The 56,971-nt window shown below is 68.6% G+C and carries 49 protein-coding genes and 2 tRNA genes (1 of these 51 only partly in view); 20 read left to right on the top strand and 31 right to left on the bottom strand.

Annotated elements, in window-relative coordinates:
- Window positions 1–556: the end of a 5-methyltetrahydropteroyltriglutamate--homocysteine S-methyltransferase gene (metE, locus tag ACGF7Y_RS02075; RefSeq protein ID WP_393228358.1), read on the top strand. The gene continues 1,712 nt to the left of window position 1, outside the view; only the last 556 of its 2,268 coding nucleotides appear in the window; its start codon lies off the left edge, out of view; the stop codon is at window positions 554–556.
- Window positions 557–953: 397 nt separating this feature from the next.
- On the opposite strand, the gene ACGF7Y_RS02070 is transcribed toward metE, so the two are convergent.
- Window positions 954–1,325 (bottom strand): nuclear transport factor 2 family protein, encoded by a 372-nt coding sequence (locus ACGF7Y_RS02070; protein ID WP_393228356.1) that lies wholly within the window; start codon window positions 1,323–1,325, stop codon window positions 954–956.
- A gap of 245 nt (window positions 1,326–1,570) precedes the next feature.
- On the opposite strand from ACGF7Y_RS02070, the gene ACGF7Y_RS02065 reads away from it, so the two are divergent.
- Window positions 1,571–2,992 (top strand): short-chain fatty acyl-CoA regulator family protein, encoded by a 1,422-nt coding sequence (locus ACGF7Y_RS02065; RefSeq protein WP_393228354.1) that lies wholly within the window; start codon window positions 1,571–1,573, stop codon window positions 2,990–2,992.
- A 19-nt stretch (window positions 2,993–3,011) separates the two neighbouring features.
- Here the strand turns inward: ACGF7Y_RS02065 and recG are convergent, their stop codons facing one another.
- Complete coding sequence (gene recG / locus ACGF7Y_RS02060; RefSeq protein WP_393228352.1) at window positions 3,012–5,294, bottom strand: ATP-dependent DNA helicase RecG; 2,283 nt, start codon at window positions 5,292–5,294, stop codon at window positions 3,012–3,014.
- Between the two features lie 3 nt (window positions 5,295–5,297).
- Window positions 5,298–7,085, bottom strand: a complete 1,788-nt coding sequence (locus ACGF7Y_RS02055) for a DAK2 domain-containing protein (RefSeq protein WP_393228350.1) — start codon at window positions 7,083–7,085, stop codon at window positions 5,298–5,300.
- Window positions 7,086–7,372: 287 nt separating this feature from the next.
- Between ACGF7Y_RS02055 and rpmB the strand changes: the two genes are divergently transcribed.
- From rpmB to ACGF7Y_RS02040, 3 genes are all read left to right on the top strand, one after another.
- Window positions 7,373–7,564 (top strand): 50S ribosomal protein L28, encoded by a 192-nt coding sequence (rpmB, locus tag ACGF7Y_RS02050; protein ID WP_011210730.1) that lies wholly within the window; start codon window positions 7,373–7,375, stop codon window positions 7,562–7,564.
- Between the two features lie 117 nt (window positions 7,565–7,681).
- Entirely contained in the window at window positions 7,682–8,212 is a 531-nt protein-coding gene (locus ACGF7Y_RS02045) for a GNAT family N-acetyltransferase (protein ID WP_393228348.1), read from the top strand.
- A gap of 153 nt (window positions 8,213–8,365) precedes the next feature.
- Entirely contained in the window at window positions 8,366–9,154 is a 789-nt protein-coding gene (locus ACGF7Y_RS02040) for an enoyl-CoA hydratase-related protein (RefSeq protein WP_393228347.1), read from the top strand.
- Window positions 9,155–9,161: 7 nt separating this feature from the next.
- Here ACGF7Y_RS02040 and ACGF7Y_RS02035 read toward each other — a convergent pair whose 3' ends face one another.
- The 4 genes from ACGF7Y_RS02035 to thiL are packed head-to-tail and all read right to left on the bottom strand — an operon-like array spanning window position 9,162 to window position 12,237.
- Entirely contained in the window at window positions 9,162–10,025 is an 864-nt protein-coding gene (locus ACGF7Y_RS02035; RefSeq protein ID WP_393228345.1) for an alpha/beta fold hydrolase, read from the bottom strand.
- 58 nt (window positions 10,026–10,083) lie between these two features.
- Entirely contained in the window at window positions 10,084–10,323 is a 240-nt protein-coding gene (locus tag ACGF7Y_RS02030; protein WP_062969872.1) for a hypothetical protein, read from the bottom strand.
- Between the two features lie 52 nt (window positions 10,324–10,375).
- Entirely contained in the window at window positions 10,376–11,059 is a 684-nt protein-coding gene (locus tag ACGF7Y_RS02025; RefSeq protein WP_393228343.1) for a uracil-DNA glycosylase, read from the bottom strand.
- Between the two features lie 11 nt (window positions 11,060–11,070).
- Window positions 11,071–12,237, bottom strand: a complete 1,167-nt coding sequence (gene thiL, locus ACGF7Y_RS02020; RefSeq protein ID WP_393228341.1) for a thiamine-phosphate kinase — start codon at window positions 12,235–12,237, stop codon at window positions 11,071–11,073.
- 362 nt (window positions 12,238–12,599) lie between these two features.
- On the opposite strand from thiL, the gene ACGF7Y_RS02015 reads away from it, so the two are divergent.
- Window positions 12,600–13,223: a DUF3515 domain-containing protein gene (locus tag ACGF7Y_RS02015; protein WP_393230859.1), complete on the top strand. Its 624-nt coding sequence runs from the start codon at window positions 12,600–12,602 to the stop codon at window positions 13,221–13,223.
- Between the two features lie 139 nt (window positions 13,224–13,362).
- Here ACGF7Y_RS02015 and ACGF7Y_RS02010 read toward each other — a convergent pair whose 3' ends face one another.
- A complete protein-coding gene (locus ACGF7Y_RS02010; RefSeq protein ID WP_393228339.1) occupies window positions 13,363–14,466 on the bottom strand; it encodes a D-alanine--D-alanine ligase family protein in 1,104 nt (367 codons plus the stop codon).
- 87 nt (window positions 14,467–14,553) lie between these two features.
- Window positions 14,554–15,549 carry an NAD(P)H-dependent glycerol-3-phosphate dehydrogenase gene (locus tag ACGF7Y_RS02005; protein ID WP_393228337.1) on the bottom strand — a complete coding sequence of 332 codons (996 nt, stop codon included), beginning with the start codon at window positions 15,547–15,549 and terminating at the stop codon, window positions 14,554–14,556.
- Between the two features lie 31 nt (window positions 15,550–15,580).
- Here ACGF7Y_RS02005 and cofC point away from each other — a divergent pair, with 31 nt between their 5' ends.
- The 3 genes from cofC (at window position 15,581) to ACGF7Y_RS01990 (ending at window position 19,466) form a co-directional block, all read left to right on the top strand.
- Complete coding sequence (gene cofC, locus ACGF7Y_RS02000; protein ID WP_393228335.1) at window positions 15,581–16,264, top strand: 2-phospho-L-lactate guanylyltransferase; 684 nt, start codon at window positions 15,581–15,583, stop codon at window positions 16,262–16,264.
- Window positions 16,265–16,335: 71 nt separating this feature from the next.
- Window positions 16,336–18,507: an RNA degradosome polyphosphate kinase gene (locus tag ACGF7Y_RS01995; RefSeq protein WP_393228333.1), complete on the top strand. Its 2,172-nt coding sequence runs from the start codon at window positions 16,336–16,338 to the stop codon at window positions 18,505–18,507.
- A complete protein-coding gene (locus tag ACGF7Y_RS01990) occupies window positions 18,504–19,466 on the top strand; it encodes an NUDIX domain-containing protein (protein ID WP_393228331.1) in 963 nt (320 codons plus the stop codon). Before ACGF7Y_RS01995 ends, ACGF7Y_RS01990 begins: the two co-directional genes overlap by 4 nt.
- A gap of 193 nt (window positions 19,467–19,659) precedes the next feature.
- Here ACGF7Y_RS01990 and ACGF7Y_RS01985 read toward each other — a convergent pair whose 3' ends face one another.
- The 3 genes from ACGF7Y_RS01985 to leuC all read right to left on the bottom strand — a co-directional run bounded on the left by ACGF7Y_RS01985 (window position 19,660) and on the right by leuC (window position 22,536).
- Window positions 19,660–20,310 (bottom strand): HU family DNA-binding protein, encoded by a 651-nt coding sequence (locus ACGF7Y_RS01985; RefSeq protein ID WP_062969880.1) that lies wholly within the window; start codon window positions 20,308–20,310, stop codon window positions 19,660–19,662.
- 156 nt (window positions 20,311–20,466) lie between these two features.
- Window positions 20,467–21,075 (bottom strand): 3-isopropylmalate dehydratase small subunit, encoded by a 609-nt coding sequence (gene leuD, locus ACGF7Y_RS01980; RefSeq protein WP_040868414.1) that lies wholly within the window; start codon window positions 21,073–21,075, stop codon window positions 20,467–20,469.
- A gap of 39 nt (window positions 21,076–21,114) precedes the next feature.
- Window positions 21,115–22,536 (bottom strand): 3-isopropylmalate dehydratase large subunit, encoded by a 1,422-nt coding sequence (gene leuC, locus ACGF7Y_RS01975; protein WP_393228329.1) that lies wholly within the window; start codon window positions 22,534–22,536, stop codon window positions 21,115–21,117.
- A 155-nt stretch (window positions 22,537–22,691) separates the two neighbouring features.
- Between leuC and ACGF7Y_RS01970 the strand changes: the two genes are divergently transcribed.
- The 3 genes from ACGF7Y_RS01970 to ACGF7Y_RS01960 all read left to right on the top strand — a co-directional run bounded on the left by ACGF7Y_RS01970 (window position 22,692) and on the right by ACGF7Y_RS01960 (window position 24,255).
- Window positions 22,692–23,393, top strand: coding sequence for an IclR family transcriptional regulator (locus ACGF7Y_RS01970; RefSeq protein ID WP_040868418.1), 702 nt, complete (start codon window positions 22,692–22,694; stop codon window positions 23,391–23,393).
- Between the two features lie 33 nt (window positions 23,394–23,426).
- Window positions 23,427–23,927 (top strand): PPOX class F420-dependent oxidoreductase, encoded by a 501-nt coding sequence (locus tag ACGF7Y_RS01965; protein ID WP_393228327.1) that lies wholly within the window; start codon window positions 23,427–23,429, stop codon window positions 23,925–23,927.
- A gap of 148 nt (window positions 23,928–24,075) precedes the next feature.
- Complete coding sequence (locus ACGF7Y_RS01960) at window positions 24,076–24,255, top strand: DUF5302 domain-containing protein (protein WP_062969883.1); 180 nt, start codon at window positions 24,076–24,078, stop codon at window positions 24,253–24,255.
- 870 nt (window positions 24,256–25,125) lie between these two features.
- Here the strand turns inward: ACGF7Y_RS01960 and ACGF7Y_RS01955 are convergent.
- The 4 genes from ACGF7Y_RS01955 to ACGF7Y_RS01940 form a co-directional block, all read right to left on the bottom strand.
- Window positions 25,126–25,198: transfer RNA gene (locus tag ACGF7Y_RS01955), tRNA-Glu, on the bottom strand.
- 145 nt (window positions 25,199–25,343) lie between these two features.
- Window positions 25,344–25,415: transfer RNA gene (locus tag ACGF7Y_RS01950), tRNA-Gln, on the bottom strand.
- A 114-nt stretch (window positions 25,416–25,529) separates the two neighbouring features.
- Complete coding sequence (gltX, locus tag ACGF7Y_RS01945) at window positions 25,530–27,020, bottom strand: glutamate--tRNA ligase (RefSeq protein WP_393228325.1); 1,491 nt, start codon at window positions 27,018–27,020, stop codon at window positions 25,530–25,532.
- Window positions 27,021–27,033: 13 nt separating this feature from the next.
- Complete coding sequence (locus ACGF7Y_RS01940; RefSeq protein WP_062969885.1) at window positions 27,034–27,807, bottom strand: fumarylacetoacetate hydrolase family protein; 774 nt, start codon at window positions 27,805–27,807, stop codon at window positions 27,034–27,036.
- 201 nt (window positions 27,808–28,008) lie between these two features.
- On the opposite strand from ACGF7Y_RS01940, the gene ACGF7Y_RS01935 reads away from it, so the two are divergent.
- Window positions 28,009–29,190: an MFS transporter gene (locus ACGF7Y_RS01935; protein WP_393228322.1), complete on the top strand. Its 1,182-nt coding sequence runs from the start codon at window positions 28,009–28,011 to the stop codon at window positions 29,188–29,190.
- Between the two features lie 533 nt (window positions 29,191–29,723).
- Here ACGF7Y_RS01935 and ACGF7Y_RS01930 read toward each other — a convergent pair.
- Both ACGF7Y_RS01930 and serA read right to left on the bottom strand, forming a co-directional pair.
- A complete protein-coding gene (locus ACGF7Y_RS01930) occupies window positions 29,724–30,731 on the bottom strand; it encodes a 3-isopropylmalate dehydrogenase (protein WP_195149349.1) in 1,008 nt (335 codons plus the stop codon).
- 279 nt (window positions 30,732–31,010) lie between these two features.
- The gene (serA, locus tag ACGF7Y_RS01925; RefSeq protein ID WP_393228321.1) at window positions 31,011–32,609 is read right to left on the bottom strand and encodes a phosphoglycerate dehydrogenase; all 1,599 of its coding nucleotides are present in this window, start codon (window positions 32,607–32,609) and stop codon (window positions 31,011–31,013) included.
- Between the two features lie 143 nt (window positions 32,610–32,752).
- Here serA and ACGF7Y_RS01920 point away from each other — a divergent pair, with 143 nt between their 5' ends.
- Together ACGF7Y_RS01920 and ACGF7Y_RS01915 are read left to right on the top strand one after the other, a co-directional pair.
- Complete coding sequence (locus tag ACGF7Y_RS01920) at window positions 32,753–33,307, top strand: TetR/AcrR family transcriptional regulator (protein WP_393228319.1); 555 nt, start codon at window positions 32,753–32,755, stop codon at window positions 33,305–33,307.
- A 69-nt stretch (window positions 33,308–33,376) separates the two neighbouring features.
- On the top strand, window positions 33,377–35,086 hold the full coding sequence (locus tag ACGF7Y_RS01915; RefSeq protein ID WP_393228317.1) for an alpha/beta fold hydrolase: 1,710 nt from the start codon (window positions 33,377–33,379) through the stop codon (window positions 35,084–35,086).
- 785 nt (window positions 35,087–35,871) lie between these two features.
- On the opposite strand, the gene ACGF7Y_RS01910 is transcribed toward ACGF7Y_RS01915, so the two are convergent.
- Window positions 35,872–36,813 (bottom strand): LysR family transcriptional regulator, encoded by a 942-nt coding sequence (locus ACGF7Y_RS01910; RefSeq protein WP_393228315.1) that lies wholly within the window; start codon window positions 36,811–36,813, stop codon window positions 35,872–35,874.
- A gap of 77 nt (window positions 36,814–36,890) precedes the next feature.
- On the opposite strand from ACGF7Y_RS01910, the gene ACGF7Y_RS01905 reads away from it, so the two are divergent.
- Together ACGF7Y_RS01905 and ACGF7Y_RS01900 are read left to right on the top strand one after the other, a co-directional pair.
- On the top strand, window positions 36,891–38,081 hold the full coding sequence (locus tag ACGF7Y_RS01905; protein WP_393228313.1) for an MFS transporter: 1,191 nt from the start codon (window positions 36,891–36,893) through the stop codon (window positions 38,079–38,081).
- A 53-nt stretch (window positions 38,082–38,134) separates the two neighbouring features.
- A complete protein-coding gene (locus tag ACGF7Y_RS01900) occupies window positions 38,135–38,941 on the top strand; it encodes a DNA polymerase beta superfamily protein (protein ID WP_393228311.1) in 807 nt (268 codons plus the stop codon).
- 15 nt (window positions 38,942–38,956) lie between these two features.
- Here ACGF7Y_RS01900 and ACGF7Y_RS01895 read toward each other — a convergent pair whose 3' ends face one another.
- On the bottom strand, window positions 38,957–39,481 hold the full coding sequence (locus ACGF7Y_RS01895) for a winged helix-turn-helix transcriptional regulator (protein ID WP_393228309.1): 525 nt from the start codon (window positions 39,479–39,481) through the stop codon (window positions 38,957–38,959).
- Between the two features lie 98 nt (window positions 39,482–39,579).
- Here ACGF7Y_RS01895 and ACGF7Y_RS01890 point away from each other — a divergent pair, with 98 nt between their 5' ends.
- On the top strand, window positions 39,580–40,230 hold the full coding sequence (locus ACGF7Y_RS01890; RefSeq protein ID WP_393228307.1) for a dihydrofolate reductase family protein: 651 nt from the start codon (window positions 39,580–39,582) through the stop codon (window positions 40,228–40,230).
- A 69-nt stretch (window positions 40,231–40,299) separates the two neighbouring features.
- Here the strand turns inward: ACGF7Y_RS01890 and ACGF7Y_RS01885 are convergent, their stop codons facing one another.
- From ACGF7Y_RS01885 to ACGF7Y_RS01845, 9 genes are all read right to left on the bottom strand, one after another.
- Window positions 40,300–40,503 carry a cold-shock protein gene (locus tag ACGF7Y_RS01885; RefSeq protein ID WP_014987157.1) on the bottom strand — a complete coding sequence of 68 codons (204 nt, stop codon included), beginning with the start codon at window positions 40,501–40,503 and terminating at the stop codon, window positions 40,300–40,302.
- Between the two features lie 463 nt (window positions 40,504–40,966).
- Window positions 40,967–42,808, bottom strand: a complete 1,842-nt coding sequence (iolD, locus tag ACGF7Y_RS01880; RefSeq protein WP_393228304.1) for a 3D-(3,5/4)-trihydroxycyclohexane-1,2-dione acylhydrolase (decyclizing) — start codon at window positions 42,806–42,808, stop codon at window positions 40,967–40,969.
- Window positions 42,799–43,695, bottom strand: a complete 897-nt coding sequence (iolB, locus tag ACGF7Y_RS01875; RefSeq protein ID WP_393228302.1) for a 5-deoxy-glucuronate isomerase — start codon at window positions 43,693–43,695, stop codon at window positions 42,799–42,801. Before iolB ends, iolD begins: the two co-directional genes overlap by 10 nt.
- 124 nt (window positions 43,696–43,819) lie before the next feature.
- Window positions 43,820–44,713, bottom strand: a complete 894-nt coding sequence (locus ACGF7Y_RS01870; RefSeq protein ID WP_393228300.1) for an aldolase — start codon at window positions 44,711–44,713, stop codon at window positions 43,820–43,822.
- Between the two features lie 204 nt (window positions 44,714–44,917).
- Entirely contained in the window at window positions 44,918–45,868 is a 951-nt protein-coding gene (gene iolC / locus ACGF7Y_RS01865; RefSeq protein WP_393228298.1) for a 5-dehydro-2-deoxygluconokinase, read from the bottom strand.
- Window positions 45,865–46,647, bottom strand: a complete 783-nt coding sequence (locus ACGF7Y_RS01860) for an ATP-binding cassette domain-containing protein (RefSeq protein ID WP_393228296.1) — start codon at window positions 46,645–46,647, stop codon at window positions 45,865–45,867. Before ACGF7Y_RS01860 ends, iolC begins: the two co-directional genes overlap by 4 nt.
- Complete coding sequence (locus ACGF7Y_RS01855) at window positions 46,644–47,690, bottom strand: ABC transporter permease (RefSeq protein ID WP_393228294.1); 1,047 nt, start codon at window positions 47,688–47,690, stop codon at window positions 46,644–46,646. The genes ACGF7Y_RS01860 and ACGF7Y_RS01855 overlap by 4 nt, the downstream gene beginning before the upstream one ends.
- Window positions 47,691–47,700: 10 nt before the next feature.
- The gene (locus ACGF7Y_RS01850) at window positions 47,701–48,702 is read right to left on the bottom strand and encodes a sugar ABC transporter substrate-binding protein (protein ID WP_393228292.1); all 1,002 of its coding nucleotides are present in this window, start codon (window positions 48,700–48,702) and stop codon (window positions 47,701–47,703) included.
- Between the two features lie 9 nt (window positions 48,703–48,711).
- Window positions 48,712–49,608, bottom strand: coding sequence for a TIM barrel protein (locus ACGF7Y_RS01845; protein ID WP_393228290.1), 897 nt, complete (start codon window positions 49,606–49,608; stop codon window positions 48,712–48,714).
- 248 nt (window positions 49,609–49,856) lie between these two features.
- Here ACGF7Y_RS01845 and ACGF7Y_RS01840 point away from each other — a divergent pair, with 248 nt between their 5' ends.
- Entirely contained in the window at window positions 49,857–50,861 is a 1,005-nt protein-coding gene (locus ACGF7Y_RS01840; protein ID WP_393228288.1) for a LacI family DNA-binding transcriptional regulator, read from the top strand.
- A gap of 32 nt (window positions 50,862–50,893) precedes the next feature.
- Window positions 50,894–51,913: a Gfo/Idh/MocA family oxidoreductase gene (locus ACGF7Y_RS01835; RefSeq protein WP_393228286.1), complete on the top strand. Its 1,020-nt coding sequence runs from the start codon at window positions 50,894–50,896 to the stop codon at window positions 51,911–51,913.
- A 74-nt stretch (window positions 51,914–51,987) separates the two neighbouring features.
- Here the strand turns inward: ACGF7Y_RS01835 and ACGF7Y_RS01830 are convergent, their stop codons facing one another.
- Window positions 51,988–53,982, bottom strand: coding sequence for a hypothetical protein (locus tag ACGF7Y_RS01830; protein WP_157172839.1), 1,995 nt, complete (start codon window positions 53,980–53,982; stop codon window positions 51,988–51,990).
- Window positions 53,983–54,606: 624 nt separating this feature from the next.
- On the bottom strand, window positions 54,607–55,890 hold the full coding sequence (locus ACGF7Y_RS01825; protein ID WP_085994918.1) for a hypothetical protein: 1,284 nt from the start codon (window positions 55,888–55,890) through the stop codon (window positions 54,607–54,609).
- Between the last annotated feature and the right edge of the window lie 1,081 nt (window positions 55,891–56,971).

Here is a 56,971-nt window from a genome sequence, read left to right as displayed (position 1 = left end):
CCAGCCGTTGGGCGACTCGGCCCGCCAAGTGGCGCTGGCGATCCGCGACGAGACCGTTGACCTCGAGTCGGCGGGCATCAGGATCATCCAGGTCGACGAGCCTGCCCTACGTGAACTGCTTCCGCTGCGCGCGGCCGACCAGCCCGGGTACCTGGAGTGGTCGGTGCAATCGTTCCGGATCGCGACCTCCGGAGTGTCCGATGCGACGCAGATCCACACGCACCTGTGCTACTCGGAATTCGGCGAGGTGATCGATGCGATCGCCGGGCTGGACGCCGACGTCACGTCGATCGAGGCGGCGCGTTCCCGCATGGAGGTGCTCGACGACTTGAACGCGGCGGGATTCGACCTCGGCGTCGGCCCCGGCGTGTACGACATCCACTCTCCGCGGGTGCCCAGCGTGGACGAGATCACCACTTCGCTGCGCGCGGCGCTGAAAGCTGTTCCGGCCGAACGGCTCTGGGTGAATCCCGACTGCGGGCTGAAGACCAGGGGACGCGCCGAGGTGGAAGCCTCACTGCGCAACATGGTCGCCGCGGCGGCTGCCGTCCGGTAACCCGCTCCCGCCCATCGGCGTTCGGTGCCCCCTTCGCCGCCCGAAGGGGGCACCGAACCGTCAAGAGCCGCAGTCCGTTTCCGGCTCCGGTCGCGGTGGTGGCCGACGGCGCAGCGTGTACCGATCACACGGTTCCTCCCGCCGCGTCACCGGCAACTCCCGCGCCCGCGCCCGCATCCCCCGCCGCCACGCCGTATGACACCCGGAACAACGCTCCATCGGCTACCCCTCCTCGCATGTCGACCACCGGACAATGGTTCCCCTCTCACCTACTTCGACGTGCCCGCCCCCCGATTCGGTTCCATCCGATCCGGAAATCAATCGCCACCACCGAGACCGGTCGAACTCGGTCACCCACAGCCGAATTCGAGGACGACCTGCTCGACCGAGTCCCGCTCTACAGTCCGAAGGCCCGGTTGATGGCGGTCATGTCGAAGTAGTCTCGCCACGTGGTGATTTCGCCGTCGGCGACCTCGAAGAAGCCCATGACCGGCAGCGGTGTCTCGCGTCCCGCGGAGCGGAGGGTGTCGGTGCGCTCGTTCATCACCACGTTGCCGGAGGCGACCTGGTGATGGATGTCGAAATCGATGGCTTCGAAGGTGGTCAGGAAACCCGCGATGAAGTCGCGGATGGCGGTGCGGCCGACGATGGGTTCCATCGGGATGTTGTGGTAGACGGCGTCCTCGGCGAAATACGCGCTGATCCGATCCGGATCGGGGTCGGACCAGCTTCGGCACATCGCACGCACGAGTTCGTCGGGATCGGGCATTCGTTCTGCTCACTTTCCTGCTGCCGGAAGACGGGCGCCGGACCCCTCGATTCAACCAAGCAATCGCTCGGCAGGGAAGGGGGTGGTGGGCGTTTTCATGCCCGATCCACAATGCGACGGCAAACCTCTCTTCGCACGCTACGCAGATCGAAGGCATTGCTGGATACCTCGCAAAAGCATATTCCTGCGGGTAAGAACGCGCGTTTTTGCGATGATTGCGAATCATCGCAGCTACCATCGTGCACGTGCGCAAGATGTATGCGGGCGCCCGGCTTCGGCGATTGCGTGAAGAACGGAGGATGACTCAGGCGGCTCTGGCGAAATCGCTGGATCTGTCGCCGAGTTATCTCAATCAGCTCGAGCGCGACCAGCGCCCACTCACCATTCCCGTACTGCTGAAACTCAATTCCACCTTCGATCTCGACGTCCAGTTCTTCGCCGCCGATTCCGACGCGCGGCTCGTGTCGGACCTGCACGAGGTGCTCATCGACGCCGCGGGCGGGCACACCGCGCCGCTGACCGAGGTGGAGGAACTGGCAACCCGCCAGCCGGAGGTCGCCAGGATCGTCGTCGCGATGCATCGCCGACTACGCGCCGCCACCGATCAGCTGGACCTGCTCTCCGCGCGGGTGTCCGCGCCCGCGGGCGCGCCGGGCGTGCCCATGCCCTACGAGGACGTGCGCGACTTCTTCTACGACCATCACAACCACATCGCACAGCTCGACATCGCCGCCGAGCAGCTGTTCGAGAACTCCGGGCTCACCATCGGCTCGCTCGATCGTCAGCTCGCCCGCATCGCCGAGGAACGCGCCGGAGTCACCGTCCTGGTACGCGGCGACGGCGCCGACCCCACCGTCCCCAAGCGCCACTACGACCCGGAGATCAGGACGCTCACGCTGGCTCGCCGGTTGCGGCCCGGCCAGCGCGCCTTCCAGATCGCCACCACGCTCGGCCTTCTGCTCTACGGAGCCGAGCTGGACGCCGTCCTGGCCGAGAGCCCGGCGCTCAACGGCGAATCCCGCACACTGGCGCGGATCGGGCTGGCAAATTACTTCGCCGGCGCGCTGGTGCTGCCGTACGGCCGATTCCTGCGATCGGCCGAGGAACTGCACTACGACATCGATCTGCTCGGTCTGCGGTTCGAGGTCGGCTTCGAGACCATCTGTCATCGGCTCAGCACCATGCAACGTCAGGGCCAGCGTGGGGTCCCGTTCTTCTTCGTGCGCACCGACCGAGCGGGCAACATCTCCAAACGGCAGTCCGCCACCGCCTTCCATTTCTCCCGGGTGGGCGGCAGTTGCCCGCTGTGGGTGGTGCACGAGGCCTTCTCCAACCCCGGCCGCATCCTGACCCAGGTGGCCGAGATGCCCGACGGCCGCCGCTATCTGTGGGTCGCGCGCACCGCCGCGATCGCCCCGCACGGGTTCGGTACCGCGGCGAAGAATTTCGCGATCGGCCTCGGCTGCGATGTGGAATACGCCGACCGTCTGGTGTATTCGGCCGGATTGCAGCTGGACGACCCGGCGGCCTCGGTGCCGATCGGCGCGGGCTGCAAAGTGTGCGAGCGCCCCGCGTGCCCGCAGCGCGCCTTCCCGCACATCGGCAGTCCGTTGGCGGTCGCCGAGCACACCAGCACCGACCTGCCCTACCCGCGGCTGGGGCGCTGACCTCGCCGGGGCCGGGGAATCAGGACTTGGCCAGGTACTCCAGCCGCTCGGAATCGACGGCCGCGTGCATCATTCCCGCCAGACCGGGATGTTTGCGCAAGCCAGGGTCGGACGCCACCACGGCGCGGGCGAATTCCTGGGCGGCGGTGATGACCTCGAGGTCGTCCAGTAGTGACAGCAGACGCAACGAGCGGGCCGTGCCGGACTGGGCGGCGCCGAGCACGTCGCCCTCGCGGCGGGTGCGCAGGTCGAGCACCGCGAGTTCGAAGCCGTCGGTGGTGGCGGCGACGGCGTCCAGCCGCGCCATCGCCGATCCGCCCGGCGCGGCATCGGTGACCAGCAGGCACAACCCGGGGTGCCGTCCCCGGCCGATCCGGCCGCGCAGCTGATGCAACTGACTGACGCCGAACCGGTCGGCGTCGACGATGACCATCACCGTCGCGTTGGGCACGTCCACGCCGACCTCGACCACGGTGGTGCACACCAGTACGTCCACCGATCCGTCATTGAACGCGCGCATCACCTGGTCTTTTTCGTCGGCGGGCAGCCTGCCGTGCAACAGGCCGACCCGTACGCCGGCCAGCGGGCCGCCGCGCAGCATCTCGTAGACGTCGAGCGCGGCCTGGGTGGTCGGGCCCTCCTTCTCGCCGTCGCCGGACTTCGAACGCCCGTTGCGGGACTTGCCCGCCGTCTCCTCGTCGTCGCCGATGCGCGAACACACCACGTACGCCTGACGCCCGGCGGCGACCTCCTCCACGATCCGCTCCCACGCGCGATCCACCCAGTTCGGATGCTGCCTGCGCGGCACCACCTTGGAGACGATCGGCGAGCGCCCTTTCGGCAGTTCGGTCAGCGTGGAGGTCTCCAGATCGCCCAGCGTGGTCATGGCGATGGTGCGCGGGATCGGCGTCGCGGTCATCACCAGCAGATGCGGGCTGACACCGGTTCTGGCCTTGGCGCGCAGGGCGTCTCGCTGCTCCACGCCGAAACGATGCTGCTCGTCGACCACCACCATGCCGAGATCGAAGAACTCGACGTTGTCCTGGATCAGCGCATGCGTGCCGATCACGATGCCCGCCTCGCCGGTCACCGCTTCCAGCAGCGCGGCCTTCTTGGCCGCGGCCGACATCGACCCGGTCACCAGCACCACGCGGGTGGCGTGGTCGGACGCGCCCAGTTCGCCCGCGGCCCCCAGCTCACCGAGCATGCCGCGCAGCGACCGATAGTGCTGCGCGGCGAGCACCTCCGTCGGGGCGAGCAGCGCGCACTGCAGACCCGCGTCCACCACCTGCAACATGGCGTGCAGGGCGACGATCGTCTTGCCGGAGCCCACCTCGCCTTGCAGCAACCGGTGCATCGGTTGCTCGCGGCCCAGATCGGCGGAGATCTCCGCAACGACCTGCTTCTGCCCCGCCGTGAGTTCGAAGGGCAGCCGCTGGTCGAACGCGGCGGCGATGCCGTCGGCGCGCGACGCGCAGGCGCGCGCCCGGCGGCCGGACACCTCGTGCCTGCGCTCGGCCAGCACCAATTGCAGGGCCAGCGCCTCGTCGAAGCGCAGCCGATCCTTGGCCTGATCGATATCGGACTTGCGTTCGGGCAGGTGGATCAGGCGCAGCGCGTCCGACAGGTTCGGCAGCGCCCGTTCGGCGCGCACGTCCTCCGGCAGCGGATCATCCAGCGGATCGAGCTGGTCGAGCACCTGCCGCACGCAGGCGAGCACATCCCAGCTCTGCACCTTGGCGGTCGCCGGGTAGACCGGGATGAACTCGCGCTCCATGAACGACGTGTCCACTCCCCCCGCGCCCGCGGCGCTCTGCGCCAGACCACGCAGGTCTCCGCCGCCGCGCACCTTCGTCAGCGCGCCGACCGAATCGTCGTCGCCCTCGGCCTCCGGCAGGATCAGGTAGCCGGGATGACTGAGGTTCCACTGGCCGGGGCGCCAGTAGTTCACCGTGCCCGACATCATCGCGCGCAGACCTTCGCGGACCACGTATTTCACCTTGTCGCCATTGAAGAAGGTGACGTCGACGCCGCGCCCGGAACCGGTGTCGAGAACCACCTTCAGCAGCGATCCGCGGCGGTTGCGCATCGGCCGCAGTTCGGCCTTGGTGATCCGCCCGATGACGGTGATGTGCGAACCGTCCTCGGGCGCCTCCTCGGTGAGCGGCTGACCCTGCGTCGCGTACCGCAGGGGGTAGTGCCGCAGCAGATCCTCGACGGTCCGCATGTCGAACGCGTCCGCCAGCGAGTCCGCGGCCTTCGCGCCGAGAATGTGGTCGAGCCGATCGCTCAGTGCCGCCATGCGCTACTCCACTCCGATCTGCACCGAATCACCTTGCTGCCCACCGGAATACACGATCACCTCGACCCCGGGAAAGTTCTGTGCGATATGAGCGGCGAGTTCGTCGCCGAGACCGTCCGGCGCCGCCGCTCCCATCAGCAGGGTGACCAACTCGCCGCCGAAGGCGAGCAGCCGGTCCAGCAGCGTCCGCCCCGCCGCGCGTACGTCGGGCTCGATCACGACGACATCGTGCCCGGCCAGTCCGAGACCGTCGCCCGGCTCGCAGGTGCCGACCATGGTGAGCGCGCGCTCGGTCGCCGGGCGCAGCGAGCCCCACCGCGTCGTGGCGGCCGCTTCCGACATGGCGAAGGCGTCGTCCACCGCGAATCGTCCTCGGTCGTGCACGGCCAGGGCGGCCAGACCCTGCACCATCGACGCACTCGGCAGCAGCAGCACGTCCCGACGGGCGTCACGCGCGGCGACACCGACCGCGACCAGTTCGTGCGCGGGCAGGGCGCCGTTGGGCAGCACCAGCACCTCGCGGTTCGGCATCCGCCGGATCGCGGTCAGCAACGTCGTCGCCGTGACCGGCTCGTCGCCCGCCAGCACCACGGCGCCCGCATCCTCGAACAGCGTCGCGGCGCCGGCACCCGCGACCACCGCCAGAATCCCCCGATCGGCCGGAAGTTCGAGCGTCGCCCCCGCGCTCGAGCCGAGCCCACCGGCCACCACCTGAGTCGAATCGGCAGCCGGGGCGGACGACGCGATGCCCCCGGTTCGGACGGGCCGGGGCCGCGAGTCGGAGATACCGTCACCGGCGAGGGGATTCGCCGCTTCCACGCGTTCACCGGACCCGGCCGGGGCGTCTCGGTGCGGCGTGCGAACGACATTCTCGATGCGGATCCGGCTGAGTTCGCCCGCCGCGATGCCCGCCTCCACCGCCGCTCCGGCGTCGGCGCAGTGCACATGCGCCGACCAGGACCCGCCGCCGTCACCGACCACCACGACCGAGTCGCCGAGTTCGCCGAGCCGGGCGCGCAGCGCGGCCACCTTCCGCTCGTCGGAGCCTGCCAGCAGGTACATCACCTCGTACTGCGGCTCGGCGTCGTCCGCGGGCGCCGATCGCGCCGCCGCGGGCCGTGGGTACTCCGGTCGCGCGGGCGCCTGGCCCCGGGTCACGGTGACCAAGCTGTCCAGCAGCACCACCAATCCGCGGGCTCCCGCGTCGACAACACCGGCCCGACGCAGCACACCCAATTGGAACGGCGTGTCGCCGAGCGCCTTGGCCGCGCCGTCGGCCGCCGCCAGCGCCACGTTCGCCAGCTCCTGGTCCGGGCACTGCGCGGCCGCCGCGGCCGCGCGGTCCAGCACGGTGAGGATGGTCCCTTCGATCGGCACGCTCAGCGATTCGCGGACCAGTTCGGAGGCCCTCGCCAGTGCGGCGCGCAGGCTGTCGGCCGTGAACGGGCCACCGTCCACCGCGTCCGCGACGCCACGCAGCACCTGGGACAAGATGATCCCGGAGTTGCCCCTGGCTCCGACCGTCGCGCCGTGCGCCATCGCGACCGCTACGGCGCGGGCCGCGCTCCCGTCCGCGTTCGCCGCCGCCTCCCCCGCGTCCACCGCGGCGCGCATGGTGGCCAGCAGATTCGTACCGGTATCCGCGTCCGGGACAGGAAAGACATTGAGTGCGTTGATCTCCTCGCGCCGGTGTTCCAGGCCGGCGAGACAGGTGCGGCCCCAGCGCAGCAATGCCGTGCCGTCCACTACATCCCGCACTCCGGACACCGTCACCTCACTCCCTTCCGCCACCCGCCCACCCTCGCCGCCCGCCAGGTTAGCGGGCGGTCCCGACAGGCGACCGGCAAGACCGCGCTCCTACACTGGGGATGCCCGGCAACGGATCCGGCACTCGTCCGTGAGGACCGGTTTGGTGGATCGGCGCCTGCACAGCTACCCTTGCAGGGTTGCCTCGCGTGGCCGTCGCCGGTCTGCGCTGGTCGGCTTTCCGTCGGCAGGGCACACTCGACATTGCAACGAGGACGCGTCGCACCGCGAAGGCGGCGGTCCCCACCATTGACATGAAGGAGTTCGCGACTATGGCTGCCGTCTGCGACGTCTGCGCCAAGGGCCCCGGCTTCGGGAAGTCGGTCTCGCACTCGCACCGGCGCACCAACCGTCGTTGGAACCCGAACATTCAGACCGTGCGCGCACAGGTCGCTCCGGGCAACACCCGCCGCATGAACGTGTGCACCTCCTGCCTGAAGGCGGGCAAGGTCGTCCGCGGCTGATCCGCTTCCCGGCCGACCAATACCGTCGGCACACGCCCCGGCACCCGTATCGGGTGGTCCGGGGCGTTGTCGTGACTGCGGTGTCGTGACTGCGGTGTGCCGACGAGCGTGGCAGCGGTGACCGAGCATCCGTGGCGGGTCCAGCCGCTGGCCGCCGAATACGTCTACAGCCTGGCCGAATGCCACATCGCCTGTTGGCGCGAGGCGTATCAGGGGCTGGTGCCCGCGCACGTGCTCGACGCGTTCGACATCGAGCGCCGGGCCGAGCTGTGGGAGCGCGACCGAGTGCGCTATCCGGGCCGCACATACGTCGCGGTCGTCGAGGACCTGGTCATCGGATTCTCCAGCGCGGGCCCGCCCGGCGACGCGGACGCGGTGACCCCGCTCGAGCTGCACGCCCTCTATGTGCGGTCCCGCCGGCACGGCAGCGGAGTCGCCGACGACCTGATCCGCGCGGCCCTCGATCCGGCCGCCCCGTGCTCACTGTGGGTGTTCGAACAGAACGCGCGGGCCCAGGCGTTCTACCGCAGGCACGGTTTCGTGCTCGACGGCACGCGCAAGGTCGAGCCGTTCACCGCCGCGATGGAGGTGCGCATGGTGCGCACCCCGACGAAGCACGCGGACTCCACCTGGGATGACGCCCACTAGGCATACCTCCGCCTCCGCTCGCCGCGTATCCGCGCGCCGCCGCCCAGCCGGTCCGAGCAGGCGTCCCCGGCGCCCGCATCCCACCATCCGCGACCCCATCTGCGCGTCGGCCGCCCACGGACGTGTCCTGCCGTGCCCGTTAAGGTGCAGATCATGACCTCGAGCGAGCAAGCAGGGTACGTGACGACCGTCGACGGCGTCCTCCAGATCACCATCGCCACCTCCGCCAACGGCACGTCCATGGACTTCGCGGGCATCAACGCGGGCACCGCCGCACTGCACTCGCTCGGTTCCGAGGTGGGCGCGGTGCTGCTGCGGGGCACCGGCGCCAACTTCTGCGCGGGCGGCGACGTGCGCGGCTTCGCCGCCGCGCGGGATCGCTCGGCGCACATCCACGGTCTGGCCACCGACCTGCACGAATTCGTCCGCGCGCTGGACGCGGTCACGGTCCCGGTAGTGGCCGCGGTCCAGGGTTGGGCGGCCGGGGCGGGCATGAGCCTGGTCTGCCTGGCCGACATGGCCCTCGGCGGACCCGGCACCAAGCTGCGCCCGGCGTATCCAGGCATCGGCCTGAGCCCCGACGGCGGCATGTCCTGGACGCTGCCGCGCGTCGTCGGGCGGGCGCGCGCCCGCGAGATCCTGCTCACCGACGCCGTCCTGGACGCCGACGAGGCGGTGCGCCTCGGCGTACTGAGCAGGCTGGTCCCCGACGGCGAGATCTCCGAGGAGGCGCAGCGCCTCGCACGCACCATCGCGGCCGGACCGCGTTCCACCCACGCGAGCATCAAAACGCTGCTGCGGCAGTCGGATACCGCGACGCTGAGCGATCAGCTCGACAGCGAGCGCGACGGAATCGCCGCGGCCGCGAGTTCCCCCGCCGGACGGGAGGGCGTCGACGCCTTCGTCGCCAAGCGCAAGCCCGACTACGCCGGAAGGGCCTGATCGGTCGTCACTCGAGAGTCGAGAGCACGAATTTCGCCACCGCGTCGGTGAACGAGTCGTTGTCGTCACCGGCCGCGGTGTGCGCGGCGCCGCCGATCTCCACGAGCTGGGCGTGCGGCACCAGCCGCTGGAACGCCTCGGCTCCTTCTGCGCTCACCACGTCCGAGCGCATGCCGCGGACCAGCAGCACCGGGATGCGCAGCGCCCGCGCCGCGTCCTCCATCGGCTCGATCATCGCGGACGGGTCCTCCGGCCGGTCGCCGAGCATCTCGGGATCCCAGTGCCAGTACCAGCGACCGTCGCGCTCGCGCAGGTTGCGCAGCAGGCCTTCGGTGCTCTTCGGCCGCGGGCGGTGCGGCAGGTACTCGGCGACCGCGTCGGCCGCCTGTTCGATGCTGTCGAAGCCATCGCGATGCTTGCCGAGGAAGTCGATCACCCGGGCGACCCCTTCCGGCTCGGGCCGGGTCACGATGTCGACGAGCACCAGGGCGCTGATCGCCGCTCCGCCGGGCCGCGCGGTGGTGAGCAGCCCGGTGATTCCGCCCATGCTGGCCCCGACGACCACCGCGGGGGCGCCCAGCTGTTCCAGCACCAGCAACAGGTCCTCGACCATGGTCTGGCGCCGGTAGTCGCGATCCGGCGCCCATTGGCTGTCGCCGTGGCCGCGGGCGTCGACCGTGACGACCCGCATCCCCGACGCGCCCAGCCTGGCGCCGGTCTTCTTCCACGAATGCCGGGTTTGCCCGCCACCGTGCAAGAAGACGACGAGCGGGCCGTCGACCGGGCCGAACTGATCGGCGGCCAGCTCGATTCCGCCCGAACCGCGCAGCCGGAGCCGGGACGGTTCGAGAAGATTGTTCGCATTACTCACGATCTGTAGGATCGCACAACGCTGTTCCGCGCCGGCGCGAACCCGGCGAATCGAGGGTTCAGCAGCCGAGATTGCCCACGAAGAACAGGCACGCGATCTTGGCGTTCACCGACGCGGACAGGGTGGAGGAGCCGCTGGAGGTGTATTCCTCGGCGACCGGAGCCGTCGTGGTCTCCGTGGCGGGCTCGAGCCGCAGGGGGGCCGCTCCCGCGACGGCCGCGCCGCTGGTCAAAGCGGCACAGAAGGCCAAGGTCGCGGTGGTGCCGCGCAGCGCGCCGCGAACGGTGGTGTTGTGCATGGAACAGCTCCTCACTCGTTAACTCTCGGTCGATCACACACAGACGCCCGATTCAGGGCAGGCGCCAGTCAACCGGTTCGGCACCCAGTTCGTCGAGTAGTTCGTTCACTCGCGAGAAGGGGCGGGAACCGAAGAACCCACGAGACGCCGACAGTGGCGACGGATGCGCGGACTCGATGTACGGGACCTCGGCTTCGACCAGCAGCGGCTTCAGCGTCGCCGCGTCGCGGCCCCACAGGATCGCCACCAACGGCTCGTCCCTGGCGACCAGGGAGCGGATCGCCTGATCGGTGACCTCCTCCCAGCCCTTGCCCCGGTGCGAAGCGGGCTTACCCGGCGATACGGTGAGCACGCGGTTCAGCATCAGCACACCCTGGTCCGACCATGGGCTCAGATCGCCGCAGGAAGGCGTGGGGTGGCCGAGATCCTTGCTGTATTCGGCGAAGATATTGGCCAGGCTGCGCGGGATCGGCGAAACATCCTGCGCCACGGAGAAACTCAGCCCCATCGGATGACCGGGCGTCGGGTAGGGATCCTGGCCGACCACGAGCACGCGCACCGCGTCGAACGGACGCTGGAAGGCGCGCAGGACGTTCTCACCGGACGGTAGGTAGCCACGGCCGGCGGCGTTCTCGGCACGAAGGAATTCGCCCATGGCGGAAATCCGATCCGCCACCGGCTCGAGTGCCTTCGCCCAGCCCGGATCCATGATTTCCGACAGTGGTTTCGCGCCCATGACCGCACAACTTAGCGTGGCTCGCCGCCGGACGGCGATTCCGCCCCACGGAATGATTCCCACCCACCGCCGCCCGTCTGCGCGACGCCGTCGACGGTAAGCCCGCGACCGGCCACAACTCGCCCGATCACGACCCATCCGGGTGGGAGCGGGCGGCCCGGCGCCCACGCGCCCGCGAAGGCATGATCCTCGCCGCCGGTCAGGATCCATTGCGCCGCATCGGCGTCCAGCCGAGCGGCGACAAGCTCCAGCGCCGGGTCGCGCAAGGCGGCCGAATCCAGGTCGATGGCCACGCCAGAGGCCGATGCGATATGCCCCAGATCCGCGAGCAACCCGTCGGACACATCGGTCAGCGCGTGCGGCCCGAGGCCGGGCGCTCTCGGCGCTGGACCTCCCGACGCAGTGCGCGTTTCCGGTTCGGCGCCGAGCGGCGCGGGCCGGGGCGACGATTGCGGGTCTCGGGCTTCCAGCGAGACGGTCGCGGCATCCCGCGCGGCCACACCAGATGCGGTGCGAGCCGAAAATGGCTCAGCCGCAGCAATTTCCGATCCGCCGCGCGAACCACCGGGCAGTGCGTCCAGGACGAGGGCGTACGGCGGCTGCGGGACCCGGTGCGCGGCAAGCGCTTCGGCGACCTCGGGGCCGGTCACCCCGGCGGTGAAGGCGGCCAGGCCCGCGGCCGACCAGCCGAGCCGACCCGCCACCGCGACGACATCCCCCACGCGCGCACCCGCTCTGGTGATCGGCGCGCCACCACCCGGATCGCCGAAGGCGGTGACGGAGACGACCAGTTCCCGGCTGCGGACCAGGTCGCCACCCGCGATGGACGCCCCCGCCCTGGCCGCCTCGGCCCACATGCCGTCGGCGAGTCCGTCGACCACCTCGAGCGGGGTATCGGCGGGGCAGCCGAGCGCGACGACGAACGCGGTCGGAGTGGCGCCCATGGCGACCACGTCGGCGGCGTTCTGTGCGATCGCCTTGCGGCCCACATCCTCGGGGCTGGACCAGTCCAGCCGGAAATGCCGGTCCTGCACGAGCATGTCGGTGGTCACCACGAACCGGCCGTCGGGAGCCGCGATCAGCGCCGCGTCGTCGCCGGGGCCGAGCAGCACGCCCGGCGCCTGCACCCGGCCGGCGTTGATGCGGTCGATCAGCGCGAACTCCCCCAGTTCACGCACTGTCCTCGGGGCCCTGCTGGCGCTGATGACCGATCCTCTCCGGCGCGGTGCTTGCTGGAACGAGCCCGACGGTACCCTTTCGGAGGCATTCGAGTACTTCCGGCCCGGTCCACCGCTGCGCGGCTGCCGACCAGGGCGACGCGCACCAGAAAGGATCGGTGACCATGGCGGCGGATTCGCCGGACCGCGATTCGGAGCAGCGGGACGAACACCCGGAAGCCGCTACCGAATCCCGCAAGTCCGGGCACGCGGACAATGCGGTGGGTAGCGCCGACGCCGCTTCCTCCGACGCCGCGACACCGGACAACGACACCGGGGACAGCGACGCCGAGGACTCGCCGGCCCCAGCGGACGAGAGCGACATCGGAAGTTCCGCAGCAGCAGACGAGAGCGACGCCGAAGACTCCGCAGCAGCGGGCGAACCGGACAACCCGCCCGCGCCGGCCCCCGCGCACCAGTACTCGCCCGCGCTCATCGCCACCGCCGTGGCGCTTCCGGTCGTGCTGGTCGTCGCCGTGATCGTGGCCGCCGTGCTCGCGCGCCGCGCGCCCGTCGAGCGTGAACCGCTGGTGCTCGGCCCCGTCCCCGCCCCGGCGGCGGAGGGTCCGGCCTGCGCCGAGCTGCTGCCCGCCCTGCCCGCGAACCTGGGCGAGTTCACCAAATCGACCCTGGTCGAGCCCGCCCCGACCGCCACCCGCGCCTGGCAGCGCACCGAAGGCGGCGACGCCATCGTCCTGCGTTGCGGGTTGGATCGCCCGCTGGAATTCAACCGCGCCTCGCCGCTGCAGATCGTCGACGGCGTGCAGTGGTTCGAGGTCCGCGACCAGGCCGCCGCGGCGAGCACCTGGTTCGCCGTCGACCGGGGGACCTACGTCGCTCTCACCATCCCCGACGGCTCCGGCCCCACGCCGCTGCAAGAAGTCTCCGACACCATCACCGCCCACCTCCCGGCGCAGCCGATCGACCCGGGACCGCTGCCCAACTGACGGCGAGCAACGTGCGCCGATCCGTCCGCGATGGCTCGAGCGGGCCACTCGTCCCGTGGCGCGCGCATCGAGGCACAGCCGACAAGCGATCAGAGCCGAACGTGAACCGGAGTGAGACCGAGTTGCGAGGGCAGCGGGCTCAACGCAGGCCGGTGCCGCGGGCGAGCGCGGTGTCGATGAGCGAGGAGATCAGTGCGGCGAAGTCGACGCCGGTGGCCTCCCACATGCGCGGGTACATGGAGATGGCGGTGAACCCCGGCATCGTGTTGATCTCGTTGATCACCGGTCCCTGCTCGGTGACGAAGAAATCGACCCGCGCCAGGCCCTGGCAGTCGAGTGCTCGGAAGGCGCGCACGGCCAGTTCCCGGATCTGGTCGGAGACCTCGTCGTCCAGCTTGGCGGGGACGTCGAATTCGCAGACGTCGTCGAGGTACTTGGTGTCGAAGTCGTAGAAGGCCGGCGCGTCGGCGATGGTGCCGGTCTCCGGCATCCGAATCTCCGCGACCACGCTCGCCGCGACCCGGCCGTCCGGAAATTCCAGGACCCCGCACTCCACTTCGCGTCCGACGATGCCCGCTTCGACGATCACCTTCGGGTCGTGCGCGCGCGCCGCCGCGATGGCGGCATCGAGGTCGTTCCAGTCGCCGACGCGGGTGATGCCGATCGATGAACCGCCGCGGGCGGGCTTGACGAACACCGGCAGGCCGAGGCGCAGCCGGTCCTCCTCGGCGACCGTCGCGGTGCCGGGCCGCAGCACCACCTGGGTGCCGACCGGCAGTCCCTCGGCCGCCAGCAGTTTCTTGGTGAACTCTTTGTCCATGCCCGCCGCGCTGGCCAGCACACCGGGGCCCACATAGGGAACTCCGGCGAGTTCCAGCATTCCCTGCAATGTGCCGTCCTCACCGAACGGTCCGTGCAGGATCGGGAAGACCACGTCGACCGCGCCGAGCGCGGCGCTCGGATCGTCGAGTGCGATCAGCGCCCCCGAGCGGCTCGGGTCGGCGGCCAGGGTCAGTGCCGTGCCCGCGGCGTCCACCGAGGGCAGGGCGCGATCGTGGATGCCGAGCGAGGCCACCTCCGCACCGCCGAGCACCCAGCGGCCCTCGGTGGTGATGCCGATCGGCACGGCCTCGTACTTCTCCGGATCCAGATGACGCAGCACGCTACCGGCCGATACGCAGGACACGGCGTGCTCGTTGCTGCGCCCGCCGAAGACCACTGCCACCCTGATCCGGTTCGTCATGCTCCGAACCGTACCCGTTTCGGTGCGCGCTCCCACCGCTGACCGTCCCGGACACTCCGGCCTCCGTTCACGCGGGCGGAGCCGGAATCACTCCGGCTTCATCCGCCGCCCGAGCAGGTTGCCGACCGCTTCTCGCACGGAGAGTCCTTCATGGCAGACCTGATGCACGGCGGTGGTCAGCGGCATCTCCACGCCCTGCCGTTCGGCCAGCGCACGCACCGATGTGCAGGACTTCACACCCTCGGCGACTTGGCCATGAGTGGCCGACTGCGCGGCCTCCATGGACCCGCCCGCGCCGAGCACATGACCGAACGACCGGTTGCGCGATAGCGGGGAGGTGCAGGTGGCGACCAGGTCACCGACTCCGGCCAGGCCCGCCAGCGTCACCGGCTCCGCGCCGAGGGCGACCCCGAGCCGGATGATCTCGGCCAGCCCGCGGGTGATCAGGCTGGCGATCGAGTTGTCGCCCAGGCCCATCCCAGATGCGATCCCGCAGGCCAGCGCGATGACGTTCTTGCAGGCGCCGCCGATCTCGCAGCCGACCACGTCGGTGTTGGTGTAAGGCCGGAAGTATCCGGTCGCGCTGGCGTGCTGCACCGCCACGGCGCGGTCGTTGTCCGAGCAGGCGATCACGGTCGCGGCGGGCTGACCCACTGCGATCTCGCGCGCCAGGTTCGGCCCGGACAGCACCGCGATTCGGCTCGGATCCGCCTCGGTGACCTCTTCGATCACCTGACTCATCCGCAGCAGCGTGCCGGTCTCGATTCCTTTCGCCAGGCTCAGCAGGGTGGCGTCGGCCCCGATCAGTCCCTTCCACGCCGCGAGGTTCGCGCGCAGCGACTGCGACGGCACCGCCAGCACGGCGATGTCGGCTCCGTCCAGCGCTACCGCCGGGTCGTGGGTCGCCGCGATCGGCGGCAGCGGAATATCCGACAGGTAATCGGGATTGCGATGTTCGGAGGCCAGCGCCGCGGCGACCTCGGGGCGCCTGGCCCAGATCGTGACCTCGGTTCCCGCGTCCGCCAACACCTTCGCGAACGCGGTGCCCCACGATCCCGCGCCCAGCACTGCCACCCTCGTCATCAGCCCAATATGCCATGGAAGGATTGCTCGCATGCGCCCGCACGCCGTGCATGCCGTGATCGCGGTCAAGAGCCTCGATCAGGCCAAGAGCCGACTGGCCGACCGGCTGCGCCCGGAGCACCGGGCACGCCTCGTGCTGGCCATGCTCGCCGACACCGTGACCGCCACCGCGGCGGTCGTGGAGGTCGGGTCGGTCACCGTGGTCACGCCGGACCCCGAGGTGGCGGACCTGGCCCGCGCGCTGGGCGCCGACGTCCATCCGGAACCGCACGGACCGCACGCCGGCGGGCTGAACACCGCGCTGGCCGCCACCGCCGCCGCGTTGCGCGGTGCGCACGGACCGATCGATCTGCTCGCGCTGCAAGCCGATCTGCCCGCGCTGCGCCCGGAAGAGCTCTCGGACATGCTCGCCGCCGCCCCGCGCGGACTGCGCTCGATCGTGGTCGACCACGAGGGCAGCGGCACCGCCGCGCTCGTGGTTCGCGACCCGGTCGCCGCGCTGGACCCCCGCTTCGGCCCCGGTTCGGCGCGCAGCCATATCGAGGCCGGGGCGGTCGATCTCACCGGGGACTGGCCGGGGCTGCGCCTGGACGTCGACACCGCCGCCGACTTGGACCGCGCGGTGGCGCTCGGGGCCGGAAACGCGACCCGTGCTGTCCTGCACGACATCGGCTGGCCGGGCGGCGTTCACGAACCCGTTCCACACGTGTGCTAGCCGGTCGCCATGGTGGTGTGAGACACACGTCGATCGCGCTCGCGGGATGCGCGGGTGCTCTCCGGTAGGGGATGATCGTTGGCGTGAGCGATACGGAAACCGTCAAGCAGCAGCCGTTGCTTCCCACGCCACCCCCGGCGGCGACACCCCTGTCCGCCGACGAGTCGGCTGCGCGGTTGCCACGCGATCGCTACCTCAATCGTGAATTGAGCTGGCTGGACTTCAACGCCCGCGTGCTCGCCCTCGCCGAGGACGCGTCGCTCCCGTTGCTGGAGCGTGCGAAGTTCCTGGCGATCTTCGCGTCGAATCTCGACGAGTTCTACATGGTGCGGGTCGCGGGACTGAAACGCCGCGCCGAGACCGGTCTGCTGGTGCGCTCGGCCGACGGCCGGTCTCCCGGCGAGCAGTTGGAACTGATCGCCGCGCGTACGCAGGAGATCGCGGTGCGGCATGCCCGCGTCTTCCTCGACAGCGTGCTGCCCGCGCTGACGGCCGAGGGCATCGCGATCATCGACTGGAGCGACCTGGACGACGGCGAGCGCCAGCGCCTCTCGGGTTACTTCCAGGATCAGGTGTTCCCGGTCCTCACCCCCCTCGCGGTGGACCCGGCCCATCCCTTCCCCTATATCAGCGGGCTGAGTCTCAACCTGGCGGTGACGGTGAAGGATTACTCGACCGGCGGCGAGCACTTCGCTCGCGTCAAGGTGCCCGACAACGTCGACCGGTTCGTCCGCGTGCGCCGTACCGAATCCGGCTCCCCGATCGCCGCTTTCCTGCCGATGGAAGCGCTCATCGCCGCGCACCTGGATCTGCTGTTCCCCGGCATGGAGGTGGTCGAGCACCACTCGTTCCGGATCACCCGCAACGCGGACTTCGAGGTCGACGAGGATCGCGACGAGGACCTGCTGCAAGCGCTGGAGCGCGAGCTGGCCCGGCGGCGGTTCGGTTCGCCGGTGCGACTGGAGGTGTCCGACGACATGACCGAGCACATGCTCGATCTGCTCCTGCGGGAGTTGGACGTGGACCCCGGCGACGTCATCGAGGTGCCCGGCCTGCTCGACCTGTCCTGCCTCTGGCAGGTGTACGGCGTGGACCGGCCGAATCTGAAGGACACCCCCTACGTTCCCGCGACACCGCCCGCGTTCGGCGAGCGCGAGACGCCGCGCAACGTCTTCGCTGCGCTGCGCGAGGGCGACGTGCTCGTGCATCATCCGTACGACTCGTTCTCCACCAGCGTGCAGCGTTTCATCGAACAGGCTGCCGCCGACCCGCAGGTGCTGGCCATCAAGCAGACCCTCTACCGCACCTCCGGCGACTCCCCGATCGTCAACGCGCTCATCGACGCGGCCGAGGCGGGCAAGCAGGTGGTCGCCCTGGTGGAGATCAAGGCGCGCTTCGACGAGCAGGCCAACATCAAATGGGCCCGCGCGCTGGAACAGGCCGGCGTGCACGTGGTGTACGGCCTGATCGGCCTGAAGACGCACTGCAAGACCTGTCTGGTGGTGCGCCGAGAGGGCGCGACCATCCGCCGCTACTGCCACATCGGGACCGGCAACTACAACCCGAAGACCGCACGCCTCTACGAGGACGTCGGATTGCTCACCGCGGCACCGGAAATCGGCGCCGACCTGACCGACCTGTTCAATTCGCTGACCGGTTACTCGCGAAAAGAGAATTACCGCAATCTGCTGGTCGCACCGCACGGCGTGCGCTCGGGCATCATCGAGCGCATCCAGCGCGAGACCGAGCTGGCGAGTCAGGGCGAGGACGCCCGGATCCTGATCAAGGCCAACGCGATCGTCGACGAGGAGATCATCGACGCGCTGTACCGGGCCTCGCAGGCGGGCGTGCCGGTGCGGATCGTGGTGCGCGGCATCTGCGGGCTGCGCCCCGGCGTGGCCGGTATGAGCGAGAACATCGAAGTCCGCTCCATCCTCGGCCGGTTCTTGGAGCATTCCCGCGTTCTGCACTTCCAGGCGCAGCACGAGTACTGGATCGGCAGCGCCGACATGATGCACCGAAACCTGGATCGGCGGGTCGAGGTGATGGCGCAGGTGAAGGATCCGCGGTTGACCGAGCAACTGCACGGGGTGTTCGACTCCGCGCTGTCGCCGACCACGCGCTGCTGGGTGTTGCACCCGGACGGCACCTGGCGGGCATCGCCGGGGGCGTCCGGCGACGGGGACAAGATCAGAGATCATCAGGAGTTCTTGATGCGGCTGCGGAGGCCAGAACAGCAGTGAACGCCAAGACGGGGTTCGAGCAGGAGGGGGGCCCGATCTGGGATCCCCGGGTGACTGCCAATATCTACGCCGCCGGTGCGGTGCTGTGGCGTGAATCGTCGGCGGGGACGATCGAGATCGCGCTCGTCCACCGCCCCAAGTACGAGGATTGGTCGCTGCCGAAGGGCAAGCTCGATCCGGGTGAGACCCCGGTGCTGGCCGCGGTTCGCGAGGTCCGCGAGGAGACCGGGCTGGAGTGCAGGCTCGGCCGCTACCTCGGCCACGTGACGTATCCGATTCCGGGCCATCGCAAGCTCAAGCGGGTCGACTATTGGGCCGCCGAGCAGGCGGGCGGGGAGTTCACCGCCAACTCCGAAGTGGACGTGCTCAGCTGGCACCCGCTGGATCGGGTGATGGACCAGTTGTCGTATCCGATGGATCGGCAAGTGGTGCGCGCCTTCACCCGGCTGCCCGCACGCACCGACACCCTCCTTCTGGTCCGGCATGCCAAAGCCGGCCGCAGGGACCGCTACAACGGTCCCGACGAGCAGCGTCCGCTCGACCGCGAGGGTGAGACGCAGGCGCGGGCGCTCACGCCGAATCTCTTGGCATTCGGCGCATCTCAGGTCTATTCGGCTCCTCCCCTGCGCTGCGTGCAGACCGTGGCGCCGCTGGCGGAGAAGCTCGGCGCGGAAATCATCGAGGAGCCGGTGTTTTCCGAGACCGGGTACGCCGAACACCCGGACGAGGCCCGGGAATGTCTACGAGCCCTGGTGTCGGACAAGGCCGTTCGCGTCGTCTGCAGTCAGGGCAAGGTGATCCCGGATCTGCTGGGCTGGTTGGCCGAACGCGACGGGATCGCGCTGCCGTCGGCGCGCAATCGCAAGGGCAGTGTGTGGGTGCTGTCGTTCGTCGGCCACCGCTTGGTGGCCGCCGACCATCTGGATCGATCGCTGTCAGCCTACGACGCGGAGTCCTGATACGACGGCAACTTCCCCGTCACCGCGCGGGTCGGCGGGCGCCGATGACGACAACGGCGCCGCGAGGATGAGGCCACGGTAGGCGGACAGCCGAAAACGGCCCCGGGTGTCTCCCGGGGCCGTCTCGACGTTGAGGCGAATGGGCCCGGTGGTGGGGCCGCGCATTCAGCGCCGATCCGGCGGTGGCTCGAGATCAGCGGGTTCCGCGAGCCGAGGCCTTCTTGGCCGCGGTCTTCTTCGCTGGGGTCTTCTTGGCGGCGGTGGTGGTCTTCTTGGCCGCCGTGGCCTTGGTGGCCGTCTTCTTGGCCGGAGCCTTCTTCGCGACCGCGGTCTTCTTCGCGGGCGCCTTCTTCGCAGCGGTCTTGGTAGCGGTCGTCTTGCGCGCGGTGGTCTTCGCCGGGGCCTTGGCGGCGGCCTTACGGGCCGTGCTCTTGGCCGGAGCCTTGGTCGGCGTCGACTTCTTGGCGGCGGTCTTCTTCGCCGCCGTCTTCTTCGCCGCCGCCTTCTTCGCGGCCACCGGCGCATTCACCCCACGCTTGACGGCGGGCCCGGTCGCGGCCAGTTTCTGCTTACCCGCGATCACCGCCTTGAACTGAGCGCCGGGGCGGAACGCGGGCACCGAAGTGGGCTTGACCTTGACGGTTTCGCCGGTACGCGGGTTCCGTGCGACGCGAGCCGCGCGCTTACGCTGTTCGAACACACCGAAACCGGTGATAGTGACGCTCTGACCCTTGTGCACCGCGCGCACGATGGTGTCGACCACATGCTCGACTGCCGCGGTGGCCGTGCGCCTGTCCGTACCCAACTTTTCGGTCAGAACGTCGATCAGTTCCGCCTTGTTCATTGAATCCTCCGCAGACTAATGGCCCGTCGTCGGACCGACTAGGTACCACGGTAAACCCACTTTGGGCAAGAGTCTATGTGCCACGCCAAAATTCATGTGGTTTAGCACACGTCCAGCTACCGCAACTCCGGCTGTCCAGCTAACCGACCGGGGTGATTACGTCTGCGAAATATGTGCCGGGAGGGTAGTGGGTTTCCATGTTGGCCTTGCCTTTTCGAACCGGGTGATCGCGTCCTCCTGGCGCAGCGTCAGCCCGATGTCATCCAATCCTTCCAGCAGACGCCACCTGGTGTAGTCATCAATATCGAACGGCAACACGACGGTTCCGGCCGTCACCGTGCGCGCCCCGAGATCCACAACCAATTCCAAGCCGGGCTGTTCCTCGAGCAACTTCCAGAGCATTTCGACATCGTTCTGTGACATCTGAGCCGCGAGCACACCGCCCTTGCCCGCATTGCCGCGGAAGATGTCGGCGAACCGGGATGAGATGACCACCCGAAAGCCGTAGTCCGCCAGCGCCCAAACAGCGTGCTCACGAGACGACCCGGTACCGAAATCCGGACCCGCCACCAGCACACTACCGCTGTTGTAAGGCGCGATGTTCAGAATGAAGTCCGGATCCGAGCGCCATGCGGCGAACAAGCCGTCTTCGAATCCGGTCCGCGTGACCCGCTTGAGGTAGACCGCCGGGATGATCTGATCGGTATCGACATTGGAGCGGCGCAGCGGCACTCCGATGCCCTTGTGCACGGTGAAGGCTTCCATTACGAATCTCCTGGGTTTGTTCGAGGGAATCGGGGCCGGTCAGTCCAGATCCGCAGGCGACGACAGTGTTCCGCGGACCGCTGTCGCGGCCGCTACGAGGGGGGAAACGAGGTGCGTACGGCCGCCTTTACCCTGCCTGCCCTCGAAGTTGCGGTTCGAGGTGGACGCGCAACGCTGGCCGGGCTCGAGCTGGTCCGGATTCATTCCCAGGCACATTGAGCAGCCCGCCTGCCGCCATTCGGCGCCCGCCGCGGTGAAAATCTCGCCGAGTCCTTCTTTTTCCGCCTGTGCGCGAACCCGCATCGACCCCGGTACAACCAGCATTCGCACGCCGTCGGCGACATGACGTCCCTTCAAAATCCCGGCCACCGCACGCAAATCCTCAATGCGTCCGTTGGTGCACGAACCGACGAATACGGTGTCGATCGGTACTTGCCGAAGCGGAGTACCCGGCTCCAAGTCCATGTAACGCAGAGCTTTCTCCGCGGACTCGCGGGCCACCTCGTCGGCGAAGGCGGTGGGGTCGGGCACCGTCTCGCCCAGCGGGGCGCCCTGGCCCGGGTTGGTGCCCCAGGTGACGAACGGGGTCAGCTCGGTGGCGTCGATGTGCACCTCGGCATCGAAAACGGCGCCCTCGTCGGTCTTCAACGCCTCCCAGGCGGCCACCGCCGCGTCCCAATCGGCTCCCCGCGGGGCGTGCGGCCGTCCTTCGAGGAATTCATAGGTCGTTTCGTCCGGCGCGATCATGCCGGCCCGCGCGCCCGCCTCGATGGACATGTTGCAGATCGTCATTCGGGCCTCCATCGACATGGCCCGGATCGCCTCGCCGCGGTACTCCAGGACATAGCCCTGGCCGCCGCCGGTGCCGATCTTCGCGATGACGGCCAGGATCAGGTCCTTGCTCGTCACGCCGGGGGGCATGGCGCCGTCCACCGTGATCGCCATCGTCTTGAACGGGCGCAGCGAGAGGGTCTGGGTGGCAAGCACATGCTCGACCTCGGAGGTACCGATGCCCATCGCCAGCGCCCCGAACGCGCCGTGCGTCGAGGTGTGGCTGTCGCCGCAGACCACGGTCATGCCCGGCTGGGTCAGGCCCAGCTGCGGCCCGACCACGTGCACGATGCCCTGATCGAGGTCGCCCATCGGGTGCAGCCGCACACCGAATTCCGCGCAGTTGCGCCGCAGCGTCTCCACCTGGGTGCGCGAAACCGGGTCGGCGATCGGCTTGTCGATATCGATCGTCGGGACATTGTGGTCCTCGGTCGCGATGGTCAGATCCGGCCGTCGCACCGGCCTGCCCGCGGCGCGCAGCCCGTCGAAGGCCTGCGGACTGGTCACCTCGTGGACGAGATGCAGGTCGATGTAGATCAGGTCCGGCTCGCGCGAGGCACCCGCACCCTCCCCGCGAGCGACGACATGCTGGTCCCATACCTTCTCGGCCAGCGTGCGCGGTTCGGCCATTGTCGATCACCTTTCGGACGAAGCAGCCGTTCCGCGATCTGGACTCCGACGCGGCGACGGTTGCACGAGTTGGGATAGCTGCGCCTGGTCCGAACGCTGAGGGCACGTACCGGTGAAGGTGGATTTCTCAACATTCGAGACGCTAGTATCGTTCTATGAGACAGCATAGCGGCATCGGCGTCCTCGACAAAGCAGTGGCGGTCCTGTACGCCGTAGCCGAGCATCCCTCGGGTCTCAACGAGCTCTGCGCGCGCACCGGCCTGCCCCGCGCCACCGCACACCGATTGGCCGTCGGCCTGGAGGTGCACCGCCTGCTCGCTCGCGACAGCAACGGCACCTGGCGGCCGGGTCCGGCGCTGGCCGAGCTCGCGACCAGCGCCGATGACCCGCTGCTCGAGGCCGCCTCGGCCATCCTGCCCCGGTTGCGCGAGATCACCGGCGAGAGCGTCCAGCTCTACTGCCGCGACGGCAACGCCCGCGTCTGCGTCGCGGCGCTGGAACCCCCCGTCGGACTGCGCGACACCGTGCCGATCGGGGCCCGACTGCCGCTCACCGCGGGTTCGGCGGCCAAAGTGCTGCTGGCGTGGGCCGACCCGGAGCTGCAACGCACCATCCTGACGGACGCGGTGTTCGGCGAGCGTGCGCTGGCCGAGGTGCGCAAGCGCGGGTGGGCGCAGAGCGCGGCCGAGCGCGCGGCAGGCGTGGCCAGCGTTTCCGCGCCGGTGCGGGACGCCGGCGGCACCGTGGTCGCGGCCGTGTCGGTGTCGGGGCCGATCGATCGGATGGGCCGCAGGCCGGGCGCCCGGTGGGCGGCGGATCTGGTCGCGGCGGCCGAGGCACTGCACAAGCGCCTGTAACCCGTTTCACATCGGGCTCTCTACAGTGGGCCCATGGGAGTCAACCAACGGGCACAGATCGTGATGTCCGACACCGAGATCACCGATTTCTTGCAGCGCAGCCGGATCGCGACGCTGGCGACCATCGGCCCGAAGGGCACGCCGCACCTCACCGCGATGTGGTACGCGCTCATCGACGGGGAGATCTGGTTCGAGACCAAGGCCAAGTCGCAGAAGGCGGTGAACCTGCGCCGCGATCCCCGGGTCACCTGCATGGTCGAGGCGGGCGACACCTACGACCAGCTCAGGGGCGTGGCCATCGAGGGCCGCGCCGAGATCATCGAGGACGCCGGGAAACTCTTCGCCGTCGGCGTGAGCGTCTGGGAGCGCTACACCGGCCCCTACAGCGAGCAGGTGCGGCCGATGGTCGAGGCCATGCTGCACAAGCGGGTCGCCGTGCGCGTCGTGCCCGAGCGCACGCGCAGCTGGGATCACCGCAAGCTCGGCCTCCCGGCCATGCCCCTCGGCGGCAGCACCGCGCGGGCGCTGGACTGACCCGCCCGCGCCCGGGTCGCGCGACGCGCCCGAAATCCAACTGACACAACCGCCCCGCACGGGCTAGCGTCGGGGTGTTCGACAGGAATCGGCCGGGCAGCGCCGCCCGCGAGGACGCGCTGCGCGACCGCGACGACGAGGAGCAGCGATGGCGGATTCGGGTAAGTCCAATGGCGCCGACGAGGTGAAGCGCAAGTTCCGGGAGGCACTGGAGCGCAAGAACCAGCAGAACGCCCGCGCGGCCGACCACCTCGACGGACGGTCCAAGGCGTCCGCGGCGCACACCGCGGTCGGCCACAAGCGGGAATTCCGGCGCAAGAGCGGATAGTCCGCGCAGACGGCGAAGGCCCTCCGGCAAGAGCGCTGGAGGGCCTTTCTTTTGCGCCGGCTCCCGCCGGACGAGCAGAACGGCACCCGGTCTCGGCGAGCCCGCCGGTCAGCTCTTCCGACAGCTCGAGATCCGAGACCGGCGGAAGATCTCGTGCGACCGATGAAGCCCGATCAGCCCGGTCTCCGGGAAGTGTGCAGAGCCGTAGCGCGGCACAGCACAGCGCCGCACCGAACCTTGCCCACCCATCGGGTGACGCCATCCCGGAGGCCCCTGGCGCCGGCCTCGTCATCAGCGATGTCCACGCCGCACCGTGCGGAGCTGCTCGGCGCTTGCCCATCCCGAACGCAGCAGAAGGGCCACAGCCGGCAGACGATCCGCATCGATGGCGGAAGTCGGTGAGCCGTACGGATAGGGCACCGAGTCGGCCGCGTGTATGGGCGCTCCACACAGCGGCTCCAGCCGAATACCGCCGTGCACGATGCGAAAGCGGTAGCGCCGGGCTCGAGCGTCTTCGGGAAGCAGGTCGGCGTCCCCCGCGCGGGTCTGAGTCGAGGTCGGGTCGCGGGCGTTGGCTCGCAAAGTGCCCCACCCTCGCGAACCTGCCGCGGCGCCCACCAGACGTAGACGAGACGGACGTAGCACCGGCCAGTCGGTCGCACCCGCACAACCATCGGCGTGCCCTTGGGGCGGTACGGGCTCGGTCCGAAGCTCACCCACCCACTGGACCGCCACCGGCCGGGCGGGGCGCAGTCCTCGCCGGGGGTCCGGGGGCGAAGCCCTCCGGGCGGGGCGTGGGGCTTGCACCCCCACAGAACATAGCGAAACGAGAAAGGCCCATGCTCTATGCGCATGGACCTTTCACTCGCGTAGCCCCGACGGGATTCGAACCCGCGCTACCGCCTTGAGAGGGCGGCGTCCTAGGCCGCTAGACGACGGGGCCAGGACTGCTTCTCGCTGTCGCGAGGAGCGCCGTGGTGATCTTTCGATCAGGAGGCTCGGCTAGCTTAACCGGCCGAGGCCCGGCGACCAAATCGCCAGGTGTTGATTGATTTCGGCCGCGAACCGAAGTCGAACAACCCACTCCGCTGGGGTACCAGGACTCGAACCTAGAATGGCTGAACCAGAATCAGCTGTGTTGCCAATTACACCATACCCCAATGACCAGGCGTTCAGCCTCGCGTCTGGATGACTCGAGACCGTGTTCCGGGCCGAGAAGAAGAGTACCAAACGGGTGAGGGTGAACTACAAATCGCCTGGTCAAAGCCATGTTTTCAGCCTTCGGAGGAGCCCGGGCCCGCTTCCTTCCAGTGCAACGCCGAGCGCAACCGGTCCAGGGTGACGCCGCGGCCGAGCAGTTCCAGCGATTCGTACAGCGGAGGGCTGATATGCGACCCGGTGACCGCGACCCGCACCGGCGCGAAGGCTTTGCGCGGTTTCAGACCCAGATCATCGATCAGCGCCTTTTTCAGCGCCTCTTCGATCGCCTCGGCGGTCCAGTCGGTCAACGGCTCCAACACGGTAATAGCGGACTGCAATACCTCGGAGGCGCCGGAACCGAGATTCTTGGCACCCGCGGCGGGATCGATGGCGAACTCATCCGCGGGCGCGAACAGAAAACGCAACAGTTCCCAGGCGTCGGACAACACGACGATCCTGGTCTGTACGAGTTCCGCCGCCTCGGCGAACACCTTCTCGTCGATTTCCGCGCCGATATGCCCGTGTTCGGTGAGATACTCCCGCAGCCGGTGGGCGAAATCACCCGGCGCCAGCAATCGGATGTGCTCGGCGTTGAGCGCGTCCGCCTTCTTCTGGTCGAAACGGGCCGGATTCGAATTTACTTTCGAGATATCGAAGGCCTCGACCATCTCCGCCATGGAGAAAACATCGCGGTCCTCGGACAGTCCCCACCCGAGTAGCGCGAGATAATTCAGCAAACCTTCAGGAACGAAGCCGCGGTCGCGGTGGGCGAACAGATTCGACTCCGGATCACGCTTGGACAACTTCTTGTTGCCCTGGCCCATGACGAAGGGCAGGTGACCGAACTCGGGAGTGAATTCGGCGACCCCGATCCGGCGCAACGCGGCGTACAGCGCGAGCTGGCGCGGTGTCGAGGAGAGCAGGTCCTCGCCGCGCAGCACGTGGGTGATCCGCATCAGCGCGTCGTCGACCGGGTTGACCAGGGTGTACAGCGGATCGCCGTTGCCCCGGGTGAGCGCGAAGTCCGGGACGCTGCCCGCCTTGAAGGTGGTCTCGCCGCGCACCAGATCGTTCCAGGACAGGTCTTCGTCGGGCATCCGCAGCCGGATAACGGCAGGGCGGCCCTCGGCCCGGTACGCCTCGATCCGCTCGGGCGTCAGATCGCGATCGTAGTTGTCGTAACCGAGCTTAGGATCGCGTCCGGCGGCACGATGGCGAGCTTCGACTTCCTCCGGCGTGGAGAACGATTCATACGCCTCACCGGCCTCCAGCAAACGCCGAACCACGTCCAGGTGCAGATCTTTTCGCAACGACTGGCGATATGGTTCGTAAGGGCCGCCGACCTCCGGCCCCTCGTCCCAGGTGAGCCCGAGCCAGCGCAGCGCGTCGATAATCGCGCGGTAGGATTCCTCGGAATCGCGTGCGGCATCGGTGTCTTCGATCCGAAAGACGAATGTGCCACCGTGGTGGCGGGCGTAGGCCCAGTTGAACAGCGCCGTCCGGATCAGGCCGACATGCGGCGTTCCGGTCGGTGACGGGCAGAATCGGACCCGTACTTCAGTCATGGCTCTCTTTCGATCAGCGTTTGGCGGCAACGGGATTGGTGAGGGTTCCGATGCCCTCGACGGTCACCGACACCTGCTGGCCCTCGCGCATCGGGCCGACGCCCTCGGGGGTGCCGGTGAGGATGACGTCACCGGGCAGCAGCGTCATCACGGTGGTGACCCACTCGATGAGCTTCGGAATGTCGTGCAGCAGAAGCGAAGTACGACTGCGCTGGCGCACCTCGCCGTCGAGTTCGGTGACGATCTCCAGATCCGAAGGGTCCAAGGATGTTTCGATCCAGGGGCCGAGCGGGCAGAACGTGTCGTAGCCCTTGCCCCTGGTCCACTGACCGTCGTGGCGCTGCTGGTCGCGGGCGGTCACGTCGTTGGCGGCGGTGTAACCCAGCACCACGTCCAGCGCGCGGGCGGCGGGCACGTCCTTACAGGGGCGGCCGATGACGATCGCCAGCTCCCCTTCGTAGTCGACCTGAGATGAACTGGGCGGCAGGATGATCGGGGCATTCGGACCCACGATCGCGGTGTTCGGCTTGAGGAAGATCACCGGGTCGGCGGGGGCGGGCCCGCCCATCTCGGCGGCGTGGGCGGCGTAGTTCTTGCCGATGCAGACCACCTTGCTGGCCAGGATCGGCGCGAGCAGCCGCACATCGGCCAGCGGCCAGCTCCGGCCGGTGAACGTCGGTGTGCCGAACGGGTGTTCCGCGATCTCCTTGGCCACGCTGTCGCTTCCGTCACCCTCGATGCTGACGAAGGCGACCCCATCGGGACTGGCAACTCGACCTAGACGCATGCCCGGAGTCTATCGACCCGCCGTCACCAGCCCGAACGCGCCCGACCGAGTGGTCGGATCCCATGCGGACGCGGCCGTGCCCGCGCTGTGAGGAGTCCGACATCCGCTGCCGTCGAATCGAGCGGCCACCGGGGTGTACCGTGAGCGAGGCAGTTCATAAGGTGGGAAGACAATCCCAAATAATGAGATTGAGGTGGGCCGATGGCGACCGTCACGCAGATCGACGAGGTTCGGCGCTGGTCGATGCTCGGTCTCGGCGTGTTCGCCCAGGCCTCCAGCGCGGTCTTCATCCACGGCGTTCCGTTCCTGCTGCCCGCGCTGACCGATCGCGGCATGCCGCTGGCGACGGCCGGCCTGCTCGTGGCCATGCCCACCGTCGGCCTGGTGTGCACCCTGATCGCGTGGGGTTACCTGGTCGACCGGATCGGCGAACGCAGAGTGCTGATCGGCGGTCCGCTGCTGATGCTGGCGGCCGGGTGCGCCGCGGCCACCACGACCGACGACATCGCGTTGGGTGCGCTGCTGTTCCTCGGCGGCGTCGGGGCGGCGAGCACCAATGGCGCCAGCGGCCGGGTGATCGTCGGCTGGTTCCCGCCGCACCGGCGCGGGCTGGCGATGGGGATCCGGCAGACCGCGCAGCCGCTGGGTGTGGGCGTCGGCGCGCTGGCGATTCCGGCCGTCGCCGCCGCCCACGGCGTGCCCGCGGCCATCCTCGTTCCCGCGCTCATGGCGGGCCTGGCGGCCGTGGGTTGCCTGGCAGGCATCGTCGATCCGCCGCGCCCCGCCGGTTCCGCCGCCGATCCGGCGTTGCGCGCCAATCCCTATCGCGACGACGCCACGCTGTGGCGCATCCATCTGGTCTCGGTGCTGCTGGTCGTCCCCCAGGGCACGGTGTGGACCTTCGCGCTGCTGTGGCTGCACCGCGACATCGGCTGGTCCCTGGCCGCCGCCGGCGCGCTGGTGACGGTCACCCAGATTCTCGGCGCGCTGGGCCGCATCGGCGCGGGTGCGTGGTCGGATCGGGTCGGCAGCCGGATGGGGCCGCTGCGCACCGTCGCCGTGGCCGCCGTGCTCTCGATGGCCGCGCTGGCGCTGACCGCATGGACCGAGTGGTGGTGGGCGGCCATCCCGCTGCTGATCGCCGCGTCCGTGATCACCGTCTCCGACAACGGGTTGGCCTTCACCGCGGTCGCCGAGATCGCGGGCCCGTACTGGAGCGGCCGGGGCCTCGGCATCCAGAACACCGGCCAGAACCTGGCCATGGCCGCCGTCCCGCCGGTGTTCGGCGCTCTGATCACCGCGAGCGGCTTCCCCGCCGCCTTCCTGCTGGCCGCCGTCACGGCTGTCGCAGCCGTCCCCCTCGTCCCGCGAGACGCCGACTAGGCCCGCGCCCCGAACTCTCGCCCGCCCCGGCCGAAGGGCTCCCCGAGGGCACGAGACGCTCTTGACCTTGGCACCACCGATCTACCGGAACTCGACGGCCCGGCCGCGACCGAGCCGCAAGCCTGGCCGAACCGCGCCGGATTCTCCTGCCGAGGGCCCTCACCGGCGCCTCGCCCTCGGTCCACCGATCCGCCGGAACTCGACGACACAGCAGTAGGCGAACCGCAAGGGCGGCCGAGCAGTCCCGAAGCTCCCAGTAGTCCGGTCATGTTCCGGTCTCGACGCCATTGATCTACCCGGAGCTTCCGTCGCACGGCCGAAGTCGAACAGCAGACAAGGCCGAGCCGCGCCGGAGGACGTAGCAGGCGGACTCCCGCGATGTCGTGGCCCGACCCGGGGCGGCTTCGCGCGGCGATCGGTCTCACACTGGCGACGCCGATGTCCGAGACAGCGGTCGAGGCGCGGGTGCGTACAGAGGCTGAATGCAGGAAGGCCCCGTTCCGATGGGGGAACGGGGCCTTCCTGAGGAACGGTCAGAGGGTGGCGGCGATCCGGTCGCCGATTTCCACGGTCGACGCGGCTCCCGAGCGCGACTCGAGGTCCTTGGCGACCGCCGACTCGATGCGCGTGGCCGCCTCGGTGTCGCCCAGGTGGTTGAGCAGCAGGGAGACCGAGAGGATCGCGGCGGTGGGGTCGGCCTTGGACTGGCCCGCGATGTCGGGGGCGCTGCCGTGCACCGGCTCGAACATGCTGGGGTTCGTCCCGGACGCGTCGATGTTGCCGCTGGCGGCCAGGCCGATGCCGCCGCTCACGGCCGCGGCGAGGTCGGTGATGATGTCGCCGAAGAGGTTGTCGGTGACGATCACGTCGAACCGGCCCGGGTCGTTGACCATGTGGATGGTGGCGGCGTCGATGTGCTGGTAAGCCGTTGTCACCTCGGGGAATTCGGCCGCGACCTCGTCCACGGTGCGCTGCCAGAGCGAGCCCGCGAAGGTGAGCACGTTGTTCTTGTGCACCAGCGTCAGATGCTTGCGCCGGGCCTGCGCCTTGGCGAAGGCGTAGCGCACCACGCGCTCGATGCCGAAGCGGGTGTTGGTGCTGACCTCGGTCGCCACCTCGTGCGGGGTGTCCACGCGGATCGCGCCGCCGGTGCCGGTGTAGGGCCCCTCGGTGCCCTCGCGCACGACGACGAAGTCGATGTCGGGGTTGCCCGCCAGCGGGCTGGTCACGCCGGGGAACAGCTTGGACGGCCGCAGGTTCACGTGGTGGTCCAGCGCGAACCGGGTGCGCAGCAGCAGACCGCGTTCGAGCACGCCGCTGGGCACCGACGGGTCGCCGATCGCGCCGAGCAGGATGGCGTCGTGCTGCTTCAGTTCGGGCAGCACCGAGTCCGGCAGGATCTCGCCGGTCGCGTGGTAGCGGCGCGCACCGAGGTCGTACTCGGTCTTCTCGACGCCGGGCACGACCACGTCGAGCACCTTGAGCGCCTCGGCGATGACCTCGGGCCCGATCCCGTCACCCGGGATGACAGCAAGCTTCATGACAAATGCTCCGTTCGATGTTGCCGGTCGCGGCCGCCGCATCATGCGGCCCAGAGGCGACCGTCGGGTGCGCACGACATTCCGGCCGGGTGACCGCAGCACCGTCACGGTACTCGGCGCGGCCGGATCGCCGAGCATCGGGCGCGAGGACGCGGCGCACCGCGAACTCGCTCCGATCCGCGTGCCGGTGGCGCGCCGGCCGAGCGACCGGCGCCGCGCACGAGTGCTTCGCGCGCGGCGCCGATTCCGCTTCGGCCGGGGCATCGCGCCCCGGTGGAATCAGGACAGGTCGACCTGGACGACCTTGGCCGCGCCGACGGACTCGGCGATCGCGGCCTGCACGTCGGCGGGCACCTCGCGGGCCACACGCAGCACGACGGTGGCGCCTTCCTTGTCGACGTCCTGGGTCAGCTGCGCGGCCAGGATGTCGACCTCGGCCTCGCCGAGCTTGGTGCCGATCCGGCCCAGCGCGCCCGGCCGGTCCTCGTAGTTCAGGATGGCCAGGTTGAGGCCCTCGGCGCGCATGTCGTAGTTGCGGCCGTTGATGTTGACGATCTTCTCCACCAGCTGCGGCTCGGTCAGCGTGCCCGCCACGTTCAGGGTGCTGCCGTCGCCGAACACGGCGCGCAGGTCGACGACGCTGCGGTGGCTCGGGCTCTCCGTGGCCGTGGTGACCTCGGCGGTGATCCCGCGGTCCTTGGCCAGCGCGGGCGCGTTGACGAAGGTGACCTGGTCTTCGACCAGCGCGGAGAAGATGCCGCGCAGCGCGGACAGCTCCAGCACGCCGACCTCCTGGGCGGCCAGCTCGCCGCGCACCTGGATCTCCACGCTGACCGGCAGTTCGTTGGACAGCGCGCCGAGCAGGGCGCCCTGCTTGCGGACGATGTCCAGCCAGGGGGCGACCTCTTCGCCGACGGTGCCGCCGGTGACGTTCACCGCGCCGGGCACGAACTCACCCGCCAGCGCCAGCAGCACCGACTTGGCCACGTCGGTGCCCGCGCGGTCCTGGGCCTCGGAGGTGGAGGCGCCCAGATGCGGCGTCACCACGACCTGCGGCAGATCGAACAGCGGGCTGTCGGTGCACGGCTCGGTCTCGAACACGTCCAGGCCGGCGGCGCGCACGTGGCCGGACTTGATCGCCTCGGCCAGGGCGGCCTCGTCGACCAGGCCACCGCGGGCGGCGTTGACGATGATCACGCCCGGCTTGGTCTTGGCGATGGCCTCCTTGCCGATGAGGCCCTTGGTCTCCGGGGTCTTCGGCAGGTGGATCGAGATCAGGTCGGCGCGCTCGAGCAGCTCGTCGAGGGTCAGCAGCTCGATGCCGAGCTGCGCGGCGCGCGCGGGCGACACGTACGGGTCGTAGGCGACGATCTTGGTCTCGAAGGCGGCCAGGCGCGCGGCGAACAGCTGGCCGATGCGGCCCAGGCCGATGACGCCGACGGTCTTGTCGAAGATCTCGACGCCGTTGAACTTGCCGCGCTGCCAGGTGCGCTCGCGCAGGGTGGCGTCGGCGGCGGGAACCTGGCGGGCGGCGGCCAGCAGCAGGGTGACCGCGTGCTCGGCGGCGGTGTGGATGTTCGAGGTGGGCGCGTTCACGACCATGACGCCGCGCTCGGTGGCGGCGGGCACGTCGACGTTGTCCAGGCCGACGCCCGCGCGGGCGACGATCTTCAGGTTCTTCCCGGCTTCCAGGACCTCGGCGTCGACCGTGGTCGCCGAGCGCACGAGCAGCGCGTCGGCCTCGGGCACCGCGGCCAGCAGGGCCGGGCGGTCGGGTCCGTCCACCCACCGGACCTCGACACCGTCACCGAGCGCGTCGACGGTCGACTGGGCGAGCTTGTCGGCGATCAGAACTACAGGACGGCCTGCTTGGCTCACGTGGAGTACTCCTGGGGAATGGGGTCGGCAATTACCGCCGAACAGCTTAGTGCGCGCGATTTCCACCCCCGCTACCACCTGGTAGGCGGGCGTCCTCAGTCACCCTCCTGGTAAAAATATGAAGACCGGTCTACAGTCGACGCATGGGCGTCAAAGGGACCGAAACACGCGGCAAACTCGTCGACGCGGCGCGCACGCTGGTGGAGCGGCACGGCTATTACGGTGCGGGGCTCAACCAGATCTTGGCGACCAGCGGCGCGCCGCGCGGATCGTTGTACTTCCACTTCCCCGGCGGCAAGGACGAACTGGTCGCGGCCGCGATCGCGCAGGCGGGCAAGGAGATCACGGCGTTGATCGACACGATCGAGCCCGGCGACGCCGCCGGGGCCGCGAGCAGGCTGCTGCGCGCGTTCGGCGACCGGCTGGAAGCGTCCGGCTGGCAACAGGGCTGCCCGGTCGCCACGGTGGCCTTGGACGTCGCGGCCGGGAACGACCCGATCCAAACTGCGTGCGCAGCCGCGTACGCCGCATGGGAACAGGCGCTGCGGCTGCGGCTGCGCGCCGACGGGCGCGCGGACGCCGACGATTTGGCCGCCACGGTGCTGGCGATGGTCGAAGGCGCGCTGTTGCTGGCCCGCGCCCAACGCAGTCGTGAACCCCTGGAACGGGTGGAACGCACGCTGCGCACCCTGATCTGACGGCGGATGTCTCGCTGAGCCTTTCCACGTGTCCACAAAATATGTAGACCGGTCTAGTAAGGAGAAATCATGTTTGACAGCATCGTGTTCGGAGCCGCCGGGTTCCTCGGCCGCAACGCGGTCGCCCGCTTACTCGAGCAGGGGCATTCCGTCACCGCCGCCTTGCGGCCGGGCAGCGAGGAGCGGCTCACCGGGTGGTTGCACCGCCGAGGCGTCGACGCGAGCGGGCTGGAGATCGTCGCGTGTGATGTCACCTCCCCCGACCTCGGCCTGCCCGCGGGATTCGACCCCTCCGGCATTCGCGACGTGTACAACTGCGCCGCCCGCTTCGCCTTCGGACTCGCTCGTGAGGACGCGTACGCGGTCAATGTCACCGGTGCGCTGCGGGTGCTGGAGTGGGCCGCCGCCCTGCCCGAGCTTCGACGCGTCGTGCACATCACCGGATATCGGATCACCGTCGAGGAATCCGAGGAGCAGCATTACGAGAGGGGCGCCTACGGCGCTTCGAAGTTCGAATCGGACCCGCTGCTGCGCAGCCGGGCGGCGGAGCTCGGCGTCGCGCTGACCATCGCGAATCCGAGCAGCGTGATCGGACCCGGTCAATACGTCGGGCTGTCGAGCGTCATCGAGGACCTGTGGAACGGACGGCTCCCTGCCGTCCCCGGCGGCCCCGCGACCTTCGTGCCGATCGTCGACCTGGACTACTTCACCGATTTCTTGATCAGCCTGCCCGCCCTGCCGGATACCGCGGGCCGCTCCTACACGGTTCTGGATGACCGAACACCCGAGCTGCCGAAGCTGATTCGGCTGCTGGCCGGGCACCTCGGCGTCCGCGCGCCGCGCTTGTCCATTCCGGTCGGCCTCATCGCGAAACTTCCGCGCGCGCTGACCGGCGCCGATCCGGAAACGATGACGTTCATCGCCGAGGACCGCTACGACACCTCGGCGGCGCAGGACGTGGCCCGCCGTGTCGGGCTCACCATGCCTGCGACCGAGGCGACCTTGCTGACGTGGGCCGACCATCTGGTGGCCAGCCGGTTCGGCGCGGTGGCCGACGATCCGACCGCCGGATTCGTCGACGGCGTATGGGTGAGTGGCGAACGGACCCGTCCGGACTATGTTCTGGTGCACGGCCTTCCGCTCGACGGGGAGTCGTGGAACGAGGTGCGCGCCGAGTTGGACGGACCGAGTCTGGTCGTCGACCTGCCGGGCTTGGGGCGCTCGGCGCCCGGCGATACCGATGCGGTGTTGCCGAAACTGCTCGCCTCCGTCCGTAGCCGTCCCGTGCTGGTCGGCCATTCCCTCGGCTGCGGTCCGGTGCTGCGGTACGCGGCGCGGCACCCCGAGCGGGTCTCCGGGGTGGTGCTGGTGGCTCCCGCGTTCCTGCAACCGCGGTCCGGCCCGCTGCTGCGCTCCCCATTGACCGCGGTGGCGATGCGCCGGATGTCGGCCGGTTCCCTCGCCGATCGGCTCGGCGTGCCGGAGAGCGCGGCGCTCGCGAGCGCCGCGGCGAACCTGCGCAGGCCGGGCGTCGCCGCACGAACCGTCGCCGCGCTGCGCCGCGCGAGCGCCCCCGCGCGGCGCGAGGAGTTGCGCGCCCTGCTCGCGCGGATCGAGGTGCCGGTGCGGATCGTCACCGGTTCGACCGATCCGCTGACGGTCGCGACCGCACGCGACTCGATCGCGATACCGGACACGGGCCACTACCCGCAGTTGACCCATCCCGCGCGGCTCGCGGCCGAGATCGACCGAGTCCGCGCCGTCGGGGCGCTGCACTGATCAGGGCCCGCACCGAAGGTCGTCGGCGCTACCGAGGGCCGGACTGCAACGGTGTCGCCGACGCGATGGCATGCCCGAGGTCGCCTGCGTTACCCGGGGGCCGGACAGTTCGTTCCGCCGCGCGAGCGGTCCCACACAGCGGCGGGCCCCCACACCATTCGGTGCGGGGGCCCGCTCGGTCACGCCATGGGTCGGCGTGGAACCCGGTCGATCTCCTCGACCGTCACGTCGGTCAGCGGCCGCCGAAGGAACCCGTCCACAGGGTGTCGACAAGGCCGTGCAGTGCGGCGCCGAGCGTGTCGAAAAGACCGTTCAGAGCAGCGCTGCCGGTGTCGATGATAACGGGGATCATGGAAATACCTCTTCCTCGAAACATTATCCAGTCGAACTGGCTGACACGGGGGACATCGGCGACGAATCGGTGGCGGTTACAAATCTCGATAATATCGAGATGCAGACCACATATATCAACGATAGTGGTCTAGGGCACATAGCCTAGCGACCTTGAGCTGCGGTTCTAGTCATACGTCCAGGTCGGAAGCCGAATCCGGCCCGCTAATTTCTCCCGCTAACGGACGCGGCGATGAAACTCGCGAGAAAGTCGAAACGAGTTCTCACCACCTCAGCAATAGGGGCGTACGAACAATTACCCGGCACGCCTTTCCGAGCTGACCGATAGAGCTTCCGAATAACTCTCCGTATCCCTGTTCGGCGGCTCCGAAAATCAGCCGCGCCACGTCGGCACGGGATTCGGTGACCGACGCGATCCCGATCGCGGGGGTAGGTCAGGAAGAGTCCACGGTGACCAAAGGCACACCCTCGGTCCCCTTCGTGGCGGCCACAGCGCGGGAGAACGCACGCACTCCCGGGGTTTCCCGGTAGCGGTGCCACACCAACCCGAGCCGGGACTCGGCGATCCCGGTCACCGGCACGAAGGTCACCGGCCGCCTGCGGTGCGATTCCGCGGTCGGATGGCACAGCAGCATCGCGCCGCGGCCTGCCGCCACCGCGGCGAGGCCCTCCTCCAACGTGCCGACCTCCGGACCGGGGCGCACCGTCCGGCCCTCCGGCGTCACATCCAGCGTCTGCGCCCTGCGCCAGTACTCCGGCGCCGGGGCACGCACACCGACCAAGGGCACCTCGGCGATGTCCTCGACCGACAGCGCGGCGCGTCCCGCGAGCGGGTGGGAACTGGCCACCGCGAGCGTCTGCGGCTGCCCCGCGAACACCGATCCGAGCACCAGATCACGCTCACCCACCGGCAGCAGCACCACCGCGGCATCGACCTCGGCGCGTCGCACCGCGCCGAACGGATCGGCGAGCGGTATCTCGGCCAGCTCGACCGAGCAGTCCGGGTGCCGCCGCTGAAAGAACTCGACCGCGGCCATCAGATGATCGTTGCCCGCACCCTGGAATCCGATGCGCAAAATCCCGTCCATACCCCGGGCGGCGGCACGGGCGGCGTCGACTGTCGCGCGTAACGCGGCATAGGCGGGCCGCAGCTCGGCGAGAAAGTCCGCGCCGAGCGGGGTCAGCCGGACGGTGCGGCTGGTCCGTTCCACCAGCGCCCCGCCGACGCGCCGCTCCAGCGCACGCAGCAGCTGGCTCACCCGGCTCTGCGACACATACAGCCGGGCACCGGCCCGCCCGAAATGGAGCTCCTCGGCGAGCGCGAGAAATGCCTCCAGTTCACGGATCTCCAAGCCGCCCATCAGACTCCCTTCCACGGTCGATGAGTCCAGCTCATAGAACTATGAGACCTTCGCCGTTGTTTCCTCCGGCCGCGAACCCTTGGCTGGAGGACATGACAGAGGTTCGGGAAATCGTTGCGTCGCGGCCGGTTTCGGTACTGCGCGGCTGGCTGGGCGTCGGCGCGGTGACGGCGGGCACGTTCACGGTGGTCACCTCCGAGATGCTGCCGGTCGGTCTGCTCACTCCGATCGGCTCGGCGCTGCGGGTGAGCGAGGGCCGCGCCGGTCTCGCGCTGACGGTGACCGGCCTGGTCGCCGCGGTGTCGGCGCCCGTGGTCACCGCGGCGCTGGGCCGGTTCGAGCGCAGGCTGGTGCTGTGCGGGTTGATGGCGGTGCTCGCGCTGGGCAATCTCGGTGCGGCGGCGGCACCCACGTTCGGTGTGCTGATCGGGGCGCGGGTGCTGGTCGGTGTCGGCATGGGGGGTGTGTGGGCGATCGCGGCGAGCCTGGCGGCGCGGCTGGTGCCCGCGCGATCGGTCACCGCCGCGACATCGCTGGTCTTCTCCGGCGTCGCGGTCGCCTCGGTGCTCGGCATCCCCGCGGGAACGTTCCTGGGCGCGCTGGCCGGGTGGCGGATCACGTTCGTGGCCGCCGCCGCTGTGGCGTTGCTGGTGCTCGTGGCCATGGCGGCCTCGCTCCCGCCGCTACCCGCGATCGAGGCCATGGCGCTGGGCGGCGTGTTGCGGCTGACCCGGCAGCCGGGCTTGCGCGTCGCCCTGCTCGTGGTCGCGTTCCTGGTCACCGGCCACTTCGCCGCCTACACCTACGTGCGGCCGGTGCTCGAGGAGGTGACCGGCGTCGGGGCGCGGACGATCGGCACACTGCTGCTGGTCTACGGGATCGCCGGAGTCGCGGGCAATTTCGCGGCGGGAGCGGCGGCGGCGCACACACCACGGAAGACGCTGATCGTGATCGGATCCATCCTGGCCGGGGCGGCGATCGCCTTGCCCGTGCTGGGCGCCTCGCCGCCGCAGGCCGTCGCGCTGATGATCGTGTGGGGGCTGGCCTACGGCGGCGTCTCGGTGAGCACCCAGAGCTGGGTCTTCGCCGCGTCGCCCCAGCACAGGGACGGCGCGTCCGCTCTGTTCGCCGGAGTTTTCAATGGCGCCATCGCACTAGGGTCGCTGATCGGAGGTCTGACCGCGGACGGGATCGGCCTCGCCGCCGCCCTGTGGCTGGGTGGCGCGCTGGCCGTCGCCGCCGTGCTCGTCGCTTCGTTCGGGACCATCGCGCCTCGCCCGTGAGCGGTGACGAAAAGCAGCTGCGACAACCCTTTTCGGCACCTACCATCACGCTCATGTCTTTGCGCGCGATTCCGGCTTCGATGGACCCGGCGGTGGTCGGGTCCATCGATCGTGAGCTGGTCCGGGTCGAGCGGGAGCACCGGGTGTCGATCCGGTTGGCCATCGAGAGCGGTAGTCGCGCTTGGGGATTCCCCTCCCCGGATTCGGACTACGACTGCCGGTTCGTCTATGTCGCGACACTGGAGACCTACCTGTCCCCGTGGCGCACCCGCGACGTGGTGGAGACGCCGCTGACGGACTTGCTCGACGTGAACGGCTGGGATCTGGCCAAGGCGCTACGGCTGCTGGTGCAGGGCAACGCGGTGCTCATCGAGTGGCTGATGTCGCCGATCGTCTATCGCGGCGACGCCGATTTCCGCGACCGATTGCGCGCGGTGGCCGACGAGGTCGCCGACCGGGACAAGGTCGCGCGGCACTATCTGCACCTGGGCGCCAAGCAGTGGGCGCTGTACGAGCGCACCGGATCGTTGAAGAAGGTGTTCTACGCGCTGCGGCCTGCGATGGCGCTGCGGTGGCTGCGCGAGCATCCCGCGGCGGCGGTGGCGCCGATGCATCTGCCGACGCTGTTGCGGGAGTGCGAGCTGCCCGCCGAGCTGACCGCGGCGGTGACCGAGCTGACCGACCTGAAGTCGCGGACCAGGGAGATGGGCAGCGGGACGGTGCCCGCGCCGATCACCGGGTTCATCGCCGCCGAATTCGCCTGCGCCGCCGAAGTGTTCCGCAGGTCCAGGGGCCGCGACCACACGCGGGCCCGTGCGATCACCGCGGAGTTCTTCCGCTCCGAGGCGCTGGCGGGCTGAGCGGCCCGAAGAGGTCTACGAAGCGGCTTTCCGATCGTCGGCTCCGTTCGACTCGGCGACCGCGTCGGCGTAGGCCTGGGCGAGTCGTCGCGTCGCGGTCGGACGATCCGGGTCCGGGCGCGGGATGCCCAGGTGGCTCTCCCGTAGCTCGTCCATGAAGTCCGCCCACAGCCGCGGACCGCCCGCCTCGAGCAATTCGGCCCGCACCCGAAGAGTCCGCGTGGTCGGGCGGTGCCGCAATCCCCACGCGCCGAGCTGCGCCATGATCGGCACCAATTGGATGGCCGGTTCGGTCAGCCGGTATTCGGCTTTCTGACCGGGCCGGGTGTCCGCGCGGCTGAGCAGTCCCGCCGCCACCAGGCGCTTGAGCCGATCGGACAGGATGTTGGAGGCGATGCCCTCCTCCGAGCCGGCCAGCAACTCGCGGAAGTGCCGCCGGTCGCCGAACATCACGTCGCGCAGCACGAGCAGCGTCCACCGATCACCGATCACCTCGATCGTCGCGTTGATCGGGCACCCCGAACGTCCGTCCTCGCGCACCCGGCACTCCTCTCGGTCCGACAACTACTGCTTGCAATATACAACCGGTAAGTCGTACGCTGCACACAACCAGTTGCGAATTGCAATCACTTAGTGGAATGAGCGAACAGATGCCGAAGCTGCGCGTACACAACCTCGCGATCTCACTGGACGGCTACGTCGCCGGCCCGAACCAGGGGCCGGACCACCCTCTGGGCGAAGGTGGCATGCGCCTGCACGAGTGGGTCTTCGCGACGCCTTACGCCAACCCGGAGGCGACCATCGAACCGGGCGTCGACGACGACTTCCTGGCCGCCGGCGATCGCGGCATCGGCGCGACCATCATGGGCCGCAATATGTTCGGCCCGATCCGCGGCGAATGGCGGGACCACGAATGGAAGGGCTGGTGGGGCGGCAATCCGCCGTACCACCACGATGTCTTCGTGCTGACACACCACCCGCGCCCGTCGTTCTCCATGGACGGCGGCACGACGTTCCACTTCGTGGACGACACGCCCGAAGCCGTGCTGGGCCGGGCGTTCGAAGCGGCGAACGGGCTGGACGTGCGCCTTGGCGGCGGCGCTGCCACGGTACGCGAGTACCTGCGCGCGGGTCTGGTCGACGAGCTGCACCTGGCCGTCGTTCCGATCCTGCTCGGGTCGGGCGAGCGCCTCTACGACGGGCTCGCCGGGCTGCCGGGGTACGAAGTCGCGACGGTGGCGCACTCCCCCGCCGTCACCCATGTGACCTTCACCCGCTCCGCAGCGTGAAAACGCCCTGAACAGGGGAAAGGCCCCGCACCCATCCCGGTGCGGGGCCTTTCGAAGCTAAAGTCGCGATCAGAGAACGCGGACGTCCTGGGCCTGCGGACCCTTCTGTCCCTGGCCGATCTCGAACTCCACGCGCTGCCCCTCATCGAGGGACCGGAAACCCGAGCCGCTCACAGCCGAGTAATGCACGAAGACGTCGGGCCCCCCGCCGTCCTGTGCGATGAAGCCGAAGCCCTTCTCGCTGTTGAACCACTTCACAATGCCTTGAGCCATTTCATACTTTCTGTAGACGAGCCAGGTAGGTGTTATGAGATGCCCTGGCCTCGTAGATCAACGATGCCATGATCCGACGAATTACTCACGTTCCGCACCACCAACTGTGAGGTAACGCTCACGACGACGCTCGGCTCCGTCGTGCGCGACGCTCGCTCAGGGGGCTGGGTCTGTCACCTCCCACGTTCGGTCGGGTCCCGGTCCGTGCGATTTCGCCGGGCCCATCAGGCGGATACCCGCACTTCGCCTCGAATAACGTCCGCCGCCGCGCCCGGTCGAGCACACCCCACGCGGAGGGGCCACCGCGCCCGGCATCATGGGACTCCTTCTTCGACGCGGCTCGGCACCGATGCGCATTGGCTACCAATTGCGTTGCGCCCCAACTGTTTTTAGTGTACCGGTAGACTACGACAAATCAGCCTACGTCCGGGGTGCACCGGCCGCACCGTTCTTTAAGTTCTGTTCACGGCCGGAGGTAGCGCACCTGGCGCGGTTTCGTCTCGTCGTATGCGGCGCGGCCGGGCAGATGCTCCGGCACTCCGATCTCCCACCAGGCGCCCGCGTCGGTCCACGCCGAGGGCTGCGTCCGCACGACGAGCACCGCCGGCCGGCGCTCGGCCCTCGCCGCCGCCCGTGCCCGCGGGTAGGCGGCACGGAATTCGTCCAGGCCGGAGGCAGTGAAAACCGAACATCCCAGCGCGGCGGCGTGGGCGGCGAAATCGACCCGGGGCGGATGTTCGTGCGTGGTGTGGCAGTCGGCGTAGAAATTGTTGAACGGCTCGCCGCCTTGCCCCTCTTGCAGCCGGGCGATCACGGCGTATCCGTCGTTGTCGCAGACCACGGCGACGAACGGATGCCCGGCGAACGCCGCGGAGAACAGTTCCGAGTTCAGCATCAGATACGAGCCGTCGCCGAGCAGGGTCGTCACCACGCCTTCGTCCCGCGCCATGGCCGCGCCCCACGCGCCCGCGAGCTCGTAGCCCATGCAGGAGAAGCCGTACTCCACGTCCATCGTCGGTGCGCCGCCGGTCGCCCGCCAGCCGCCGACGAGTTCACCGGGCAAGCCGCCGGAGGCCGTCATCACGTAATCGCTCGGCTCGCTCAGGTCGTTCACGGCGCCCACCACCTGGGCATAGCTCGGCGCGCCTGGGGTCGGTGCGCGCAATTCGTCGATGCGCGCGTCCCAAGAGCCGCGCAGTTCGGCGGCTCGCGCGGTCCAGTCGGGGTCGGCTCGCCATTGCCCCACCTGCGCGGCCAGCTCGCGCACGGTGGCCTCGGCGTCACCGACCACCGCGCGGGCGCCGTGCTTGACCGCGTCGAAGCGCGCCACGTTGATCGTGACCAGGCGAACGTCCGGCGCGAAGACCGTCCAGGACGCGGTGGTGAAGTCCTGTAACCGGGTCCCGACCGCGAGGATCAGGTCGGCTTCGGCGGCCATCGCGTTCGCCGACGCCGAGCCGGTGATGCCGAGTGGTCCCGCGAACAGCGGATGCTCGTGCGGCACGAGGGTGCGGCCCGCGGTGGTCTCCACGACCGGGAGGCCGTGGCGCTCGGCGAATTCGAGCACGGTGGGCCCCGCGCCGGAATAACGGACGCCGCCACCGAGCACCAGCAGCGGACGGCGCGCCGCGAGCAGTGCGGCCACGGCGTCGGCGAGCGCTCGCCGATCGGGACGCGGCCGCGCGAGACGGTGCACCACCGGCTCGAAGAGCGCGTCGGGGAAGTCGTAGCTCTCGGCCTGGACGTCCTGCGGGAGCGCGAGGACGACCGGACCGGCATCGGCCGGATCGGTGAGCACGCCGACCGCCTGCGGCAGGGTCGAGATCAGCTGCTCCGGGCGGGTGATGCGGTCGAAGTACCTGCTCACCGGCCGGAACGCGTCGTTCACCGTGACGGTCGGGTCGCCGAAGTGCTCGACCTGTTGCAAGACCGGGTCCGGCGCCCGACCGGCGAAGGTGTCGCCGGGCAGCAGCAGCAACGGCAGCCGATTCGCGTGCGCGACGCCCGCCGCCGTCACCATGTTGAGCGCGCCGGGACCGATCGATGAGGTCACGACGCCCACCTGACGCCGGTGGGCGGCCTTCGCGTAGCCGACGGCCGCGAGCGCCATCCCCTCTTCGGTGTGCCCGCGCCAGACCGGGAGTTCGGCGCGCCGCTCGTGCAGCGCGGTGCCGAGGCCGAGCACGTTGCCGTGGCCGAAGATCGCGAACACGGCGGGGAACAATGGCGCCTCGCGGCCGTCGAGCGTCTCGGAGCGCTGGGCGATCAGCCAGGCCACCAGCGCCTGCGCGGTGGTCAGTCGCATCCCGTCCGTCCTTCGTGCGAGGTGACCGGGCAGCGCGGATCGAGCGGCTCGGCGTCCCAGCGCGCCCGCACCCAGCTGTGGGCGGGGTCGTCGCAGAACGCCATCGATCGCTCCGGCGCGGGACCGGCCAATACGTTGAGGTAGTACATGGGGTAACCGGGCGCCGCGACGCACGGGCCGTGATAGCCGCGCGGGATCAGGAAGACGTCACCGTCACGGACCGCCACGTTCTCGTCGACCGTGCCGTCGGCCGTGTAGGTGCGATGTAGGCCGAATCCCTCGCGCGATGGCGTGATCCCGTCCCGTCCGGCGATGCGGAAGTAGTAGATCTCCTCGTTGACGACTTCGCAGGCACCTGCCTCGTCGTGCTTGTGCGGCGGGTAGGACGACCAGTTGCCGTCCGGGGTGATCAACTCGCAGGCGTTGAGTTTGTCCGCGTGCTCCCACACGCCGGGTATCCCGAAGTTGGTGACCTGGCGCGTCGCGCGTCCGGCCCCGCGGACTTCGACCGGCACCTGCTCGGCGGGGCCGTATCGCGGCTCCAGCCGTTTCGTGCAACGGGCCATGGGAAGCGCCACCTCCAGGTCGACGCCCTCGGCCGCCAGCCGCACTACGGCGTCTCGCGGGACGTAGGCGAAATCCGTGACCCGGGTGAAGACCGAATCCCGCCCGGCCAGCGTGAAGGTCGCGCTGTCCACGCGCACCGTGCACGCTCCGGCCAGCGGCAGGACGAATGCCTCGAACTCGCCCGTCCGAACGATCCGCGATTCGCCCGCGCCGATCCGCAGCACCCGCAGGCCCGCGTAGGTCCATCCGGCGTCCTCGGGGGTCAGCAGGATCGGGTCACCGTCATGGCGCAATGTTCCTTCGGGACGATGCAGGGTCATCACACCTCCTCGATACAGATTCCCCGGATACCTTCGATCCGATCGCTCCGTCGGCGGACGAATTCGACCGCCATGTGCGCCGAAGGCGACCACCAGAGCCGCAGCGGCGACCGCGGCGCGCGCGTCATCGGGTTTCCTTCAGCAGGCGGGCGGCGCTCTCGACCGCCCGGGCGACGTCGCCGTCCGGCGGGTACAGCAGGGTGCGCCCGACGACGAGACCGCGGACCACGTCGTGGCCGAGCGCCCCGCCCCACAGCGCGCGATCCACCGCCGAGTCTCCGGACGGCGCTCCGCCCAGCACGAGAACCGGCAGCGTGGTGGCGTCCAGCACCGAGATGTCCTGTGGTGCGGGGATCTTCAGCCAGGTATAGGCCGAGGTGACGCCGAGCCCGGAGGCCACCGTGATCGCCCGCGACAGCGAGACGGCGTCCTTGCTCATCACCAGCGCACCGGATTCGTCCCGGTGGTACGGCAACGGTTCGACCATCGCCATCAGCTCGTGCGCCGCCAGTTCCGAGACCGCCCGCGCGCAGGCTTGCAGCGTCGGGACGGTGCCCGCGTCGGAATCGACCAGGCGCAGCAGCATCTTGCCGCCGTCGAGCCGGAACCGCGCCAGAGAGTCCGCGTCGTATCCGGTGAAGCGGTCGTCGATCTCCCACTCCGCGCCCGCCAGTCCGCCCCGGTTCATCGACCCGATCACGACCTTGTCGTCCAGGGCGTCCAGCAGCAGCAATTCCTCCACCACGTCCGGCGAGCCGAGCACACCGTCGACGTCCGGGTCGGCCAGCGCGATCAGCAGCCGTTCCAGTAACGCGCGCCGATCCGCCATGGCGGTACGGTCCTCGCCGACACCGAGCGCGCCGCGAGCGGGGTGATCGGCGGCGACCAGGAACAAGGTCTGCTTACCCGCCAGCAGGTCGGCGCGGCGCAGCCGTTTCGCGTAGGCCCGCTCGACCGCGGCGGAGTCCGTGGCCCGCGTGTGCAGCAGCTCGCGCCAGCGCTCGTCGGTCAAATGCATCCGGGCACCTCCGTTCCATCCTCATGACACAGCCGCACTGGGATTCCTCCAGCCCGCGCCCGGCTCGGTCGCACCGCAACTCCCTCGGTCCGCGCACGACATCAGTCGTGCGCGAATACTCCAGCCCGCTCCCCCGCGCCGAGGCCGCTCTTCGCGGGCCATCCCGGTTCGGTCGCATCCCGGCTCCTCGAGATCCGCGCCGACTCAGCCGCACAGCAGTTCCTCGATCTCAGCGCTGGTGGGCATCGCGTCGGCGCAGGCGAGACGCGAAGCGACCAGCGCGCCCGCCGCGTTGGCGTAGGTGGCGACGCGCCATGGGTCCCAGTCCGAGAGCAGTCCGTGGATCAACGCGCCACCGAAACCGTCACCCGCGCCGAGCCCGCACACCACCTCCACGCGGCACGGCGGCACCGTCCAGCGCTCCTGTGCGGTCGCCACCAAAACGCCGTCACCGCCCTGCTTGATCACCGCGAGGCGCACCCCCCGCGCGAGCAGCCGATCCGCCGCCGTCTCCGGGTCGGCGGTGCCCACCGCCACCTCGACCTCGGTACGGTTGCCGACCACCACGTCGACGTGGTCGACCATCCACCCGATTTCGGCCCGCGCGGTGTCCACGTCGGGCCAGAACATCGGCCGGTAATCCAGATCCAGCACCGTGTGCCCACGTCGTGCGCGGCGCAGCAAAACCTCCCGCTGTGTACTGCGGCCGGGTTCCGCGCTCACTCCGGTGCCCGTGACCCACAGCAGCGGCACGGCATCCACGACATCCCAGGGCACTTCGTCCGGGGTGATGGTGAGGTCCGGCGCGATCGGCGCACGGTAGAACAACAGCGGCGGATCCGACGGCGGCGTCAGCTCGCAGAAGACGACGGGCGTCCGCAGGTCCGGCGCGGTCGTCACGTAGCGGGATGAGACGCCGAAGTCCTCCAGCGCCGTGCGCACGAAGTCGCCGAAGCCGTCGGGGCCCACCTTGGTCAGCACCGCGGAACGACGGCCGAGCCGGGCGGCGGCCACGGCGACGTTGGTGGCGGTGCCGCCGAGGAACTTGGCGAAACTGCGCACCTGCGCCAGGGCGACGCCGCTCTGTTCGGGATACAGGTCCACCCCGACGCGACCGATCGTCAACGCCTCCAGCTCGCCTGCCCGCTTGTTCACGGCGTCACCACACGCTGCAATTCGTGCTGCAATGCCTCCAGTTCCGCCCCGCCTGCCATCTGGCGGGTCAGCTCCGGCAGGTCGATCTCCGATTTCTCGTACGCGCCGAGCATCGCGCCCCGCTTCAGCAGCAGGAATCGGTCGCCCACCGGATAGGCGTGGTGCGGGTTGTGCGTGATGAGCACGACGCCGAGCCCGCGTTCACGCGCCTGCACGACGTACTTCAGCACCACCCCGGCCTGTTTGACGCCCAGCGCCGCTGTCGGCTCGTCGAGGATCAGCACTTTCGCGCCGTAGTGCACGGCCCGCGCGATAGCGACGCACTGCCGCTGGCCGCCCGACAGGGTGCCGACCGGCTGTTCCATATCCCGGATCTCGATACCCATGTCGGCCAACGCCGTCCGCGCGATCTGACAGCCCTTCTTGCGGTCCAGCAGCCGGAAGGGACCGTATCCGAAGGTGGGCTCGGACCCGAGCACGAAGTTGCGCCACACGCTCATCAGCGGTACCACCGCGAGATCCTGGTAGACCGTGGCGATGCCGCGATCGAGCGCCGCCCGCGGCGAGGCGAACCGGACCGCTTCGCCCTCCACACGCAGTTCGCCGCGGTCGTGCCGGTGCACCCCGGCCAGGATCTTGATCAGCGTCGATTTGCCCGCGCCGTTGTCGCCGAGCACGCAGGTCACCTCGCCCGCGTTCACCACCGTGGACACCTCACGCAGGGCGACGACGCCGCCGTAGCTCTTGCCGAGGTCGACCGCCTCGATGAGGGAAGTCATCGGCGCACCCTTTCGGCTCGTTTCTGGAATCTATTGTTGACCAGCACCGCCGCCAGCAGCAGCACACCGAGGAACAGCATGAACCAGTCGCTGTCCCAGCGCGCGAACACGATGCCCTGGCGCGCCATGCCGAAGATCAGCGCACCGATGGCGGCGCCGACCGCCGAGCCGAAGCCGCCGGTGAGCAGGCACCCGCCGACCACGGCGGCGATGATGTAGTGCAATTCGAGCCCGATGCCCTGGTTGGCCTGCACGCTGGCGAACCGCAGGATGTTGCAGGAACCCACCACCCAGCCCGCGAACGCGGTGCCCATGAACAACAGGATCTTGGTGCGGTCGGCGGGCACACCGACCGCGCGGGCGCTCGGCAGCGCCCCGCCGACGGCGAAGATCCAGTTGCCGAATTTCGTGCGGACCAGGAGCGTCGCGGCGATGGCGGTGAGCACGATCCACCAGACCACCGAAGCCTGGATGTGGGCTTCGCCGATGTCGAGGGTCGAGGCGAAGACCCAGCCCGCCGATTGGTAGCCGCCCGCGCTCCTTACGCCCGACACCTGCACCGTGTCGGTCACCAGGCGCGTCACGCCGAGGTTCAACCCTTGCAGGGCGAGGAAGGTGCCCAGCGTCACGATGAAACTCGGCAGGCCGGTGCGCATCACCACCCAGCCGTTGAACGCGCCGACGGCCAGCGCGAAGACCAGCGAGGCCAGCAGCGCGAGCCAGACGTTCCATCCGGCGTGCACCGCCAGCAACGCGGTGACCAGCGCCGTGGAGGCCGTCATCACCCCTGCCGACAAATCGAACTCGCCGCCGATCATCAGCATCGCCACGGCCACCGCCATGATGCCCAGCGTGGAGGCGTCGTCGAGCCAGGTCGCGACGCCGAGCGGGCTCAGGAACCGGTCGGTGACCAGCGAGAAGAACACGAACACCAGCAACGCGCCGAGCGCAGCGCCGATCTCGGGCCGCACGGCCAGACGTTGCAGCGGCGAGAGTCCCGGACGGTCCTGCGTCGAGTCGGATGCTTGTGTGGCAACGGTCATTTCATCCACCTCAGCGCGTGCCCTGCGCGACGAGCGCGGCGACGGCGTCCACATTGTTCTTGTCGACGAAACCGGGTCCGGTCTGCACCGGCGCGCCGCCTCCGACGGTGTTCAGGTTCGTCCGGTACAGCTTCAGCAACACGATCGGAAGATAACCCTGCTCGTACTGTTGCTGATCGACCGCGAAAAGCAGCTTTCCAGCCCTGATCGCCTCCACCACATCGGCATTCAGGTCGAAGGTCGCGACGGTGGCTGGCGACCCGGCCTCCCGGACGGCGTCGACAGCGCGTGCGGCGACCTGGGAGTTGAGTGTCAGGACCGCGTCGATGGACCGGTCGGCCTCCAGCGCGCCCTTGATCCTCGATTGCGCGTCGGTCGGATTATTGATGTCCACCTGAAGCGTGGTCGCGGTGCCGAACGCCTTCGTCGCGCCGGCGCAACGCTCGTTCGCGCCGATATTGCCCGCCTCATGGATGACGCACAGCATCTTCCCGCGCCCGGCCTCCGCGAGCCGTCTGCCCGCGGCCTGCCCGGCCAGCGATTCACTCTGCCCCACATGGACGAACGCGCCGAACCGCGCGCTGTCCGACTCCCCCGAATTGATCGTCACCACCGGAATGCCCGCGGCGACAGCCTTTTCGACCGAGCGCCGAAGCGCCTCGGGATTGGCCATGGACACGACGAGACCGTCGACGCCTTGCGCCACGGCGTTGTCGATCAGCTTCGCCTGCTGACCGGGATCACCGGAGGCGTTGTACTCCACACGGATCCCCAAATCCTCGCCAGCGGCCTCCGCGCCGTTCTTGACGACGTTCCAGAACGCGTCACCGGGGCTGCCGTGGGTCACCACCGCTACCGATCGCACCGTGCCGACCTCGGTCGGCGCCTGTGACGGAGCGGGCGCGTCGGCGCCGGGGCCGCTGCATGCCGCCAGAAGAGCGGCGGCGGCGATCCACGGCAGCAGGCGGGCCCGGTGCCGCGCGGCCGCGCCGCGTCGTGCTCGCAGAAGCATCCGCATCGCCTAGATTCCGGCCGCGGCGAGCGCGATGTCGCTGAGGAACCGGAGGCTGCGCGCGGTGTCGCCGCTCGGCTTCTCCACCGAGTCGGACGGTCGCAGCGCGGCGTCCTGCTCCAGGACGTACCAGCCCCGATACCCCGCGCCGCGCATGGTGTGCACGAGTGCCGCGATGTCGACGTCCCCCTCGCCCAGCGGGACGTACAACCCACGGCGCACCGCCTCGCTGTACTCGAGCTTCCCGCCACGGACCTGATCGGCCAGCGAGCCTCGGACGTCCTTGAGATGAACGTGCCCGATCCGCTCGGCGTGCCGCCGGGCGAGCCGAACCGGGTCGGTGCCGCCGACGAGCAGATGCCCGGTGTCCAAGCAGATGTCGAGATCGGAATCGGCGAGGAACCGCTCGACCTCGGCCTCGCTCTCCACCTGCGTGCCGACATGCGGATGCAGCACCGTGCGCAGGCCGTACGCGGCGGCGATATCGCGGATCTCGGCAGCGGTGTCGATCACGGCGCGCCAGTGCGAGTCGTCGAGTGGCGGCCGCTCGTCGTATCCGCCGAGTCCGGTCGCGGCGGCGAGCACGAGCACTTCCGCGCCCGTGGCGGCCAGCAGCGCGGCGTTCTCCTGCGCCCGAGCGAGGGCGGCGTGCCGGTCGCGATGCAACACGACGGCGAGGAAGCCACCGACCGCGGTGACGTCGAAGGCCGCCAGCAGTCGTCGCAGTTCGCTCGGGTCGCGCGGCAGATAGCCGGGTGGCCCGAGTTCGGTGGCGGACAGGCCGAGCGCGGCCATCTCCGACAGAACGGTGCGTGCGTCGAGCACGTGACCCCAGCCGGGGACCTCACAGACTCCCCAGGAGATCGGCGCGGCCGCGAGGCGCAGCGGGTGGAGGGATTCGGGCATCGGCACTTCTCCGACCTTCGATATCGAGTTGACGCCGCCGTAGTTGGAGCGCTCCAACTATGTAACGTGGGTCATAACGTGTCAAGGGCTTGCGGCGTGCCGGTCAAAGCGGCTCTACCAGCGATAATTCGGTCTTTCTTGGAAGACTCCGGTGCGCCGAAGTCAGGTTGGAGCGCTCTATTGATCCCTTCTGACGCACCGCGTATCGTCCGTCCCGGCAGGGCTGGTGAACGCGGAACGGAGGCGCCGTGGCACGACCGACCATGGAAGACGTCGCCGCGCGTGCGGGCGTCTCCCGCGCCCTCGTCTCGCTGGTCATGCGCGACTCCCCGAAGGTCAGCGAGCACCGCCGCCGCGCCGTGCTGGACGCGGCGAAAGACCTCGGCTATCAACCGCACATCCTGGCCCGCTCGCTGGCCAGCCGGACCTCCAACATCGTCGGTGTCCTCGTCTCCGACCTGCGCAACGCCTTCTTCGCCGACGTCGTCGAAGGCATGGACGCCGCCGCGCAGGAGTCCGGCCTCGAACTGATCCTCAATACCGGCCGGCGCAGCGCCGCACGCGAACACACCGCGTTGGAGAGCCTGCTCTCGTTCCGGCCGGGAGGGGTCATCCTGCTGTCTCCCATCCTGCCCGCCGCCGCCATCCGCGCGGCGTCGCAACAGGCTCCGCTGGTGTTGGTGTCGCGGACCTCCACCGTCGCGGGCATCGACACGGTCAACGACGACGGCGAGGCGGGCGCCACCCTCGCCGTCGATCATCTGGTCTCGCTCGGGCACCGGCGCATCGTCCACCTCGACGGCGGCGGCGCGTTCACCTCCGCCCCGCGACGCAAGGGCTACCGGGCCGCCATGCGACGTCACGGCCTGGAACCGATGGTCGTGCCGAGCGAGCACACCGACTCCGCGGGCATGGCCGCGGTGCGCAAACTGTTGAACCTGTTCTCCCGCGACGCCTTTCCCACCGCACTGGTGTGCGGCAACGACTTCAACGCCGTCGGGGCGATGTCCGCGCTCGAGGAAGCGGGATTGCGGGTGCCGGAGGACGTCTCGGTGATCGGCTACGACAACACCTCGCTGGCCGCCCTGCGTCACGTCGCGCTGACCACCATCGATCAACCGCGTATTCGAATGGGCAGCCTCGCGATAGAGGCCATCGCCGAACGACTTCGCGACGGCCGCACGAGACCGGTCCGCCGCCGGTTGGAACCCACGCTCGTCGTCCGCTCGACCACGACCGCACCGGGGCGCTGAGCCTCGTCGCGGTTCCTTACGAAGGAGAGCCGATGTCCTCCCACCGAGCCGTCACCCTGGGCCTCGCCGGAACCGGCCGCATCGGCACCGCACACGCCGAAATCCTGAGCAAACTCCCGAACGTGGCCACCGTCCTGGTCGCCGACGCCGACCCCGCCCGCGCCCGCGCCACCGCCACCGACCTCGGCGTCGAATTCGCCCCCGACCTCGATACCCTCTTCGCCGCTGACCTCGACGGCCTGATCATCGCCACCACCACCGCCTCCCACCCCGACCTCATCATCCGCGCCGTCGACGCGCGCATCCCCGTCTTCTGCGAAAAGCCCGTCGCCGCCGACATCACCGGCACCCTCGCCGTCATCGACCGCACCCGCCACTCCCGCGTCCCCGTCCAGATCGGCTTCCAACGCCGCTTCGACGCCGGCTACCGCGCGGCCCGCGAAGCGATCCGCTCCGGCAGCCTCGGCCGGCTGCACACCGTGCGCGCGACGACCCTCGACCCGGCTCCCCCGCCCGCCGAATACATCGCCCGCTCCGGCGGCATCTTCCGCGACTGCGGAGTGCATGATTTCGACATCATCCGGTGGGTCACCGGGCGCGAGATCACCTCCGTCTACGCGACCGGGGCGAACCGGGGCGCGTCGTTCTTCGCCGAAGCGGGCGACGTCGACACCGCGGCGGTGCTGCTACGCCTGGACGATGGAACCCTCGCGACCGTGTCGCTGACCCGCTACAACGGGGCGGGGTACGACGTGCGGTTGGAGGCGTTGGGCTCTAAAGGGACCGCGGTCGCCGGACTGGACGACCGCGCGCCCCTGACTTCCGTCGAGCCCGACCACAGCCCCTCTCCCTATCCGCCCTACGCGGGATTCATGGAGCGGTTCCGTGCGGCGTATGCCGATGAACTGGCGGCGTTCGTCGAGGTCGCCACGGGAGAGCTCGACAGTCCCTGCACGCCGGACGAAGCGCTGGAGGCGTTCTATGTCGCCGAGGCGTGCGAGCTTTCGCGGCGGGAGGGTCGACCGGTCGAGGTCGCCGAGGTCAGACGCTGACCTGAAGTAGGCCAGTTTCAGCGTGCTGCGACATCAAGGTGTCCTGGACGGCTCCCGCGAGGGTCGGGTTTCCTTTACCGTCGCGCCTTCGCCGGGGTTTTCACCGCCTTTCTGCCGCTACCGAAGCGCGACCCGGCTGTTACTCGTATCCTTTGCTCCACGTTGACCAGCCCGAGAGCGGCCGCCGTCAACGCCTCGGGACTGATCCACTTTTCAAGATCTTCATCCTTGATGCGTATCGGGTTGCCGTCTTCATCCTCTGCAAGTTCTTGCCCTTTAAGCTTGTACGCGTGCATCAGCTTTGAGACCAGCTCATCTTCATATACCTGCTTCACTAGGGCGATCATTTCCTGCTGATCCGCTTTCGGATACTCTTCGACCCAAAACTTGAATTCATTCCGAAAAAGCGGAAATGCCAGATTTATACTGATGGTGCCGAAGGAAGCACCGCCTTCCGAAAGCTTCTCGTCGAACCTCGCCGCATGCACTACATCGTCATCACGAAATGTTTCCCACTTCACATCCGGAAGACCGTCACTCTTTCGCCGCATTGAGCCTGCGAATTCACCGGATTCGTCGGGGTTCAAAATTATCTTGTCGCCCGTACCGCCAGAATCCTTCGCGTTGTTACGAGGCTTCAGTAAAATCGACTTCTCTGCGCGCGGACTTCCAGAACCAACCCGAGGCGTTCCAGTTGTTGATGAGGCCGGATTGCCGGATTCGCGACCAGAATCGTTCTTGACGAGAAGCGGTGGACGAAATCGGGTTGCCAGACGTTCCATTGTGCGCTTGAGCCGCTCCCGCCGATCCTGATCGTTGCTGTCGGTTTCCCCTGAACGACTCTGCTCTATTGCTTTCTTGATCGGTCCCGGCAACTGCTGGTAGAAGTTGTCCTGCCAGTCCTCCCACGGCAGACTGGTGCTGCCCTTGCCGATCAACATGCCCCGGGAGGCCTGCGGCATAACTCCCCATCGTGTCGGTTCGGACTCCTTGTACGCGGGCGGAACGATGAAGATCCATAAACGCATTCGAATTGCGTCGGGTATCCCGAACTGACGATATTGCTGCAGACGATCTTTTCGGTCATATGCTTCGTTTTCATACTGAACCACTATGAGCGGCTTGGTCGGGCCCTTCTCTTGACTCAGCGCATCTTCATCCTCGTCCGTCAGATACCACTCGATCTTCGTCCCATGTTTCACCATCACGGCGCCGTGCTGGTGCTTGGGTGAGATGACCGCCTTGATGCCATTGACACGCCGCGGATGGATGGCGTACCTCGTACCGTCGGGCGCAACAAGGACTTTGTCCTTGGTCTCCCGCCTGGCGGTCTCCGCAGGCTTCGGCTCAAGTGTTGCAACACGAACAGATACATCACCGGGAATCTCGACAAACCTCGTGTTCAAGTAGTTCACAATTCCACGCTTCACTTCATCCTCGCCCCGCTTGTAATCGCCGCTCACCGTGTCTCGCGCGGGACCGTCGCCAAGAAATAGAAAAACGGTCCCATGGCCCGCTTGTTTGATTTCGTCGAAATGAAATTTTCGAAGATCGATTCCGAGCGCTGGATTGAAAGAAGGGGGTATGCAGTCGTTGATATCATCCGGCGGACCCGCCTGGTCCGAGCCTCGATAATATATATCGAAATCCTTCAATTGCCACCTGTCGTGACGTTCATCGAAGTGGATCCAAATCATCCGACCTTCAGGTGTTTCCTCGGTCCACGAAAGTACGATGATTCCGTATGGGTTCCACTCGTAACAGGACGCTTTGAACCCTTGACCGAAGTTCTCGGTCAAGGAGATTGTCCTTCCTCCGCCGCCGAATGAGGACAGAAATAATTGAAGATTCTCCTCGTTCATTCCTACGCCGTTGTCGGCTACGTAACGTCGGGCGACTCCATGCTCCGTGAACGACTCCTCGTCAACACCGAAATAGACCCAAGTTGCTTTAGCTTGAATCGAATTGACGAGCGCTTCTCGCGCCCATTGATATGGGCCGCCAGCGACATATGCCTGGCGAATCAAATGGTGCACGTTCTCATCGGGAACAGTCACGATCTTGCCCATAAAAGCTTCGCTTTCCCCTTGCTTCAAGGAGGCCGGCACTAGCGCACTGCGCAGCGCTAGCTCGTAGCGGCGAGCTTACTCGCGCCATCTCCACAGATGACGCGATTACTGAAGATCACCATAAATTACTCACCCAACAAAGGCGACCAGTCAGTTTTCGAATCCTCGCGACACGGAGGGGCCGACATAAGCGAACCCCACCCCGAGAGATGTTCCGTTCCAACTCTCGGCGCAGCGCATACAGAGAAACCAGCACATTCCGGCATCAGGTGGACTACTCGATGAGCTTGCGCCGTTCCTCGCTGCACACCTGACCGGCGAGGCCTGAGTCAGCGGTAGTCAACGGCCTAGCCATCTCCTCCAAAACCGACGAGTCGCGAAACGTCCCGTCTTGACCGATTACGCGCCAACCTCGGGCCTCGTGGGCCGCTCGGGCAGGGCTGCCCCCCGTACCAACAGGTAGGCCACCTGGGGCGGACCTATCTTTCAACCGTTCCCGTAATCGTGCTGGGCTGGACCACAGGTTGTCTTACCGCTCGCGGTGCGAGCCGAGATTCACGGCTTCGAGTTCATCTGCTCGTGCCTCGATGGCTTCGTTGCGGGCAAGTTCGAACGAACGCTTGATCATGACCCGAGAGCCTTGCCTTGACGAAAGGCGTCGTCCCTCAGTAGCTCGTGAAGCTCTCGGACACTCGCGATGCGCCGCTGGTCTTCCGGCACGGCCGCGAGAACCTGCTCGCCCAAGCCCATGACGTACCGCGTCCGGTGTTCGACAGGCAATCTATCCAACATGGTCGTCGCGTACGCGGTGCCCTCGCTCGGATCACCGGCCGAGACCAGGCACAGTGCGCGCTGCAACTCGATCTGGATCGGCCCGCGCCGATTGTTGGGCGGATACAGACCGAGCGCCGCCGACTGCGCCTCTTCCGCCCGGCGAGTATCACCGAGATGGGAGTACACGAAGCTTTCGGCGAACCTGACTCGCGCTTCGGAGTATGCCCAGCAATGCCAGCTGTGGTCTTTCGTCATACCGGACGGCAATGCCGCGAAAGTGTCGCGCAGTGCGACCAATGATGCTTTGGCTTCCTCAGCACGGCCGAGCAACGCGAGCGACTGCGCGCGCGCCGCGAGCAAACTCGGTCGTCCGTGTAGGGGGCCGTGTGCAATCAGTTCGTCGGACTTGCTGATCTCATCGATGATGATTTCCGGCTGCTGGCCGTCGTAAATCGCTCGGATAGCTCCGCGCCCCCGCACATACATCATCGCGTGCATGTCCCCTGAGCAGTCTGCGGCATAGTTGGCCGTGCGCCACCACCGCCTCGCTTCGCGCCGCAGTCCAAGATCCCCAACAGCCTGAGCTAAGTACTCGCTGAGCAGCGCCCCGATCCGATACAGCTGTCGGCGGTGTGCGAGGTCGGAAGACCTGCCCAACGCAACCTCGAGACTCATGACATCCACCAGCAGTGCCGCGCGCAACTCGCTGGCGGTGTGCGTTCCGGTAGCAACTCCATACTCACGGACGATTTCGTTCCAGTCGTCGAGATCGACCGAGAGATCCTCTGACACAGCCAGATTGAATCCATGCCGCACGGATTCCAACCCGAGCGCCATCTCGATACCGGCGGAAGAAACACCGAGCAGGAAGGTTCGTCGGAGCACGTCGTCAACCTCTCTCCCCGCGCTCGGCGGGGACATCGGTGAATCATCCGCCTCCATGCTATCGCTAACGGATCCGCGCTCGGCAGGACGAAAACCGAGTTCGGCGTCAGTCGCGACACCGAGCACAGCCCTCAACCCGGCGCGGTAGTCCGCGTTGGGCCAGCGAAAGATTCCGCGCTCCAACTTTCCGATGTAGTTGCCGGACAGTTGAACAACCCGACCGGTCCGGCAAAAAACCCAAGAGTTCACCGCATCGGCAAGTTCCGCTCGCGACAACGGATGCCCGGTCAGTTCGGACCTGGTCCGCGCTCTGGCCGCACTGAGCTGGTGATTCGGTTCAGACAAGCCCCGTCCCCCTCGTTCGGTAACCCGCAGACAAATCATTGCATTCGCCAGGGGTGTCCATGTCTGAACCGACCCGCTGTCCCGCAGTTCTCCCCTTGTCCTCCCTCGAACGGGCGTTCCCGCAGCACCCCACCGAGACGGAATCTATCCACAGCACTCGGCGCCGCAATGACACGAAGCCACGTCCGGCTCTCCGGGTGCCTGTCCTAGAGCGACTGGAGCAGGAAGGCAGAAGAATGCAGTCGGTTCACAGATCTGCGGCAAGCAGGACCCACGAAGAACCACGCGCGCGCGGCGTATCCGCAGACACCCTGATGTCGAGATGCCGGTTCTATCGGGAGGTCTGCGGCCTGCCCGCGCGCATACAACCGCAACTCCACCAACTTTTCATCCCCTCGGGCAGCGTCGGCGGAATCACCGTCCCCGCCGCACTCGGGGCCGCCGTCAGAGGACACATGCAGGGGCGTGGCGTTCACCCTGGCCCGATCGTCTCGCATCCCCGGTCGAAGCGATGGACGTTGCTCGTCGTGCCGGACGTGCCCGACAACGACATCGCCCTGTTCGGAGAACTGTTTCGCCTCAACGCATCCGTCGCGCGCCTCGGCGCACAGATCGCACTTCCGTCGCCCGCTGACCGACACGGATTTCGGGTGTGGGTGCAACCACCCCGGGACAGCTACCGGCCGTCAGGGCTGGCCGTCATCGAATCCGTCCGCGCGTGTGCCCGGCCCCGTCCGCGCCGGGTGTGACACGGCCGATGCCACCACAGAACTCGACGGCGTTGTCATCAGGTTCGCCCCCGGCTCGAATCGTGAGAAGCGATTGCGCGAGGGCCGTACATCCTGATCCGCAGGTCGAAGTCGTCGTCGTCCGTGATCCGGACGGACCCGTCGATATCCATGTGTTCATCGACGGGGTGAAAACCCCCGTCATCGAATTCACGATCGACGCGGGCGCGGGGTGGTGCTGGGCGGATTGGAAGCGC

The organism is Nocardia sp. NPDC047654, assembly GCF_043205035.1.
GTDB lineage: Bacteria > Actinomycetota > Actinomycetes > Mycobacteriales > Mycobacteriaceae > Nocardia.
This window is presented reverse-complemented; position numbering and strand designations above follow the sequence as displayed.

Excerpts from the sequence above, each read along its gene's own strand:
- ACGF7Y_RS02070 (WP_393228356.1), bottom strand. The coding sequence starts at position 1,325 with ATGCCCGATCCCGACGAACTCGTGCGTGCGATGTGCCGAAGCTGGTCC.
- recG (WP_393228352.1), bottom strand. The coding sequence starts at position 5,294 with ATGGCGGCACTGAGCGATCGGCTCGACCACATTCTCGGCGCGAAGGCC.
- rpmB (WP_011210730.1), top strand. The coding sequence starts at position 7,373 with ATGGCTGCCGTCTGCGACGTCTGCGCCAAGGGCCCCGGCTTCGGGAAG.
- ACGF7Y_RS02040 (WP_393228347.1), top strand. The coding sequence starts at position 8,366 with ATGACCTCGAGCGAGCAAGCAGGGTACGTGACGACCGTCGACGGCGTC.
- ACGF7Y_RS02030 (WP_062969872.1), bottom strand. The coding sequence starts at position 10,323 with ATGCACAACACCACCGTTCGCGGCGCGCTGCGCGGCACCACCGCGACC.
- ACGF7Y_RS02025 (WP_393228343.1), bottom strand. The coding sequence starts at position 11,059 with ATGGGCGCGAAACCACTGTCGGAAATCATGGATCCGGGCTGGGCGAAG.
- ACGF7Y_RS02010 (WP_393228339.1), bottom strand. The coding sequence starts at position 14,466 with ATGACGAACCGGATCAGGGTGGCAGTGGTCTTCGGCGGGCGCAGCAAC.
- ACGF7Y_RS02005 (WP_393228337.1), bottom strand. The coding sequence starts at position 15,549 with ATGACGAGGGTGGCAGTGCTGGGCGCGGGATCGTGGGGCACCGCGTTC.
- cofC (WP_393228335.1), top strand. The coding sequence starts at position 15,581 with ATGCGCCCGCACGCCGTGCATGCCGTGATCGCGGTCAAGAGCCTCGAT.
- ACGF7Y_RS01995 (WP_393228333.1), top strand. The coding sequence starts at position 16,336 with ATGATCGTTGGCGTGAGCGATACGGAAACCGTCAAGCAGCAGCCGTTG.
- ACGF7Y_RS01985 (WP_062969880.1), bottom strand. The coding sequence starts at position 20,310 with ATGAACAAGGCGGAACTGATCGACGTTCTGACCGAAAAGTTGGGTACG.
- leuD (WP_040868414.1), bottom strand. The coding sequence starts at position 21,075 with ATGGAAGCCTTCACCGTGCACAAGGGCATCGGAGTGCCGCTGCGCCGC.
- leuC (WP_393228329.1), bottom strand. The coding sequence starts at position 22,536 with ATGGCCGAACCGCGCACGCTGGCCGAGAAGGTATGGGACCAGCATGTC.
- ACGF7Y_RS01970 (WP_040868418.1), top strand. The coding sequence starts at position 22,692 with ATGAGACAGCATAGCGGCATCGGCGTCCTCGACAAAGCAGTGGCGGTC.
- ACGF7Y_RS01965 (WP_393228327.1), top strand. The coding sequence starts at position 23,427 with ATGGGAGTCAACCAACGGGCACAGATCGTGATGTCCGACACCGAGATC.
- ACGF7Y_RS01960 (WP_062969883.1), top strand. The coding sequence starts at position 24,076 with ATGGCGGATTCGGGTAAGTCCAATGGCGCCGACGAGGTGAAGCGCAAG.
- gltX (WP_393228325.1), bottom strand. The coding sequence starts at position 27,020 with ATGACTGAAGTACGGGTCCGATTCTGCCCGTCACCGACCGGAACGCCG.
- ACGF7Y_RS01940 (WP_062969885.1), bottom strand. The coding sequence starts at position 27,807 with ATGCGTCTAGGTCGAGTTGCCAGTCCCGATGGGGTCGCCTTCGTCAGC.
- ACGF7Y_RS01935 (WP_393228322.1), top strand. The coding sequence starts at position 28,009 with ATGGCGACCGTCACGCAGATCGACGAGGTTCGGCGCTGGTCGATGCTC.
- ACGF7Y_RS01930 (WP_195149349.1), bottom strand. The coding sequence starts at position 30,731 with ATGAAGCTTGCTGTCATCCCGGGTGACGGGATCGGGCCCGAGGTCATC.
- ACGF7Y_RS01920 (WP_393228319.1), top strand. The coding sequence starts at position 32,753 with ATGGGCGTCAAAGGGACCGAAACACGCGGCAAACTCGTCGACGCGGCG.
- ACGF7Y_RS01915 (WP_393228317.1), top strand. The coding sequence starts at position 33,377 with ATGTTTGACAGCATCGTGTTCGGAGCCGCCGGGTTCCTCGGCCGCAAC.
- ACGF7Y_RS01905 (WP_393228313.1), top strand. The coding sequence starts at position 36,891 with ATGACAGAGGTTCGGGAAATCGTTGCGTCGCGGCCGGTTTCGGTACTG.
- ACGF7Y_RS01900 (WP_393228311.1), top strand. The coding sequence starts at position 38,135 with ATGTCTTTGCGCGCGATTCCGGCTTCGATGGACCCGGCGGTGGTCGGG.
- ACGF7Y_RS01890 (WP_393228307.1), top strand. The coding sequence starts at position 39,580 with ATGAGCGAACAGATGCCGAAGCTGCGCGTACACAACCTCGCGATCTCA.
- ACGF7Y_RS01885 (WP_014987157.1), bottom strand. The coding sequence starts at position 40,503 with ATGGCTCAAGGCATTGTGAAGTGGTTCAACAGCGAGAAGGGCTTCGGC.
- iolD (WP_393228304.1), bottom strand. The coding sequence starts at position 42,808 with ATGCGACTGACCACCGCGCAGGCGCTGGTGGCCTGGCTGATCGCCCAG.
- iolB (WP_393228302.1), bottom strand. The coding sequence starts at position 43,695 with ATGACCCTGCATCGTCCCGAAGGAACATTGCGCCATGACGGTGACCCG.
- ACGF7Y_RS01870 (WP_393228300.1), bottom strand. The coding sequence starts at position 44,713 with ATGCATTTGACCGACGAGCGCTGGCGCGAGCTGCTGCACACGCGGGCC.
- ACGF7Y_RS01860 (WP_393228296.1), bottom strand. The coding sequence starts at position 46,647 with ATGACTTCCCTCATCGAGGCGGTCGACCTCGGCAAGAGCTACGGCGGC.
- ACGF7Y_RS01855 (WP_393228294.1), bottom strand. The coding sequence starts at position 47,690 with ATGACCGTTGCCACACAAGCATCCGACTCGACGCAGGACCGTCCGGGA.
- ACGF7Y_RS01850 (WP_393228292.1), bottom strand. The coding sequence starts at position 48,702 with ATGCTTCTGCGAGCACGACGCGGCGCGGCCGCGCGGCACCGGGCCCGC.
- ACGF7Y_RS01845 (WP_393228290.1), bottom strand. The coding sequence starts at position 49,608 with ATGCCCGAATCCCTCCACCCGCTGCGCCTCGCGGCCGCGCCGATCTCC.
- ACGF7Y_RS01835 (WP_393228286.1), top strand. The coding sequence starts at position 50,894 with ATGTCCTCCCACCGAGCCGTCACCCTGGGCCTCGCCGGAACCGGCCGC.
- ACGF7Y_RS01830 (WP_157172839.1), bottom strand. The coding sequence starts at position 53,982 with ATGGGCAAGATCGTGACTGTTCCCGATGAGAACGTGCACCATTTGATT.